This window comes from Actinomycetospora corticicola, from assembly GCF_013409505.1.
Classification (GTDB): Bacteria; Actinomycetota; Actinomycetes; order Mycobacteriales; family Pseudonocardiaceae; genus Actinomycetospora; species Actinomycetospora corticicola.
Genome location: NZ_JACCBN010000001.1, coordinates 3628355 through 3684209 on the forward strand (window position 1 = coordinate 3628355; position 55855 = coordinate 3684209).

58 protein-coding genes (2 of these 58 cut by a window edge) are annotated in these 55855 nt (G+C 73.7%); 28 read left to right on the forward strand and 30 right to left on the reverse strand.

Annotated features, from left to right (window positions below):
• Window positions 1-519, forward strand: partial view of a PucR family transcriptional regulator gene (locus BJ983_RS17605; RefSeq protein WP_343054236.1) — the 3' portion only. It extends 918 nt beyond the left edge of the window; only the last 519 of its 1437 coding nucleotides appear in the window; its start codon lies beyond the left edge, outside the window; its stop codon occupies window positions 517-519.
• Between the two features lie 40 nt (window positions 520-559).
• Here BJ983_RS17605 and BJ983_RS17610 read toward each other — a convergent pair whose 3' ends face one another.
• From BJ983_RS17610 to BJ983_RS17620, 3 genes are all read right to left on the reverse strand, one after another.
• A complete protein-coding gene (locus BJ983_RS17610; RefSeq protein WP_425484811.1) occupies window positions 560-1765 on the reverse strand; it encodes an AI-2E family transporter in 1206 nt (401 codons plus the stop codon).
• The gene (locus BJ983_RS17615) at window positions 1753-2259 is read right to left on the reverse strand and encodes a YflT domain-containing protein (protein WP_179794985.1); all 507 of its coding nucleotides are present in this window, start codon (window positions 2257-2259) and stop codon (window positions 1753-1755) included. The genes BJ983_RS17610 and BJ983_RS17615 overlap by 13 nt, the downstream gene beginning before the upstream one ends.
• A gap of 148 nt (window positions 2260-2407) precedes the next feature.
• Entirely contained in the window at window positions 2408-2974 is a 567-nt protein-coding gene (locus BJ983_RS17620) for a PadR family transcriptional regulator (protein WP_179794986.1), read from the reverse strand.
• Between the two features lie 110 nt (window positions 2975-3084).
• Between BJ983_RS17620 and BJ983_RS17625 the strand changes: the two genes are divergently transcribed.
• Genes BJ983_RS17625 through BJ983_RS17645 form a run of 5 tightly spaced genes read left to right on the forward strand, consistent with a single transcriptional unit; the run spans window position 3085 to window position 9953 of the window.
• The gene (locus BJ983_RS17625) at window positions 3085-4599 is read left to right on the forward strand and encodes a class I adenylate-forming enzyme family protein (RefSeq protein ID WP_179794987.1); all 1515 of its coding nucleotides are present in this window, start codon (window positions 3085-3087) and stop codon (window positions 4597-4599) included.
• Window position 4600: 1 nt separating this feature from the next.
• Entirely contained in the window at window positions 4601-7030 is a 2430-nt protein-coding gene (locus BJ983_RS17630; protein ID WP_179797942.1) for a xanthine dehydrogenase family protein molybdopterin-binding subunit, read from the forward strand.
• A 1-nt stretch (window position 7031) separates the two neighbouring features.
• Window positions 7032-7808 carry an enoyl-CoA hydratase/isomerase family protein gene (locus BJ983_RS17635; protein ID WP_179794988.1) on the forward strand — a complete coding sequence of 259 codons (777 nt, stop codon included), beginning with the start codon at window positions 7032-7034 and terminating at the stop codon, window positions 7806-7808.
• A 4-nt stretch (window positions 7809-7812) separates the two neighbouring features.
• On the forward strand, window positions 7813-8688 hold the full coding sequence (locus BJ983_RS31760) for an FAD binding domain-containing protein (RefSeq protein WP_179794989.1): 876 nt from the start codon (window positions 7813-7815) through the stop codon (window positions 8686-8688).
• A complete protein-coding gene (locus tag BJ983_RS17645) occupies window positions 8685-9953 on the forward strand; it encodes a xanthine dehydrogenase family Fe-S subunit (RefSeq protein WP_179794990.1) in 1269 nt (422 codons plus the stop codon). Before BJ983_RS31760 ends, BJ983_RS17645 begins: the two co-directional genes overlap by 4 nt.
• Before the next feature lie 27 nt (window positions 9954-9980).
• Here the strand turns inward: BJ983_RS17645 and BJ983_RS17650 are convergent, their stop codons facing one another.
• The gene (locus BJ983_RS17650; RefSeq protein WP_179794991.1) at window positions 9981-10277 is read right to left on the reverse strand and encodes a putative quinol monooxygenase; all 297 of its coding nucleotides are present in this window, start codon (window positions 10275-10277) and stop codon (window positions 9981-9983) included.
• Window positions 10278-10579: 302 nt separating this feature from the next.
• On the opposite strand from BJ983_RS17650, the gene BJ983_RS17655 reads away from it, so the two are divergent.
• From BJ983_RS17655 to BJ983_RS17665, 3 genes are all read left to right on the forward strand, one after another.
• A complete protein-coding gene (locus tag BJ983_RS17655; RefSeq protein WP_179794992.1) occupies window positions 10580-11698 on the forward strand; it encodes an epoxide hydrolase family protein in 1119 nt (372 codons plus the stop codon).
• A gap of 126 nt (window positions 11699-11824) precedes the next feature.
• The gene (locus BJ983_RS17660) at window positions 11825-12358 is read left to right on the forward strand and encodes an MFS transporter (RefSeq protein WP_179797944.1); all 534 of its coding nucleotides are present in this window, start codon (window positions 11825-11827) and stop codon (window positions 12356-12358) included.
• 128 nt (window positions 12359-12486) lie between these two features.
• Window positions 12487-13047 carry a hypothetical protein gene (locus BJ983_RS17665; RefSeq protein ID WP_179794993.1) on the forward strand — a complete coding sequence of 187 codons (561 nt, stop codon included), beginning with the start codon at window positions 12487-12489 and terminating at the stop codon, window positions 13045-13047.
• Window positions 13048-13059: 12 nt separating this feature from the next.
• Here the strand turns inward: BJ983_RS17665 and BJ983_RS17670 are convergent, their stop codons facing one another.
• A complete protein-coding gene (locus tag BJ983_RS17670) occupies window positions 13060-13512 on the reverse strand; it encodes an ATP-binding protein (RefSeq protein WP_179794994.1) in 453 nt (150 codons plus the stop codon).
• A gap of 54 nt (window positions 13513-13566) precedes the next feature.
• Window positions 13567-14889 (reverse strand): SpoIIE family protein phosphatase, encoded by a 1323-nt coding sequence (locus BJ983_RS17675; RefSeq protein WP_179794995.1) that lies wholly within the window; start codon window positions 14887-14889, stop codon window positions 13567-13569.
• A 123-nt stretch (window positions 14890-15012) separates the two neighbouring features.
• Here BJ983_RS17675 and BJ983_RS17680 point away from each other — a divergent pair, with 123 nt between their 5' ends.
• The gene (locus BJ983_RS17680) at window positions 15013-15546 is read left to right on the forward strand and encodes a glutathione peroxidase (RefSeq protein ID WP_179794996.1); all 534 of its coding nucleotides are present in this window, start codon (window positions 15013-15015) and stop codon (window positions 15544-15546) included.
• A 148-nt stretch (window positions 15547-15694) separates the two neighbouring features.
• The gene (locus BJ983_RS17685; RefSeq protein ID WP_179794997.1) at window positions 15695-16345 is read left to right on the forward strand and encodes a VTT domain-containing protein; all 651 of its coding nucleotides are present in this window, start codon (window positions 15695-15697) and stop codon (window positions 16343-16345) included.
• Between the two features lie 3 nt (window positions 16346-16348).
• Here BJ983_RS17685 and BJ983_RS32405 read toward each other — a convergent pair whose 3' ends face one another.
• Entirely contained in the window at window positions 16349-16987 is a 639-nt protein-coding gene (locus BJ983_RS32405) for a TRIC cation channel family protein (protein ID WP_218890327.1), read from the reverse strand.
• A gap of 637 nt (window positions 16988-17624) precedes the next feature.
• Here BJ983_RS32405 and BJ983_RS17695 point away from each other — a divergent pair.
• A complete protein-coding gene (locus BJ983_RS17695; protein WP_179794999.1) occupies window positions 17625-20546 on the forward strand; it encodes a BTAD domain-containing putative transcriptional regulator in 2922 nt (973 codons plus the stop codon).
• 11 nt (window positions 20547-20557) lie between these two features.
• On the opposite strand, the gene BJ983_RS17700 is transcribed toward BJ983_RS17695, so the two are convergent.
• Window positions 20558-22348, reverse strand: a complete 1791-nt coding sequence (locus BJ983_RS17700) for a CocE/NonD family hydrolase (protein WP_179795000.1) — start codon at window positions 22346-22348, stop codon at window positions 20558-20560.
• A gap of 188 nt (window positions 22349-22536) precedes the next feature.
• On the opposite strand from BJ983_RS17700, the gene BJ983_RS17705 reads away from it, so the two are divergent.
• Window positions 22537-22974: a tautomerase family protein gene (locus tag BJ983_RS17705; RefSeq protein WP_179795001.1), complete on the forward strand. Its 438-nt coding sequence runs from the start codon at window positions 22537-22539 to the stop codon at window positions 22972-22974.
• A 1-nt stretch (window position 22975) separates the two neighbouring features.
• Window positions 22976-23698 carry an aspartate/glutamate racemase family protein gene (locus tag BJ983_RS17710; protein WP_179795002.1) on the forward strand — a complete coding sequence of 241 codons (723 nt, stop codon included), beginning with the start codon at window positions 22976-22978 and terminating at the stop codon, window positions 23696-23698.
• 46 nt (window positions 23699-23744) lie between these two features.
• Here BJ983_RS17710 and BJ983_RS17715 read toward each other — a convergent pair whose 3' ends face one another.
• The 3 genes from BJ983_RS17715 to BJ983_RS17725 all read right to left on the reverse strand — a co-directional run bounded on the left by BJ983_RS17715 (window position 23745) and on the right by BJ983_RS17725 (window position 25746).
• Window positions 23745-24212 (reverse strand): hypothetical protein, encoded by a 468-nt coding sequence (locus BJ983_RS17715; protein ID WP_179795003.1) that lies wholly within the window; start codon window positions 24210-24212, stop codon window positions 23745-23747.
• A gap of 84 nt (window positions 24213-24296) precedes the next feature.
• Window positions 24297-24791 carry a DUF4232 domain-containing protein gene (locus tag BJ983_RS17720; protein ID WP_179795004.1) on the reverse strand — a complete coding sequence of 165 codons (495 nt, stop codon included), beginning with the start codon at window positions 24789-24791 and terminating at the stop codon, window positions 24297-24299.
• An 88-nt stretch (window positions 24792-24879) separates the two neighbouring features.
• Window positions 24880-25746, reverse strand: coding sequence for an oxygenase MpaB family protein (locus tag BJ983_RS17725; protein ID WP_179795005.1), 867 nt, complete (start codon window positions 25744-25746; stop codon window positions 24880-24882).
• 82 nt (window positions 25747-25828) lie between these two features.
• Between BJ983_RS17725 and BJ983_RS17730 the strand changes: the two genes are divergently transcribed.
• A complete protein-coding gene (locus tag BJ983_RS17730; protein WP_179795006.1) occupies window positions 25829-26449 on the forward strand; it encodes a TetR/AcrR family transcriptional regulator in 621 nt (206 codons plus the stop codon).
• 22 nt (window positions 26450-26471) lie between these two features.
• Here the strand turns inward: BJ983_RS17730 and BJ983_RS17735 are convergent, their stop codons facing one another.
• Both BJ983_RS17735 and BJ983_RS17740 read right to left on the reverse strand, forming a co-directional pair.
• Window positions 26472-28388 carry a linalool dehydratase/isomerase domain-containing protein gene (locus BJ983_RS17735; protein WP_179795007.1) on the reverse strand — a complete coding sequence of 639 codons (1917 nt, stop codon included), beginning with the start codon at window positions 28386-28388 and terminating at the stop codon, window positions 26472-26474.
• Entirely contained in the window at window positions 28385-28528 is a 144-nt protein-coding gene (locus tag BJ983_RS17740; RefSeq protein ID WP_179795008.1) for a hypothetical protein, read from the reverse strand. The genes BJ983_RS17735 and BJ983_RS17740 overlap by 4 nt, the downstream gene beginning before the upstream one ends.
• Before the next feature lie 180 nt (window positions 28529-28708).
• Here BJ983_RS17740 and BJ983_RS17745 point away from each other — a divergent pair, with 180 nt between their 5' ends.
• Window positions 28709-29485, forward strand: a complete 777-nt coding sequence (locus BJ983_RS17745) for an IclR family transcriptional regulator domain-containing protein (protein WP_179795009.1) — start codon at window positions 28709-28711, stop codon at window positions 29483-29485.
• Window positions 29486-29496: 11 nt separating this feature from the next.
• Here BJ983_RS17745 and BJ983_RS17750 read toward each other — a convergent pair whose 3' ends face one another.
• Genes BJ983_RS17750 through BJ983_RS17760 form a run of 3 tightly spaced genes read right to left on the reverse strand, consistent with a single transcriptional unit; the run spans window position 29497 to window position 32143 of the window.
• The gene (locus BJ983_RS17750) at window positions 29497-30012 is read right to left on the reverse strand and encodes a LeuD/DmdB family oxidoreductase small subunit (protein ID WP_218890331.1); all 516 of its coding nucleotides are present in this window, start codon (window positions 30010-30012) and stop codon (window positions 29497-29499) included.
• On the reverse strand, window positions 30009-31268 hold the full coding sequence (locus tag BJ983_RS17755; RefSeq protein WP_246326320.1) for an aconitase/3-isopropylmalate dehydratase large subunit family protein: 1260 nt from the start codon (window positions 31266-31268) through the stop codon (window positions 30009-30011). Before BJ983_RS17755 ends, BJ983_RS17750 begins: the two co-directional genes overlap by 4 nt.
• Window positions 31269-31285: 17 nt before the next feature.
• Entirely contained in the window at window positions 31286-32143 is an 858-nt protein-coding gene (locus BJ983_RS17760) for an isocitrate lyase/phosphoenolpyruvate mutase family protein (RefSeq protein ID WP_179795011.1), read from the reverse strand.
• A gap of 193 nt (window positions 32144-32336) precedes the next feature.
• Here BJ983_RS17760 and BJ983_RS17765 point away from each other — a divergent pair, with 193 nt between their 5' ends.
• The 7 genes from BJ983_RS17765 to BJ983_RS17795 all read left to right on the forward strand — a co-directional run bounded on the left by BJ983_RS17765 (window position 32337) and on the right by BJ983_RS17795 (window position 37238).
• Window positions 32337-33461 carry an LLM class flavin-dependent oxidoreductase gene (locus tag BJ983_RS17765; RefSeq protein ID WP_179795012.1) on the forward strand — a complete coding sequence of 375 codons (1125 nt, stop codon included), beginning with the start codon at window positions 32337-32339 and terminating at the stop codon, window positions 33459-33461.
• 14 nt (window positions 33462-33475) lie between these two features.
• Window positions 33476-34237 (forward strand): SDR family NAD(P)-dependent oxidoreductase, encoded by a 762-nt coding sequence (locus BJ983_RS17770; protein ID WP_179795013.1) that lies wholly within the window; start codon window positions 33476-33478, stop codon window positions 34235-34237.
• Window positions 34227-34943: an MBL fold metallo-hydrolase gene (locus BJ983_RS17775; RefSeq protein ID WP_179795014.1), complete on the forward strand. Its 717-nt coding sequence runs from the start codon at window positions 34227-34229 to the stop codon at window positions 34941-34943. Before BJ983_RS17770 ends, BJ983_RS17775 begins: the two co-directional genes overlap by 11 nt.
• Complete coding sequence (locus BJ983_RS17780; RefSeq protein ID WP_179795015.1) at window positions 34940-35902, forward strand: zinc-binding dehydrogenase; 963 nt, start codon at window positions 34940-34942, stop codon at window positions 35900-35902. Before BJ983_RS17775 ends, BJ983_RS17780 begins: the two co-directional genes overlap by 4 nt.
• An 84-nt stretch (window positions 35903-35986) precedes the next feature.
• Window positions 35987-36439, forward strand: a complete 453-nt coding sequence (locus BJ983_RS17785; RefSeq protein ID WP_218890335.1) for a MaoC/PaaZ C-terminal domain-containing protein — start codon at window positions 35987-35989, stop codon at window positions 36437-36439.
• A 327-nt stretch (window positions 36440-36766) separates the two neighbouring features.
• Window positions 36767-36928 (forward strand): hypothetical protein, encoded by a 162-nt coding sequence (locus tag BJ983_RS17790; RefSeq protein ID WP_179795016.1) that lies wholly within the window; start codon window positions 36767-36769, stop codon window positions 36926-36928.
• Window positions 36929-36974: 46 nt separating this feature from the next.
• Window positions 36975-37238: a hypothetical protein gene (locus BJ983_RS17795; RefSeq protein ID WP_179795017.1), complete on the forward strand. Its 264-nt coding sequence runs from the start codon at window positions 36975-36977 to the stop codon at window positions 37236-37238.
• A 49-nt stretch (window positions 37239-37287) separates the two neighbouring features.
• On the opposite strand, the gene BJ983_RS17800 is transcribed toward BJ983_RS17795, so the two are convergent.
• The 3 genes from BJ983_RS17800 to BJ983_RS17810 form a co-directional block, all read right to left on the reverse strand.
• Window positions 37288-37464: a hypothetical protein gene (locus tag BJ983_RS17800; RefSeq protein ID WP_179795018.1), complete on the reverse strand. Its 177-nt coding sequence runs from the start codon at window positions 37462-37464 to the stop codon at window positions 37288-37290.
• A gap of 83 nt (window positions 37465-37547) precedes the next feature.
• Entirely contained in the window at window positions 37548-37769 is a 222-nt protein-coding gene (locus BJ983_RS17805; RefSeq protein ID WP_179795019.1) for a hypothetical protein, read from the reverse strand.
• A gap of 103 nt (window positions 37770-37872) precedes the next feature.
• Entirely contained in the window at window positions 37873-38607 is a 735-nt protein-coding gene (locus tag BJ983_RS17810) for a GAF and ANTAR domain-containing protein (RefSeq protein WP_179795020.1), read from the reverse strand.
• A gap of 246 nt (window positions 38608-38853) precedes the next feature.
• Between BJ983_RS17810 and BJ983_RS17815 the strand changes: the two genes are divergently transcribed.
• Window positions 38854-39063, forward strand: coding sequence for an alpha/beta fold hydrolase (locus BJ983_RS17815; RefSeq protein WP_179795021.1), 210 nt, complete (start codon window positions 38854-38856; stop codon window positions 39061-39063).
• Between the two features lie 409 nt (window positions 39064-39472).
• Here BJ983_RS17815 and BJ983_RS17820 read toward each other — a convergent pair whose 3' ends face one another.
• The 8 genes from BJ983_RS17820 to BJ983_RS17855 all read right to left on the reverse strand — a co-directional run bounded on the left by BJ983_RS17820 (window position 39473) and on the right by BJ983_RS17855 (window position 49352).
• The gene (locus tag BJ983_RS17820; RefSeq protein WP_179795022.1) at window positions 39473-41758 is read right to left on the reverse strand and encodes an MMPL family transporter; all 2286 of its coding nucleotides are present in this window, start codon (window positions 41756-41758) and stop codon (window positions 39473-39475) included.
• 115 nt (window positions 41759-41873) lie between these two features.
• Window positions 41874-43070, reverse strand: coding sequence for a cytochrome P450 (locus tag BJ983_RS17825; protein ID WP_179795023.1), 1197 nt, complete (start codon window positions 43068-43070; stop codon window positions 41874-41876).
• The gene (locus BJ983_RS32410) at window positions 43067-44341 is read right to left on the reverse strand and encodes a cytochrome P450 (RefSeq protein ID WP_179795024.1); all 1275 of its coding nucleotides are present in this window, start codon (window positions 44339-44341) and stop codon (window positions 43067-43069) included. Before BJ983_RS32410 ends, BJ983_RS17825 begins: the two co-directional genes overlap by 4 nt.
• The gene (locus BJ983_RS17835; protein ID WP_179795025.1) at window positions 44338-45477 is read right to left on the reverse strand and encodes a cupin domain-containing protein; all 1140 of its coding nucleotides are present in this window, start codon (window positions 45475-45477) and stop codon (window positions 44338-44340) included. The genes BJ983_RS32410 and BJ983_RS17835 overlap by 4 nt, the downstream gene beginning before the upstream one ends.
• On the reverse strand, window positions 45474-46406 hold the full coding sequence (dapA, locus tag BJ983_RS17840; protein ID WP_179795026.1) for a 4-hydroxy-tetrahydrodipicolinate synthase: 933 nt from the start codon (window positions 46404-46406) through the stop codon (window positions 45474-45476). Before dapA ends, BJ983_RS17835 begins: the two co-directional genes overlap by 4 nt.
• Window positions 46403-47335 carry an ornithine cyclodeaminase family protein gene (locus tag BJ983_RS17845; RefSeq protein WP_179795027.1) on the reverse strand — a complete coding sequence of 311 codons (933 nt, stop codon included), beginning with the start codon at window positions 47333-47335 and terminating at the stop codon, window positions 46403-46405. The genes dapA and BJ983_RS17845 overlap by 4 nt, the downstream gene beginning before the upstream one ends.
• Window positions 47332-48201 (reverse strand): fumarylacetoacetate hydrolase family protein, encoded by an 870-nt coding sequence (locus BJ983_RS17850; protein ID WP_179795028.1) that lies wholly within the window; start codon window positions 48199-48201, stop codon window positions 47332-47334. Before BJ983_RS17850 ends, BJ983_RS17845 begins: the two co-directional genes overlap by 4 nt.
• On the reverse strand, window positions 48198-49352 hold the full coding sequence (locus tag BJ983_RS17855) for an LLM class flavin-dependent oxidoreductase (protein WP_179795029.1): 1155 nt from the start codon (window positions 49350-49352) through the stop codon (window positions 48198-48200). The genes BJ983_RS17850 and BJ983_RS17855 overlap by 4 nt, the downstream gene beginning before the upstream one ends.
• A gap of 96 nt (window positions 49353-49448) precedes the next feature.
• On the opposite strand from BJ983_RS17855, the gene BJ983_RS17860 reads away from it, so the two are divergent.
• Entirely contained in the window at window positions 49449-50372 is a 924-nt protein-coding gene (locus BJ983_RS17860) for a LysR family transcriptional regulator (protein WP_179795030.1), read from the forward strand.
• A 126-nt stretch (window positions 50373-50498) separates the two neighbouring features.
• Here the strand turns inward: BJ983_RS17860 and BJ983_RS17865 are convergent, their stop codons facing one another.
• Window positions 50499-51332, reverse strand: a complete 834-nt coding sequence (locus BJ983_RS17865; protein WP_343054237.1) for an alpha/beta fold hydrolase — start codon at window positions 51330-51332, stop codon at window positions 50499-50501.
• A 348-nt stretch (window positions 51333-51680) separates the two neighbouring features.
• Between BJ983_RS17865 and BJ983_RS17870 the strand changes: the two genes are divergently transcribed.
• The gene (locus BJ983_RS17870) at window positions 51681-51917 is read left to right on the forward strand and encodes a hypothetical protein (RefSeq protein WP_179795031.1); all 237 of its coding nucleotides are present in this window, start codon (window positions 51681-51683) and stop codon (window positions 51915-51917) included.
• A 192-nt stretch (window positions 51918-52109) separates the two neighbouring features.
• Complete coding sequence (locus BJ983_RS17875) at window positions 52110-52469, forward strand: hypothetical protein (RefSeq protein ID WP_179795032.1); 360 nt, start codon at window positions 52110-52112, stop codon at window positions 52467-52469.
• Window positions 52470-52523: 54 nt separating this feature from the next.
• Here the strand turns inward: BJ983_RS17875 and BJ983_RS17880 are convergent, their stop codons facing one another.
• On the reverse strand, window positions 52524-53060 hold the full coding sequence (locus BJ983_RS17880) for a TetR family transcriptional regulator (protein ID WP_179795033.1): 537 nt from the start codon (window positions 53058-53060) through the stop codon (window positions 52524-52526).
• Window positions 53061-53185: 125 nt separating this feature from the next.
• Between BJ983_RS17880 and BJ983_RS17885 the strand changes: the two genes are divergently transcribed.
• Window positions 53186-54112, forward strand: coding sequence for an alpha/beta fold hydrolase (locus BJ983_RS17885; protein WP_179795034.1), 927 nt, complete (start codon window positions 53186-53188; stop codon window positions 54110-54112).
• 157 nt (window positions 54113-54269) lie between these two features.
• Here the strand turns inward: BJ983_RS17885 and BJ983_RS17890 are convergent, their stop codons facing one another.
• On the reverse strand, window positions 54270-55855 hold the 3' portion of the coding sequence (locus BJ983_RS17890) for a primary-amine oxidase (RefSeq protein WP_179795035.1). Its footprint extends 313 nt past the window's final position; 1586 of the gene's 1899 nt are visible here — the last part of the coding sequence; its start codon lies beyond the right edge, outside the window; the stop codon is at window positions 54270-54272.

Sequence of the window (55855 nt, forward strand, 5' to 3'; positions counted from 1 at the left end):
TGGCGGGTCGTCCACGACGTGTTCGCCGACGTGCTGCGGGAGGCCCCCGCCATCGGGGTGGGAGGCTTCGTCGAACGGCCCGAGCACCTTCCCCGGTCCTACCGTGAGGCGATGCAGGCCCTGACGGTGGGCACCCGCCGGGCCGACACCGGCGGTCTGACCGCCTTCGAGGACCTCGGGCTCTTCCGACTCCTCGCCACGCCCGAGGGTCGCCGGGAGGCGGGCGCGTTCGTCGAGGACTGGCTGGGCAGCCTGCTCGCCTACGACGTCGAACGGCAGGCCGACCTCGTGCACACGCTGGAGGTCTACCTCGACCAGGGCGGCAACTACGACGCCACCGCCGCCGCGTTGCACATCCACCGCTCCACCCTGCGCTACCGGCTGGGACGCATCCGGGAGCTCTCGGGGCACGACCTGGCCGACGTCGAGACCCGGCTCAACCTGCACGTCGCCGTCCGCGCCGCCGTGATCGCCGAGCCCCCCGTCCTGCCCACGGGAGGACGCCCCCCGTCGTCGTGAGGACCGCCCGGGGCCGCCGTGCCCCGCCGCAGCGACGGACTCAGGTCCGGTCGAGCCGCGGCACGGCGATCTCCTGGACGATCAGCAGCACGGCGGCGGCGACCGGGATGGCCACCACGGCGCCGACGACCCCCAGGAGGGCACCGCCGATCAGGACCGCGACCACCGTGAGCAGGGCGGGGACCTCGACCGTCCTCCCCATGATCTTCGGCATCAGCAGGTAGTCCTCGACGAGCTTGTACAGCACGAAGAAGCCGACCGTGGCCAGCGCCGTCGGCCAGGACACGGTCAGCGCCACCAGCGCGGTCAGCACACCGCCGATCACGGCCCCGACCACCGGGATCAGGTCCAGCAGGGCGACCAGCACCGCCAGCGGGAGCGCGTAGGGCACCCCGAGGACCAGCAGCCAGACGAACGTGACCGCGCCCGCGATCACGGACATGACCACGTTGCCCAGCACGTAGCCCCCGAAGCGGACGCAGATGGCGTCGCCGATCAGGATGGTGCGGGGCCGACGCGAGGCCGGCGCCAACCGGTAGGCCGCGCGACGCATCCCGGGCAGCGTGGCCAGGAAGTACACCGTGAGCACCACGACGACCACGGTGTCGCCCAGCCCGCCCAGGACCGCCGTTCCCACCCCGAGCACACCGTCGAACAGCGTGGAGCCGTCGCTGGCGAGGGCCTGCTGGAAGTGCTGCTGCAGACCGAACCGGGCGTCGAGCTGCCCGACCGTCGAGCTGCGGTCCTGCACCAGCTGCAGGTACCGCGGGACCTGCCCCAGGAACGCGGCCGCCTGCTCGATCAGCGGCGGGACGGCCAGGGCCAGGAACCCGCCCACGACCACCACGAACCCGAGGCAGACGAGGGCGACCGCGAACCCGCGCCGCAGCCCTCGGCGGGCCAGCCAGGACACCGCCGGTTCCAGCCCGAGCGCGAGGAACAGCGCGACCCCGATCAGCACCAGGACGTCGGAAGCCACGACGACGAGGTACGCCAGGGCGACGACGACCGCGACGCCGAGCGCCGCGGTGAACCCGATCAGGAACGGCGAGCGGCGGTCCAGCGGTGATCCCGGGGGGCCGAGGGGCTGCTGTGTCGTGCTCGAGCGTGCTGCGTCCGCCTCGGCCTCGGCGATCGGTCCCTCCGCGTCGAGGTGGGGCTGGGCCACCGAGGGGTGGTGGCCCAGCTCCGCGCCCGCCCCGGTCGCCGTCGACCCGTTCGGTCTCCCGCCGGTCAACGGTCCCAGCCCAGCGTCCGGACGGCGTCGTCGGCGACCTCCTCGTCGACCATCAGCTCGTACGTCCGGGGGCGCATGGCCGTGGCGGAGGCGAAGTCCCGCCGCCCTCCCTGCAGGGCGTGGACGAGCAGCCCGAGCAGGGCGCCGACGACCGCACCGAACACGAGTCCGTACACCGCGAGCAGCAGCAACCCGACCAACGGGACGATCCAGCTGAGCAGCCCGAACAGCCACCCGATCAGCGCGCCGGTGACGGCGCCACCGGCCGCGCCGCGGAGCGCGGCGCGGGGGTAGTCGAGCCGGCCGGTGACCTGCTCGACGAGCTCGAGGTCGCGCCCGACGATGGCGACCCGGTGGACGGGGAAGCCGCGGTCGGACAGGGCGTCGACGGCCTGCTCGGCGGCGCCGTAGTGCCGGAAGCTGGCGATGGACCGACGGGACGGTGTACTCGGCACCTCGTTGCGGTCCGGTGGCACCGTGACGCGGGCGGGGTCGTGGCTCATGGTCCTCTGCCTCGAATCGTCGTCCTGAACGTGCGATCGGTCTGCCCGCCACCGTCACACCGCCCCCGCGACGGCACATCGGCATCGCGGCGGAGAGCGGACCGTCCCCGTTCGGCCCGCCAGGACCAGCGCCCACACGTCCTCGCTGTCAGCGCACGTCGCGCTCCTGCCGTTCGCGACGGAGGTCGTCGATCGTCCCGGCAGCGAGAGCGGTCCAGAACCGCAGCGCGGCGTGCTCCATCTCGAGGCCGAGCTCGAGGGTGATCATGCGCGGCCGGGCCCAGTCCTCGTCGCCGTGGCGGGACACCATCTCCTCGTAGGTGGCGATCCGCTGCTCGTGCTGACGGATCTGTTCCTGCGCGAGCTTCGGGACGTCGTCGTCCGGGGAGCCGGCCTCGTTGAAGAAGAGCTTGAGCTCGGCGACGTCCCGCATCTCGAAGTGCTCGGGCGTCGGTGCGGCCAGCCACTCCCGCAGGGCTGCGCGTCCGGCCGGGGTGAGTGAGTAGGTCTTGCGTCGTCGACCGCTGTCCTCCACCTCGACGGCGAGCAGGCCGGACGCGGCCAGCCGCTCCGGCTCGGAGTACAGCTGCGTGTGCGGGAAGTTCCAGAAGTAGCCGACCGATCGGCTGGTCGCCCGCTTGAGGTCGTACGGGGTGGACGGTCCACGCAGCCCCACCATGCCCAGGACCAGGTACGACGTGGTCGACAGCCGCATCCGGCCCTCCGTGCTCCCCGCGAGATCAGCATCCGGACTCTAGCCAGACGCTGCTTCTCCCCCGTACGGTACGAAACGTACGGTGCGTTTCACACCAAGGGAGGGCGCTCATGGACCTCGCGTCGACACTCCGCTGGGCCGCCGAACGCCACCCGCACCGCCGGGCGGTCTCCGGTCCGGGCCGCCGCCTCACCTACCGGGAGTGGGACGAGCGCACGGACCGACTCGCCGCCGCGTTGGGCGGCTGGGGCGTCCGGGCCGGCGACCGCCTCGCGCTGGTGATGCACGGCGGCGAGCAACTGGCGAGCCTGCACCTGGCCGCGCAGAAGCTCGGCGCCGTCTCGGTGCCGCTGTCGACCCGGTTCGGCGTCGACGAGCTCGCCTACTGCCTCGAGGACGCGGGATCGACCGTCGTCGTCACCGATCCGGCGCACGCCTCGCGGGTGGAGGCCGCCGCGGGCGAGGTCCCGATCCGGGACGTCGCCGAGGTCGACGCGGCCGCGGAGGCCGTCACGACGACGGGGACGGCTCCACCGCCGGAGGAGTCCGCGGTGAGCGTCATGCTCTACACCTCGGGGACCACCGGCCGACCGAAGGGCGTGCCCCGGACGCATCGCGCCGAGCACGCCGCCGCGGTCGCGCACGTGATGCAGACCGGGCAGCGGATGGGCGTCGCCACGCTCGGGGTGATGCCGCTGTTCCACACGATGGGACTGCGCACGCTGCTGGCCTCGATCACGCTCGGCGGGACGTGGGTCGGGCAGCCGAGCTTCGACGCCGACGAGTCGATGGCACTGATCTGCGACGAGGGGATCGGCTCGCTGTACCTCGTGCCGACGATCTACTGGTCGCTGCTGCGCACCGGCCGTCTCGGGGAGGCCCGTCGGCTGGACAACCTGGCCTACGCCGGGGCGGCGATGACCCCGTCGCTGGCCGAGGCGCTGGTCGAGGAGGTCCGGCCGCGCTCGTTCGTCAACCACTTCGGCTCGACGGAGATCTACACCTTCACCATCGGCGCGGACGTCGCCGCCAAGCCGGGCTGCGTCGGACGGGCCGGGCTGTTCTCCCGCGTCCGTCTGATCGCCCCCGAACCCGATGCCCCCGTCGACGAGGAGGTCGGGCCCGGCGAGCAGGGGCAGGTCATCGTCTCCATGGACTCCGCCGAGGCGTTCGGCGGCTACTGGAACCGGCCCGACGCGAACGCCAAGGCGATCCGCGATGGCTGGTACCACACCGGCGACCTCGCGATCGCCGACGGCGACGGCGACCTCTGGGTGTCCGGCCGGACCGACGACATGATCAACTCGGGCGGGGAGAACATCTACCCGGACGAGATCGAGGCGGCGCTGATCCGCTGCCCGGCCATCGACGACGTCTGCGTGGTCGGGCTGCCGGACGACCGGTGGGGCCGTGCGGTGAGCGCCTTCGTCGTGCCGGCCGCCGGGATCGAGCCGGAGCTGGCCGCCGCCCGGACGCTCGCCCACGCCCGGGAGCACCTCCCGTCCCTCAAGCGGCCCAAGCAGGCGATCGCGGTCGACGCGATCCCGCGGTCCGGGGTCGGCAAGACCCTGCGTCGGACGCTGGTCGCCGGTGAGTACACCTCCCGAGGAGAGGCCCGTGCCTGACATGACCACCGACAGCGCCGACACCGTCCCGCCGCGGTGGACGCCGTCCCGCGACGAGGACGCGGCCCTGGTCGCCGGTCGCGGCCGGTTCCTCGACGACCTCGACCCGCTGCCGGGGACGCTGGTGGCCGCGGTCGTGCGGTCCACCCGGCCGCACGCCCGCCTCGTCTCGGTGGACCTGTCGCGGGCCCGGGCGCACCCCGGCGTCGCCGCGGTCATCGGGCCCGAGGAGGTGCGGGCCGCCCTGCGTCCCTTCCCGCTGTCCACCGGGGCGGCGATGCCCTACCTGCCGACCGGCGTCGACAAGGTCCGGTTCGTCGGTGAGCCGATCGCCGTCGTGGTGGCCACCGACCGCTACGTCGCCGAGGACGCCGCCGAGCTCGTCGAGGTCGACTACGAGGACCTGCCCGCCGTCAGCGACGCCCGCTCCGGCCTGGCCGAGGACGCTCCGCTGCTGCACGACGACGCCGGGTCCAACGTCGCGACCGACCGCACCTTCTCGTTCGGCGCGCCCGACGACCGCTTCGCGGCCGCTGCCCACGTGGTCACCCGCCGCTACGAGTTCCCGCGCTACTCCTCCGTGCCGATGGAGTGCTACTCCGTCATCGCGCACTGGACCGAGCAGGACGGCGGGCCGTTCGTCGAGGCCTGGGCGAACTTCCACGGACCGTTCTCGATGGTGCCCGTGATGGCGGGCGCGCTGCGGCTCCCGACCTCGCGGCTGCGCCTGCACGTCCCGGCCGACATCGGCGGCAGCTTCGGGATCAAGGCCGGCATCTATCCCTACGTGGTGCTCCTCGCGCTGGCGTCGAAGCATGCGGGGACACCGGTGCGCTGGACCGAGGACCGCGTGGAGCACCTCACGGCGAGTTCGTCGGGCGCCGACCGGTCGATGGAGTTCTCGGCGGCGCTCGACGCCGGGGGCACGATCACCGCGCTGCGCGCCGATCTCGTCGACAACGTCGGGGCCTACCTGCGGCCCCCGGAGCCGTCGACGCTGTACCGCTGCTTCGGCAACATCACCGGGCCCTACCGGATCGACGCCGTCGGCATCCGTGCGCGGGCGGTGGTCACCAACACGATGCCGACCGGCCTGAACCGCGGGTTCGGCGGCCAGCAGCTCTACTTCGGGTTGGAGCGGCTCCTCGACGACATCGCCGCCGAGCTCGGCACCGACGCCCACGAGCTGCGCCGTCGCAACCTCATCACCTCCTTCCCGCACGAGACCGCGACCGGGGGGGTCTACGACTCCGGGGACTACCTCACCGCGCTCGACCTCGCGATGAAGAACGCCGACCTCCCCGAGCTGGAGAGACGACGCGACGAGGCCCGCGCGGCCGGCGCCCACTACGGCATCGGGACCGCGCTCGTCGTCGACCCGTCCGGCACCAACATCGGCTACGTCGGACTCGCCACCCCCGCCGAGGAGCGGACCCCCGGACGGGACAAGTCCGGGTCGACCGAGCACGTGCGGATGTCGGTCGACCCCCAGGGCGTCGTCACCGTGCTGCTCGGCTCGGTCCCCCAGGGACAGGGACACGCCACCGTGGCCCGCAAGATCGCCGCCGAACGCCTCGGGCTGCCTCTCGACCAGGTCCGCTCCGTGATCGACATGGACACCGCGACGACCCCCTGGACGGTCACCTCCGGCAGCTACTCCTCCCGGTTCGCGCCCCTGGTGACCAGCGCCGTCGTCGCTGCGGCCGACACCATCGCCACCACCGTGCGCGCCGCCGCGTCGACGCTGCTCGACGGCGCCGACCCGGAGACGCTCGTCCTCGACGGGGGCGAGGTCCGCGCCCCGGACGGCCGCGCGGTGAAGTTCCGCCACGCCGCCGGCGTCGTGCACTGGGACCCCGCCGCGCTCCCCGAGGGCGTCCCGGCCCGGCTCTACGCGGAGGCCGAGTTCTCCCCGCGCGAGACCCGGGCCGCCACGGCGGACGACCGGATCAACTCCTCGCTCTGCTACGGCTTCGTCGCCGAGATCGTCGCGGTACGGATCGACCCGGACACCCTCGAGATCGAGGTCGACCGGGTGTCGTCGGTCCACGACGCCGGCACCGTCCTCGACCAGACCCTGCTCGACGGGCAGGTGTACGGGGCGCTGGTGCACGGGCTCGGGGGCGCCGCCTACGAGGAGTTCACCCACGCCCCGTCGGGACAGCCGACCGCGGCGACGTTCCTAGACTACCTGTGCCCCACCTCGGCCGAGGCGGGCTTCGAGCTGCGCACCGACCACGTGGTGTCGCCCTCGCCGCTCACCCCGCTCGGGGCCAAGGGCTGCGGCGAGGGCTCCTCGATGAGCTTCCCCGTGGCCTACGCCAACGCCGTCGCGGACGCCCTGGCACCGCTCGGTGTCCCCGTCACCTCCCTGCCCCTGCACGGCGAGGTGCTCCACCAGCTCCTGAACCACGATCGGAAGGACGCCTGACATGCCACTGACCGGCGGCGACGTCACCCTCGAGCGCGACGGCCACGTCGCCTACGTGACGCTCTCCCACGGCAGGTACACCGTCGTGACGATGGCGATGCGCCGGCTGGTGGCCGAGCGGTTCGCCGAGATCGACCGGGACCCCGAGGTGCGGGTCGTGGTCGTGCGCAGCGACGGCGAGCACTTCACCTCCGGGGGTGACATCGCCGGGTTCATGGAGGTCGACCCGATCGACCTCACCGACCTCGGGCACGACGTCACCGCCGCGGCCCGGAGCCCGAAGCCCGTCATCGCGGCGATCGACGGGTACTGCTTCGGCGTCGGTCTGGAGATGGTGCTCTCCTGCGACGTCCGGCTCGGCACGGTGCGCACCCAGCTGGCCCTGCCCGAGATGAACCTCGGCATGATCCCCGGCTCCGGCGGCACCCAGCGCCTCGCGCGGCTCGTCGGCCTCTCCCGGGCGAAGTTCCACATCATGTCGGCCACCCGGATCCAGGCCCAGCAGGCGCTGGACTGGGGGATCCTGTCCGGTGAGCTCCACGCCGACCGCGACGCCCTGGACGCGGCCGTCGACACGCTGGCGCAGAAGATGGCCGGCCTCTCCCCGGCGGCGCTGCGCACGGCGAAGGAGGTCCTCGACCGTGGTACCGACGGGCCCCTCTACACCGGGATCGAGCTGGAGCGGAAGGCCTACTCGATGCTGCGGGCCACCGAGGACTTCGCCGAGGGCGTGAAGGCGTTCGGCGAGAAGCGCGCCCCCGTCTTCACGGGGCGGTGACCCGGTGAAGGCAGCTCCGTTCGCCTACGTCCGGCCCCCGACCCTCGACGACGTGCTCGCCGAGCTCGCGGGCGGCGACGGCAAGGTCCTGGCCGGCGGCCAGTCCCTGGTCCCCGTGCTGGCGATGCGGCTCGGCCGGCCCGCCACCCTGGTCGACGTCACCGCCGTGCCCGAGCTCGGGGAGCACGGCCCGGACGGACGCTCCGGGTACCGGGTCGGGGCGAGCGTCCGGCAGCGGGTCGTGGAACACGACCCCGCCGCGCAGGACGTGCCCCTCGTGTCGATGGCCATGCCCTTCGTCGGGCACCGGGAACTGCGCAGCCGCGGCACGGTCTGCGGCAGCCTCGCCCACGCCGACCCGGCCGCGGAGCTGCCCGCCGTGGCCTGCTGCCTCGACGCGCAGGTCGAGGTGGCCGGGCCCGGCGGGACCCGCACCGTGGCCGCGCAGGAGTTCGTCACCGGGGCCATGTCCACGACGGCCGGGCCCGAGGACGTCGTCACCGCGGTCACCTTCCCGACGGCGGGTCCCGGCGACGGGTTCGGGTTCGCCGAGATCGCCCGCCGGCACGGCGACTTCGCCCTGGCCGGGGTGGTGTGCCGGGTGCACGTCACCGAGGCCGGGGCGGTGGACGCCGCCGCCCTGACCGGCTTCGGGATCTCCGACCGTGCGGTCACCCGCGACGTCACCGCGCTGCTCGCTGCGGGCGAGAGCGAGGACGACCTCCGGCCGGCCACCACCGAACTGGCCGCCGCGATCGTCGACACCGGCGGCGACACGCACGGCTCCACCGGGTACCGACGGCGGCTGTTCGCCGTCCTCGCCGCCCGTGAGCTGTCCCGGGCGCTGCACCGCGCCCGCGAGGGGAGGACCACGAGATGACCGCCGTGCCCGACTCGCCCGCCCGGCGGGACACCGGCTCCCGCCGGGTCCCGGCGCCCGCCGCCCGGATCGCGGCCCACGAGTCCGCCGAGGTGACCTTCACCGTCAACGGCACCGAGACCACCGTCGAGGTGTCGCCCCGGATGCACCTCGGCGACGTGCTGCGCGAGCGCCTGGGACTCACCGGCACCCACCTCGGCTGTGAGCACGGGGTGTGCGGCATGTGCACCGTGCTCCTCGACGGTGAGGCCGCCCGGGCCTGCCTCCTGTTCGCCGTGCAGTGCGAGGGCGCCGAGATCGTCACCGTGGAGGGACTCGGCACCCCCGACGACCAGCACCCGCTGCAGCAGGCGTTCTCCGCCCACCACGCCCTGCAGTGCGGCTTCTGCACCCCCGGCATGTTGATGAGCAGCTACGACCTGCTCGCCAACGCCCCGGAGGCCGCCGCCGAGAACCTGCCCGAGGCGATGTCGGGCGTGCTGTGCCGCTGCACCGGCTACCGGGGCATCCTCGCCGCGGTCTCCGACGTCGCCGAGTCCTACCCCGACGGCGTCCCGGAACCTCGCGGGTGCGCGCCCCGCATGCTGGTCGGCCGGACGTCGCCCGGTGCCGGCACAGCGGCCGAGGAGGCCGGGACGGCCGCCCCGCAGCTCACCGAGGTGCGGCTGCCCACCGGCCCGCCCTCGGCGGTCGTCGACGTGACCTCCCAGCTCGCCTCACCGGTGGACCGGGTCTGGGGCGTGCTCACCGACTTCGACCTCCTGGCGCGCTGCCTGCCCGGGGCCCAGCTCGTCGAGTCCTACGACGAGGACCGCCACCGCGGACGCGCCACCGTCGCGCTCGGCCCCGTGAAGCTCTCCTTCGAGGGCCTCGCCCAGGTCGTCGAGCGCGACCCGGACGCCCACCGGCTCCGGTTCCACGGTCAGGGCCGGGACACCGGTGGCAGCGCGACCGCCGCCGACGTCGTCCTCCACGCCTCGCCGACCGCCGACGGCGGCACCGAGCTCAGCGCGCACGCCGACGTGCACCTCTCGGGACGGGTCGCGCAGTTCGGTCGGGCGTTGGCCGGCGACGTGTCGCGCCGTCTGTTCGAGCAGTTCGCCGCGGGGGTGGACGAGGCCGCCGAGACCGGTTCGGTCTCCGAGGTCCCGCTCGGCCGCAGGCTGCGCCTCGCGGCCGGGGCCGCCCGCGACGCCGCGATCGGCGCCGTCCGCCGGACCGCGCACCGCCTCCGGGACCGCGCTCGGCGCGGGAGCACCGGATGACGACCGCGCCCGTCGTCGGGCCCGCTCTCACAGTTTCTCGGCCAGCACGTCGATCGCACGGACCTCGGGTGCCGATGCGAACAGCTCGTCGCTGCGCTCGCGCAGCGCCTGGCCCACCGCGCCGCCGAGGTGGGTGTCGCGTGCGGCCTCGTCGGGGAAGGCGTCGATGATCCCGAAGGTCGTGGAGCCGAAGCGCACCGCGAACCACGGGTAGGTGCCGGGCTCCGCCTCCACCAGGGGCAACGCGGACCGCAGGAACTCCTCGACCGCCTCCTCCTGGCCCGGCTTGGCCTCGAGCGTCACCAGCAGTGCCTTGGTCGCCATCGGTCGTCTCCCTCGCTCCGCGTCCGTGATCCGTCGTGGCCGCCGACGATGACGGAGGAGCCCGGGGCGCACCTCGGCCCGGCGAGCCGGGTTCGGGGGGACTCGCTCGGCCTTCCGGAGCAAGGTCGACACCACGTCCGTCGTCGCAGATCGACGCGGGCGGGTGGGACGTCGCCGGGGGCGTCGAGGTCGTCATGGCGCAGCTCCTGTGGTGGTCGCGGTCACTCCAGGACGCTAGGGACGCGGGCCCCGCGCCATCAGTGCACCAAGGTGGAGGTCGTCGCCCCGGAGAGGACCCGTCGATGGCCGAGCCGTTCGTCGTCCGCGTCACCGACGCCGAGATCACCGACCTGCGGGACCGGCTGCGCCGGACCCGGTGGCCCGAACCGGAGACCGTCGACGACTGGTCGCAGGGGGTGCCCGTGGCCTACGCCCGGGAGCTGTGCCGGGCCTGGGCCGAGGACTACGACTTCGGGTTCGCCGACCGCGTCAACGCCTTCCCGCAGTACCGCGACACCGTCGACGGCCTCGGGATCCACTACCTGCACGTCCGCTCCCCGGAACCCGACGCGTTCCCGCTGGTCCTCACCCACGGCTGGCCGGGCTCGGTCCTCGAGTTCCTCCACGTCCTGGGCCCGCTGACCGACCCCCGCGCCCACGGCGGCGACCCCGCCGACGCCTTCCACGTCGTCGCGCCCTCGCTGCCCGGCTACGGCTGGTCCGACAAGCTCACGACGACGGGCTGGGGCATCCCCCGGATCGCCCGCGCGTGGGACACGCTGATGGTGTCGCTGGGCTACGGCCGCTACGGCGCGCAGGGTGGCGACTGGGGCTCGGAGGTGACCGCCAACCTCGGCGAGGTCGCGCCCGAGCGGGTCGCCGGGGTGCACCTGAACATGGGCAGGGTCCCGCTCGGCACCTTCGCCGACCCCACCCCCACCGAACAGGCCGCCCTCGACGCCGCCGGCGAGCACGCCCGCACCGGACGCGGCTACTCCGGAATCCAGATGACCCGACCGCAGACCCTCGGCTACGGCCTCACCGACTCCCCCGCCGGCCAGGCCACCTGGATCGCCGAGAAGTACCGGGCCTGGACCGACCACGACGGCGACCACGAGACCGCCGTGTCCCGCCGGACGATCCTCGACGAGATCTCCGCGTACTGGTTCACCGCCTCGGCCACGTCGTCGGCGCGGCTGTACTGGGAGAGCTTCGCCGACGTCCGCGTGCCGGTCACCGCGCCGTCCGGGCTGTCGGTCTACCCGCGCGACATCGTCCGCCCCTCCCGCCGCGACGCCGAACAGCGGTTCACCGACCTGCGCTGGTACGCCGAGATGCCCCGCGGCGGCCACTTCGCCGCCCTCGAACAACCGCACTCCCTCGTCGACCAGATCCGCGGCTTCTTCCGCCTCGTCCGGTAGCCGCACCGGACCTTGACCTGGAGCGCGCTCGAACTCCTAGCGTCCCCGCCGTGAGCACTCCCCTGACCGTGGCCGCGGCGACCCCGTGACCTCCCCGCCGTACGGGCGAGGAGCGGACGCCCCGCCCTGGGCGTTCAGCGCCATGTCCCTGTCCCTGCTCGTGCTCGGGGCCGCGGCGGGGGTTCCGGCCCCCTCTACGTCGTCTACCAGCACCGCTACGGGATCACGCCGTCCGGCCTGACCGGGGCCTTCGCGATCTACATCGTGCCGCTGGCTGCGATGCTGCTGGTCTGCGGCCGCCTCTCCGACCACTGCGGGCGGCGCCCGGTCGCCGTCGTGGCGCTGCTCCTCGACGCGGTCGCCTGCGGGGTCTTCACGCAGGTGGACTCGACCGGGGTGCTCCTGCTCGCCCGCAGCATCATGGGTCTGGCCACCGGCCTGGGGCTGACCGCGATCGCCGCGTTCGTCGTCGACCTGGCGCCGTCCCGACGACAGGGCCTGGCCGGGGCGGTGACCGGGGCCGCGGCCCCGGGGGGGGGTCTCGCGACCGGCGCCCTCGTCTCCGGCGCCCTCGTCGCGACGCTCGCCCTGGTCAGTGCCACCGCGGCGCTGCTGCTGCGCCGACGCCGCATGACGACGGTCACACCCGCTCGGGCATGACGAACCCGGCGCCCACCACGTCGTACCGGAGAACCATCCGAACCGGCCGGGCCCGCTCGCGGGCACGACCCCGACCTCGTGCCCCGGTCGTCCCCGGCCGCCACCTCGACGGAGGTGAGCCGCCGCCCATGTCCCCCGACCTCGACACCCTGCGCCTGCGCGCCCTCGCCGTCCCCGGCGTGGCGCGCCTCGCCGACCACCACGACGGGCTCGGACGTCGTTCCGAGTCGCGGAGCGCACTGCGGGTGTTCGACGACCACGTCGACATCGACATCTTCCTGTCCGCCGGGCACGCCGTGACGGAGACGACGACGGCGTTGCGCTCCACCCTGGCCCCGCTCCTCGCGGGACGGGCGGTGCACATCACCGTGGTCGACATCGATACGGCGGGGGCGCTCCCGGCCGAGGCTACGGTGCTGCGGGACGGGGACGACCCCCGTCGCGCGGATCGGGCGCGGCTCGTCGCCCGCGCCGTCCTGGACGGGCTGGGGTCCCTGGAGGCCGACGGTCTCCCGGCCCGCGACCGGGACAGGGTCACCGCCGTCTGCCGGGTCCTGGACGCCTTCGACGTCGACCCCGTCTCCCGGCGCACCCTGCTCCGCCGACTGCGCGGAGTGCTCTCCCGGGCGCACGGTACGACGGGCCGGGTCCTCCTCGACCGCCTGGACGAGCTGGACGACCTGTCGTGACGCCGCCTCGGGTCACGGTCGGGCGTCCGCACCCCGCCCGTGGTGCACGAGACGGATCCGGGTGCCGCCGGGACCGGCCTCGACGGTGACGTCGTCGACGAGGGCACGCATCATCGCCAGCCCGCGGCCGCGGCGCCCCGGATCGGTCGGGGCCGACCGCCACCGTCCGTCGTCGACGACGTCGACCTCGAGCGCGTCGTCGTCGCCGGGCAGACGGTGCGCCGACAGCGTCATCGTCCCGGCGCCCGGCGCGGCCCCGTAGGCGTGGTCGCAGCAGTTCTCCAAGGCCTCCGAGGCCGCCGACACCACGTCGTCGACGGCGTCCCCGTCGAGGTGGTCGCCGCCCAGCCACGCGGCCAGGCGTCGCCGCAGCACGCGGACCTGGCTGCCCTGCGCGGCCGCCGAGACCACCAGCGGGTGTGGCCAGCGCGGGGCGGGACGGGCCTCGTCGTCGGGAATCGTCATCGTCCCGTCGGATGCCTGTCCCGACGGCGGCTCAACCGCCCCGTGCGGGCGACGTCACGTCCCCGAGGCGGTGGCACCACCGCGGTGGACGGCCCGGATCACCACCAGCACGGTGTCGTCGAGGACCGCCCCGTCGGCGTGGACGTCGACCGCGGCGAGCACGGCGTCCGCGGTCGCCGAGGCGTCCCCGGCAGGGTCGCTCGCCCGCACCGCCGCGAGCAGTCCCTCCACCTCGAACTCCCCGCCGCCGGCCGGCCGCGCCTCGGTGACGCCGTCGGTGAACAGCAACAGCCGGTCCCCCAGCCCGAGGATGACCGGCTCCACGGCGACCCGGGCCTCCGGCCGGATCCCCAGCGCCCGGCCACCCGCCGAGAGCGCGCTGACCGTCCCGTCCCGTCGCTGCAACACGGCCGGCGGGTGGCCCGCACTCGCGACGTCGACCTCGAGCCCGTCGTCCTCGCCCCGCGGCCGCATCGAGGCGTAGACGGCGGTGGCGAAACTCGGACGCTGGTCGAACCACACGTGCAGCACCCCGTGCAGGGCCGAGAGCACCGCGCCCGCGTCCTCGTCGGTGTGGCCCACCGCGCGCACGGTCGAGCGGGCCAGCGCGGTGGTGCGGGCGGCCCGCGGCCCCTTCCCGCAGACGTCCCCGACGACGGCGCCCCACCCGGCGGGAGTGGGGATCAGGTCGTAGAAGTCCCCGAGCACCGACCCGCCGGTCCCCGCGCGGAAGCGCGCGGCGACCTCCACGCCCGGGAAGTCCGGGAGGCGGGCGGGCAACAGGCTCTCGCGCAGGGTCGCGGCGTACTCCTCGACCTCCGCCGCGTGCGCCTCCGCCAGCTGCGCGAGCCGCTCGGAGTCGGCCGCGTGCCGGGTGGCCGCCAACCGCCCGGCCTCGGCGTCCGCCAACGCCGTCCGCAGGGCGACCTCGCCCGTCACGGCCTGCGCCAACGTCGTCAGGACCTCGCGTTCGTGGGGCGACCACCGACGCGGATCCACGTCGAGAGCGCCCAGCACACCGATCACGACCCCGGACGCGTCGTGCACCGGCAGCCCGGCCCACGCCCGGATGCCGCCGGCGACCGGTCTCCCGGGATCACCCGCGTCCTCGGTGAACACCGCGTCGCCGACGGCGAGGACCGCCTCGCAGAGGGCGCGACCGACGGCATCGTCCGTCGACGGGCGCCCGGACGCGGCCCCGTGCTCGTCCTGGCGGCTGCGGACGAGGACCCGTCCGTCCTCGACGAGCCAGAGCACCCCCGCGGCGGCGCCGGTGAGCGAGGCCGTCAGGCGGGCGAGCCGGGCGAGGGCCGCATCGGCGTCGGCGTCGAGCAGTCGTGCCCGTGTGATCGCGTTGCTGGAGGTACCTCCGCGCACGCCGCCCCTTCCCCGGACGCCGGCGACCTCGTCGCCGGACGTGTCGGGACGATCCTACGGAGCGCCGGGGACGGTGGCACACCGTTCACGGGGCAGCCGCCCGGCAGCGGCACACTGGGATCGGTGACCACCACCCACGACTTCAGCGTCTCGGACGCGACGGGCGAGACGACGTCCCTCGGGCAGTACGCCGGGCGGGTCCTGCTCATCGTCAACGTCGCGAGCAAGTGCGGACTGACCCCGCAGTACGAGGGCCTCGAGGCCCTCCACCACACCTACCACGAGCGTGGGCTGACGATCCTCGGCTTCCCCTGCAACCAGTTCATGGGCCAGGAGCCGGGCACCGACGCCGAGATCCAGGAGTTCTGCCGGGTCAGCTACGACGTCACCTTCCCCGTGCTCGCGAAGGTCGACGTGAACGGTCCCGACGCCGAGCCGCTCTTCGCCTTCCTGCGCGCCGAGGCGCCCGGGGACTTCGGCCCCGCCTACGGGGAGTTCCACGAGGCCATCAGTCGCCTGCAGCCCGACGTCGCACCCGGCGACGTCGCGTGGAACTTCACCAAGTTCCTCGTCGACCGCGACGGCGGGGTCGTCCGACGCTACGAGCCGCCGGTGCCGCCCGGGGACATCGCGGCGGACCTCGAGCAGCTGCTCTGACGCACGCCCGGCCTCTGCTCGGAGCGCGGTCCGGTCGGCGGTCGCGACCGACTGTCGGGCCCGATGGCGTCTACCGCACCATGGTCGCGGCCCGTTCGACCCGACCGGGCCCGCCGGCACCCGCCCGGATCGCGCCCAGGAGGACACCGTGGACGTCGAGCAGTGGCTGGCCCTCCCGCCCCTCGCGGTCTACCTGGTCGTCGGGGTCGTCGTCGGGGTCGAGAGCCTCGGCGTCCCGCTGCCGGGCGAGATCGTCCTAGTCGGCGCCGCCCTGCTGTCCTCCCGACCCGACCTGGGGATCTCGCCGGTCTGGGTCGCGCTCTCCGCGCTGATCGGTGCCGTGGTCGGGGACTCGATCGGCTACGCCCTCGGGCGCCGCTACGGCCGCACCCTGCTCGCCTGGCTCTCCCGCCGGTTCCCCCGCCACTTCGGACCCGCCCACCTCGCCATGGCCGAACGGGCCTTCGCCCGCTGGGGCATGCTCACCGTCGTCGTCGGCCGCTTCATCGCGATCCTGCGCATCTTCGCCGGGCCGCTCGCCGGCGTGCTGGGGATGCCCTACCGCCGGTTCCTCGCCGCGAACGTGCTCGGCGGGCTGCTCTGGACGGTCGGGACGACCACCGCGGTCTACTTCCTCGGCATCGTCGCGGAGCAGTGGCTCCAGCGCTTCTCCTACCTCGGACTGGCCGTCGCCCTCGTCGTCGGGCTCCTCGCCGCCCGTGTCGTCCGCCGACGGCTCACCGCGGCGCTCGCCGAGGACGGCGACCACCCGACGGGTCGGCCCGCGGCGGAGAGTTGAGAGTCATCCCGACGACGGGTCCGGGTGGCGGACCGGCATCGGGCCACTCCAGCCGCGGCGGATCGCGAGGACCCGCACGGCCGTGCAGAGCACGGCACCCGGGACCGCCGCGGCCGCGCCGGACCAGCCGATCACCGACGCGACGACCACCACCAGCGACCCGAGCAGGGCGGGGAACACGTAGATCTCCTGCGTCAACACGACCGGTTTGCGGTTCACCAGCACGTCGCGCAGCACGCCGCCCCCGATGCCCGTGAGCACGCCGAGCAGGACACCGGTCATGGGCGGGACCCCGAGGTGGACGGCCTTGAGGGCCCCGGCCACCGAGAAGAGCCCGAGCCACACGGCATCCGCGAGGTCGATGGCGCTCTCGACCCGGCTCAGCAGCGGGTGGAAGTGCTGCACGAGCAGGGCGGGCGCCAGCCCGGCCGTCAGGTAGCGCCAGTCGGTCAGGGCCGCCGGCGGGACGGCACCCAGGAGCACGTCCCGCGTCAGGGCGCCACCGATCCCCGTGACCAGGCCCAGCAGCAGGCACCCCATGTAGTGCATGCGGAACCGCACGGCGGTGAGCGCGCCGGCCGCCGCCCCGACGGCGATGCCGATGAGGTCGAGGAGCACCTGGACGGTCACGGTTCCGGGCACGCAGCACCTCCTATCGACGGGTGCCGGAGCCGGGTCACGGGGTCGGTGGTGCGCAGTACAGGCCGGGAGTGCATCTCGCCGGGTCGAACGGCGTCGTCGAGGTGGTCGGGCGGGGCGGCGCCGGCCGCGAACTCCCGGTAGGTGCGGACGTTCCCGAGCCGCGGCTCCGCTCCTCCTCGCGGCGGCGTTCCTCCTCCCCGGCGCTCCCTGTCGCACCGGCCGGCGCGCTGACCGAAGTCGGCGGAGGTGGCGGAGGTGGCGTGTCGTCGCCGCACGCGGAGAGGACGACGCCACTGAGCACCAGGCCGAGGACGAGGAGGGTGGTGTCGGGCAGGCGGAAACGCACGGCATCGCTCCGAGTCTCGCGGGTGGAGGTGCCCCGGCCGCTCCGGGACGCCGTCACGCTGGCACCGGAGCTGCCAACGAAGCTCCAACGCCCGCAACACCGACCAGCGGAATTGGAGCGCGGTTGGAGCCGGACACGAGACGGTGCGGTGCGACCGTCGACCCTCGGCCCGGCGGACGGAGCAGTGCGACGAGATCCGATTCCCCCGGTTCGCCGACGCCCTGACGGGCAGCGGTGTGCTGGACTTCATCACTTGTCCGGGTGTTCCGACCCCGAGTGCCGTGGGGAATCGTGAGATCCGACCGTGCCGAGGGGGCGCGCGTGCCGTCCAGTTCCGACCCCGTCGGGCCGGTTCCACTGTTCCGGGACCTCGGTGACCTGCGCGTCGAGGTCAACGGCCGCGAACGAGGTCCCGGGGGCCGTCGCCCCGCGGCCCTGCTGGCTGCCCTGCTCGTGCACGTGAACGAGCGGGTCCCGGTCGACCTCCTCAGTGCGGCCGTCTGGCCCGACGGCTCGCCCCGGTCCACCTCGACGCTGGAGTCGCACCTCTGGCGGCTCCGCCAGGTCCTCGAGCCCGCCCGCGAGCCCGGCCGGGCGTCGACCGTCCTGCGCACGGAGCCCGGCGGGTACCGCCTCGTCGTCGACACCGGCCAGGTCGACTCGCTGCTGTTCGCGGAGCTGGCGCGGGACACCGACCGCCGGCTCGCGGCCGGGCGGGCGGACGAGGCGGTCGCCCTGGCCCAGCGGGCCCGCGGCCTGTGGCGCGGACGTCCGTTCGCCGCGGTCGCCGACCAGCCCTGGGCCGCGCCGGCCGTCGCCCGCCTCGAGGGGCTGCACAGCCAGCTCGTCGAGCGCCACGTCGAGGCGCTGCTCGAGACCGGCCGGGCCGACAGCGCCCTCGTCGAGCTGGAGGCGGCGCTGTCCGAACACCCTCTCCGGGAACGGCTGTGGACCCAGCTGATGGTGGCCTCCTACCGGGCCGGACGGGTGGACGAGGCCCTCGCCGCGTACGTCCGGGCCCGGGCGATGCTGCGCGACGAGCTCGGCACGGAACCCGGCGAGGAGCTGCGGGAGACCCACCGCCGGGTGCTCGCCGCCGACCCGGCCCTCCGGGGCTCCCACCCACCGATCACGGTGATCCGGCCGGACGAGGAGCCGCTGCCGTCGCTGCCCCGGTGGACCACCAGTCTCGTCGGGCGGGGGGACGACATCGCGCGGGTGCTCGACCTGCTCCCGCGCGCCGGTCTGGTGACCCTGCGCGGTCCCGCTGGGGTGGGCAAGACCCGGCTCGCCGTCGAGGTCGCCCGGACGGCCGCCCCGGCGTTTCCCGACGGCGTCCGTTTCGTCGACCTCACCGGCGCCCGGGACGGGCGGCAGGTGGTCGACGCCGTCACCTCCGCGCTGGCGCTCGCGGCGTCACCGTCCGGGTCGGCGCTCGAGGCCCTCGCCGCCTTCCTCCGCGGTCGGGAGGTGCTGCTCGTGGTCGACGACTGCGAGCACGTCGTGGACGAGGTCGCCCGCGTCGCCGACGTCCTCGGTCGCGCGGCCCCGGCGGTGCGGCTGCTCGTGACGAGCCGCCAGCAGCTCGAGGTGGATCACGAGATCGTGGTGGACCTGGTGCCGCTCGCGGTCCCGGACGACGACGACCCCGGCGGCGCGGCGCTGGACCTCTTCCTGGACCGCTGGGGCGTCGAGGATCGCGCCGGGCTGACCGGGGCCGATCTCGCGCAGGTCCGCCGCGTGTGTCGTGCCGTGGACGGCGTCCCGCTCGCGCTCGAGCTCGCCGCCGCCCGGGCCAGGACCTTCAGCCTCGCCGAGGTCGCCGAGCAGAGCGAGCAGGACCCGAGTGCCCTGTCCGCGCTCGGCCGGCGCCGCCGCTCCGAGCGTTCGTCGGTGTTCGACGCGGTCGCCCGCAGCTACGACCTGCTCGAACCCGACGAGCAACGTCTGCACCGGGCGCTGTCGGTCCTGCCGGGGCCGTTCACGGTGGCCGCCGCCGCGGCGGTGGCCGGGAGCAGCGTGGGACGCGTGGCGGACCTGCTCGCCGACCTGGCGCACCGATCCCTGCTGTCGGCGCGGCGGACGCCCGCTCCCGGTCGCCCGACCACGTTCTCCCAGCTGACCATCGTGCGGGCCCACGGCGGTCGGGCGCTCGACGCGGCCGGGGAGAGCGCGGCGGTGCGCACCCGGCGGACCGCCTGGATCCTCGACCTGGTCGCCGACCACCCCCGGCTCGGCCACCCCACCGAGCGCGGGTGGTCCGACGCGATCGGCGACGACCTGCCGACCCTGCGGGCGGTGCTCCACGAGACGCTCGTGGAACGGCCGGCGGCGTCGGGCGTCCACGCCGTGGCGGGCCTCGGCACGATGTTCTGGTACCAGCGCGACGCGACCCTCGAGGGGCGGCGGTGGATCGAGCTCGCCGCCGAGGTGGCCGGCCGGGTCGACGGCGTGTCCACGTCGACGGGCGTCCGGATCGCGATCGACCTCGCCACCATCCGCGCGTTCGCGGGCCGCGCCGACCTGGCGTCGCCGGTGCGCGAACACGTCCTCGCGGAGCTGCCGCACCTCGACCTCGAGGGTGACGAGGCCGTCGTCACGGGGGACGCGGTCCTGCTGCTCGCGGCGTGCCTGGGCCTGGCGGGCGACCAGGAGCAGGCCCGGTCCGTTGAGGACGTCGCCGTCTCCATCGCCCGTCGCACCGGTGACCCGACGCTCGCCCTGCTCTGTCGCACCCGCGCGGTGTCGGGCGACGTCGGCCGCCGCGACCCGGAGGCCGTGTTCGACGACGCCGTGGCCGTCCACACCGACGCCGAGGCCGTCGACAACCGCTTCGCGGCCTGGATCGCCGCCGGGATCGCGCACATGGCCGCCCATGCCGCCGGTCGCGCCGACGTGGCGCTGCACTGGTCCGACGTCTGTCTGCTCGCCGTCCGGCGGACCGGGCGGCAGCACGCCCCGTTCCAGCTCGAGCTGCGGGCCAACACCCTCAGCCTGCTCGGACGGCACGCCGAGGCCCGGCGGCTCTACGACGCCGCCCGCGTCCACGTCGACCGGGCCGGGTTGCCGTGGCCGAGCATGCCCGGCACGGCACCGCTGCTGGCACGGACCTGGGCCGCGACCCCGGACGCGCTCGGACGTGCCGGCGACGACGACGCCTCCCTGGTCGTCCAGGATCTCCTTCGGGGTCTGGAGGGTCGGACGTCGGCCTGACCCTGCGGCGGTCACCCCCGCAGGATCGGGAGCAGGAGGGTCGACACGGGGTGCACCGTGGAGCGGGCCGAGCCGCCCGGGATCGCGTGCCGCATGCCCAGCGGCGCCGGCACGGACGGGTCCTGGTCGTCGCCGGCGACGACCAGCCGGAGCCGGTGGCCCGTCCGGAAACGGTGGGCGACGGGTACCAGCGGGATGCGGTAGCTGACCGGCTCCCCGGGCGGGACCGCCTCGGCGACACGGCACGGCAGCACCGGCGCTCCCGGCCTGCTCGCGGACTCGTCGACCGCGCGCAGGGCGGCGCGCAGGTGACCGGCGGTGACGTCCGAGACGCTCCCGTCCGGCGCGACGTCCTGCAGGACCACGATCCAGGCGGCGTCCAGGTCGGTGATCGTCGCGACGAGGTGGAGCTCGAGATCCCCGACGACGTCGTGGTGGTGGTCGAGCCGGGACGAGTCCCAGCTCAGCCACGGGGGCAGCGTGAGCGGGTGGACGTGGGGCGGGCGGCGGGTGTCCTCCGTGCGGCGCAGGAAGCTCCGGCCCTCCGCCCGCGCTCCCGTGGCGTCCCCGGCGTCCTGCTCGTCCTCGGGGGCGGCGAGGACCCCGGTCGGGCCGAGCCGCCACGGCGCGAGCACGGACCCCGGGGGCGGCCAGTCGTCGGCGGTCCGCCAGCCCTCCGCGCCGGCGAGCCAGTAGCGGATCGGCGGGCCGTCGGTGATCCCGGTGTCCCGGTCCTTGAGCCAGTGGTCGAACCAGGCGAGTGCCTCGACGTGCAGCGACTCCCAGGGCCAGCTCAGGCCCTGCGGGGGCAGCAGCCCCATCCTGACGTCGGGTCGGCCGCGCAGGGCCCGCCACGCCTCGAAGGTGCCGGGCAGGTGCATCGGCACGTTGTCCCAGTCGCAGCCCAGGTAGGTGGGCACGGTGATGGAGCCGAGGGCGGGCAGGACGCTGCGCTCGTCCCAGAAGGCGTCCCGCAGGGGGTGCTCGACGGCGGCCCGCTCCCACAGCCGGTCCCACGGCTCGGCGTCGTAGCGGCCCCGCAGGACCGAGCGCAGTGTCGCCAGCGCGGCCTCGCCGTGCGCATGGCCCGTGCGCTCGTGCAGGGCGGGGACGGCGAGCACCCGCCGTGCGAGGTCGAAGAGGGTTCCCCGCCAGAGCCCGGCGTCGTGATGGGCGGCCAGGGCCACGGCGAAGATCCAGGCGGAGATGAAGTCGGCGTTGAGCAACCCGTGGTGGCGGGTGACGCCGTAGAGGTCGGCCGAGAGCGCGACGGGGAAGATGGCCTGCAGGTGCGGCGGGTGCTCCACCGCGGCCCCGACCTGTGCGGCGGCGAAGTAGCTGATGCCGACCATGCCGACGCGTCCGTCGCACCACGGCTGGGCGGCCGCCCACTCGACGAGGTCGTGCAGATCGCGGCGTTCCTGGGAGTCGAACAGGCCGAACGTCCCGTCGGACTGCGCGGTGCCCCGCACGTTCGCGATGACGTGCACGTACCCGCGGGGCACGAAGAAGTCCGTGGCCCCTGCCTCGATGAACCCGCTCGGCGCTCCCAGGTCCTGGATCTGCCGCGGGTAGCAGGAGGCCGCGACCAGGGCCGGGAACTGCGCCGGACTCTCCGGCCGGTACACGTCGGCGAGCAGGTGGGCGCCGTCGCGCATCGTCGCGACGACGTCCCGGTCCGCGATCACCCGGAACTCCGGGACCGACAGGTCGCGGTACTCCCGCCCCGTCGTCTGCGGTCCGTTCAACCGTCGCGCGCCGGGCTCCGTCCCCGACCACGTCGCGTTCGCGTTCGCGTTCATCGTCGCTACCCCTCGCCGGCGTCCGACGTGCGCCGATCGACGCCCGCGCGGGGAGCGTGGACGGGCCCGTTCCCGGGCCGCGCCACGTCCGACCGGCCCGGCCCTTGGACCGCGGTTGGAGGTCGGGGCCCCACGGTTCTCCCCGACACGGACCCCACCGAGGGGGCCGGACGAGGAGAGGACCTCCGATGCCCGTCTACCAGATCACGACCAGCGGGATCGACCTGTCGCAGGAGCAGCGCGACACCCTGGCGCAGCAGATCACGAAGACCCACCACGACGTCACCGGGGCGCCCGACCCCTTCATCCGCGTCGTCTTCACCCCGATGCCGCTGGGCGTGATGTACACGGCCGGGAAGATCGAGCCGTCGCTCATCCTGTACGGGGCCTGCCGTGCCGGGCGCTCGGACCAGACCCGCAACGAGCTGCTGCACGCGCTCTACGACGTGCTGCAGAAGGTCGTGGACCTGCCGCCCGACCAGGTCGTGGTCGCCATCAGCGAGACGGAGAGCTCGTGGCTGATGGAGGGCGGACTGCAGCTGCCGCCACCCACCCACGACGCCGAGGTGGAGTGGATGCGGCAGCTCAACGAGCTCTTCCCCGGCAAGTACGCACAGTGGACCTGAGGTGCCCCACGCCGGCATCCTCGCGGCCAACCCCCACGGGGCCGCGCAGTGCTTCGTCACCTACTGCCGCCTCGGCGCCGAACGCCTCGGCGGCCACGTCTACCCCGACGTCACGTTGGACTACACCGGGTACGGCCACACCCTGAACGCCTGGCTCGCCGGGGACACGGTCACCGCGACCGGGAACCTCGCCCGCAACGTCGAGCACCTCGCCGCGGCGGGGGCCGAGTTCTTCGTGTGCCCGGACAACAACGTCCACCTCGCCCTCGACGTCATGGACGGGTTGGCGCTGCCCGGGCTGCACATCGCGGCGGCCGTCGCCGACGCCGCGACCGCCGCGGGCGCCCGACGCGTCGGTCTGCTCGGGTCCGGGTTCATCCTCGGCAGCGACCTCTACCCGCGGTGGCTCGGCGCCCGGGACATCGAGGTCGAGGTGCCCACCGGGGAGGACCGCGAGCGCCTGCACCGCGCGGTCCTCGAGGAGTTGCCCGGCGGTCGGGTCACCGAGGAGACGCGGGCCTGGTTCGTCGACCTCGTCGGCCGGCTCGCCGGGCGCGGCTGCGACGCGGTCGCCCTCGTCTCCACCGAGCTGTTCCCGCTGCTGTCGGCGGGGACGAGCCCGGTGCCCGTCATCGACTCGGCCACCGTGGTCGGCCACCGGATGCTCGAGATCGCCCTCGGCGACGTCCCGCTGCCCACCTGGCGAGGAGGCGCCGTGGCATGACGTCCCGGGAGGACACGACGGTGCGCGCACCGTCGGCGCCCTCCGGTCAGCCCGGCGAGGGCCCCGGGCCGGTCGTGGCGACGCGCGCGGTCCGGGCGCGGAGGACCTCACCGACCACGGCGCCGACGAGCCACCCCACGGGGCCACCGACCAGCGACAGTGACACCTGGCCGTCCTCACCCCGGGCGAGCAGCACCGTGGCCCCGTCGCCGAGAGAGGCCGGGGTGCCGTCCCGTCGGAGCACCTGGGTGACGTCGTCGCGCAGGGCGCGCAGCCGGGGCAGGTCGGGCTCCCGGAGCGCGGGGAGGTCAGGGGTCGGCGTCACGGTCGCCGAGGCCCACTCCTCGACGAGCCCGGCCAGCCACCCCTGCGCCACGTCGAGCCCGGACCCGAGGAGGTCGGGCTCGCGGGGTCGACCGGCGGCCCGGCTGTTCACGACGTCCTGGACCAGCGCGAGTCCGCCGGGCGCCGGCGTCAGCCCGTAGCGCGTGGTGGCGGTGACGGTCGTGGTCAAGCTCCCAACGTACGTGTCACTCCGTCCCGGGCCTCGGTCACCGTGGCGTTCGCGGCCGCGTCGTGACCGAGCCGATCGCGACGATCAGGACGCGCCGGGCTCCATCGTCTCGACGTGCAGCAGCAGGGCCTGCGCGCACGCGGTCTGCGGCGCCGCGACGAAGGCCGCGGCGGTGTCACCGGGCGGGTAGATCCGGAGCCCGCGCACCGTGGTCGGCACGCACGTGGCGTTGTCGTCGTTCCTGCTGTCGGTGATGCGGACGAGTGCGTGCGCGGACCGCCCGGGAGCGAGGTCCACCTCACCGGCGCGGGCACCGTCCTCGGCCGCGGCCGGACCGACCTGGTGACCGTCGTCCCCCGCCACGAAGGAGACGCCGGGGAAGCCGCGCAGCCGACAGGTCGTCGAGCCGGAGTTGGTGAACACGAGTGGAGTGATCGTCGAGCCGGCGGCACCCTCGGCCGCGCCGAGCCGGACGCCCAGCTGCCCCGTCGGGCAGTTGGGCCGCGTCGAGGCGTCCCCCGACGAGGATCCGTCGGACGAGGCGACCGCGGACGGTGCCGCGGAGGTCGACGCGGGCACGGCGACGGTGGTGGTCGAGACGGGGGCCGCTGGGGCGCCGGTCGCAACCACCGAGCAGCGTCAGGGCGAACCCGACCGCCCCGAGTGATCATGCGCTGCGGTATCCGACGTCGTCCGGGCCCGGCGCGCCGCCGTGCCGCGTCCCGAAGGTCCGCACGAGGGACCGCAGGCGCGGGACCGGTCGGACGGCGACGCCGTCGAGATAGGCCCGGCCGGCGGTCCGCACCGCCGCCGTCACCGCAGGTCGCGGACGCGGGAGCCCGTGCGTCGCGCGGAGGTTCTCCGGGCAGACCGCGGCGAGGATCTCCGGCCCGAGGTGGCGTACCGAGGTCGGCAGCACCCGGCGGGAGAAGTCCTCGACGAGCGCGTCGGCCACCGCCCGACCACCCTCGCTCGGGGCGAACTCCTGCTCCTCGTACCGGTGCATCCAGGCGCGGAGCTCCTCGCGGTCGTCCGGGATGTCCTCGAGGTGCTGGCGGACGGCCACCGCGCGCCAGAACCGCCACTGCCCCTCCAGCTCCACCCGGGAGAAGGGGCGGGCGCCGACCGCGGCGGCGATGTTCTCGGGGTCGAGCGCGAGGGTGCCGAGCGTGTAGAGCGAGTCGGTGTTGCGGATCGGGAAGTGCGCGTGGATCGCGTTGAGCCGCTCGATCCAGCGGATGCCCTCCGGGGAGTCGGGCCCGTGCTCGAGGAAGCGGCCGAAGAAGACGATCGTGTCGTCGTTGCGCGCCGCGGTGTCCGTGACGATGTCGCCGGTCCCCTTCCGCCACAGGATGCGACCCATGGTGGGCACGGCGACCTGCTTCATGAACGAGACCGTGAACATCGCGAGGACGAGCGCCCGATGGCCGTGCAGCGTCTCGAGGCTCGTCCGCGCGATCTCGGCGTAGTCCCGCTGCGGGTCGAGCGTCGCGAGCCGGTGGCGCTCCGCCGCGCCCAGGGTCCACCGCTGCACGGTCGCCTCCACCAAGTAGGAACTGTCTCGTGTCAACTTCGGACCCTGCTCCGGGTACGACCCCGTGTCAAGATGGCGACCGATGGCACGGGCTGTGACACGACCGCACCGCGGGGTGAGTGCGGTCGACCGGACGGCCGCCCGCCGGACCCGGCTGCTCGACGCCGCGCGTGACCTGATCGCCGACCAGGGCTCCACGAGCCTGTCCGTCGACGCCGTCTGCGGCCGGGCCGAGCTGACGAAGCGCTACTTCTACGAGAGCTTCACCGGCCTCGACGCCCTACTCACGGCCGTGTTCGACGAGGCGACCGGAGCGTTGCGGTCCGCGCTCGTCGCCGCCCTCGCCGACGCGCCGGCGCAGTTCGAGGGCCGCATCCGCGTGGTCGTCCGCTCGGTGCTGACCGCGCTCGCGTCGGACCGCGGCTGGTCGCGACTGTGGGCGGAGTCGCCCGCCCACCCCCTCCTGCGGCTCCGGCGGCACGCGGTGATCGACGAGTTCGTCGCGGCGCTCGCCGGCGAGCTCACCCCCGACCGCCGGCACGGACAGGACCCCGCGATCACCCTGCTCACCCTCGTCGCCGGGATCACCGAGGTGGTCGACCGCCGGGCGCTGCTCGACCTCCCGATCCACGACGACGCCCTGCTGGAGAGCCTGGTGGCCGTCGGCGTCGCGGCCTGCGCGCCGCTGCGCCCGGACGCCTGAGCCGACCCGACCGCACCCGTCGTCAGGACCGCGGGTGGAGCCGCACCTCCCGCCGGCCGTCGAGGTCGACCTCGAGCAGCGCCCGGCCCGCGGGGTCCGCGACGACCTCGTCGGCAGCCGCTCCCGCGACGGCGTAGCGCCGCCCGGGGACGAGTCGGTCGACGGCGAGCCCGGTGCGCACCGGGCCGGCGCCGGGGCGCAGCACCAGGTCGAGCCCGTCCCCGTCTGTGAGCGCCCGCGCCACCAGGACGTCGGGGTACGCCGCGTCCGCGAGCCTCGGCCCCGTCCGCCACGCCTCGGGCACCGCACCGTGACCCACCAGATCGCGCAGCGCGTGCGCGCGCCCGAAGCGTCCGAGCACGGCGTAGAAGTTCACCATCGGCGACACCCCGGCGTAGCGCCGCGCGCCGTGGCGCTCCTCAACGGTCTCCCGCTCGGCGAGCACCGCCGCGGCGGCGTCCGCCATCTCCCCGTCACCGACCTCCCGGGCGGCCATCGTGATCGCGACCTGCCCGAACGTGTCCCGGCCGAGCGTGTAGTAGCCCGGGTCGAACCGGTTGACCAGGCGGGTCGGCAGCGCCGGCCGACCGTCGCGCAGGGCGAGCTCCTGGCGCCGCACCAGCCACCAGGTGCGCTGGGCGAGGTCGGGGAACGCCGCGTGCGACCAGTAGGTCGTGTTCAGCGCGACCGACGTCCCCGCCCAGAAGTTCCACGACAGCCCGAGGTGCCGCGCCCGGACCCCGACGATGCGCCCGTCGGGACGGAGGAACTCGTGCTCGTAGGCGTGGTGCAGGCGCTCGCGGACGTCCTCGAACCACGCGGTGTCGTGCGCCCGGTCGTGGGCGAGGAGCGCGGTGGTGCCGAAGGCGTTGCAGACCGTGTAGACCCAGTTCGGCTCGCACGGGATCAGGGCGAGGTCCGACCGCGACATGCCGCCGTGGAGCTGCCGCGCGAGGGCTCCGAAGTCGTGCGCGTAGGCCTCCTCGTCGGACCAGCGGTAGGTCAGACCTCCGGGTCGGGAGTACCGGTCGTCGTTGAGCAGCTCGTAGAGACCGACCATCGTCCCGTGCCACCCGGTGAGCATGATGTTCTCGTCGGTGTCGAACGGGTCGCGGTTCGTCGAGAGGTTGCCCCAGAGGTTCTCGGTGCGCCAGTAACCCCAGACCTTGCGCAGCAGCATCTTCTCGATCGCGTGCCGCTGCGCCTCGGCGACGTAGCCCGAGAACGCCGGCGTCCGCGTGTACTGCGACATCGCGATGCCGTCGCCGAGCGCCGTCAGCTGGTAGCGCAGCGCTCCCTCCCGGTACTGCTCGAGCACCACGAGGCCCTCGAAGCCGTCGACCGGCTGCAGCGCGATGTCGAGGCTGTAGCGCAGGTGTGCGAGGTCCTCCGCCGAGCTCTCGACGACGGGGACGTCGCTCGCCAGGGCCGGGGGTCCGGAGATCGTGAAGCGGACGTCCGCGAGCTCACGGTTGATCTCCTGCCCCCGCCGCCGCTGCGCGGCGTGGCGCACCCGGTGCACGAGATGCGCCACCACGAGCGCGACCGCCACCGAGGCCGGGACGGCGACGCGGACCCCGGGCAGCACCCCGTCGTCGAGCGCGAGGGGCGCGAGACCCGCCGTCAGGAGCCAGACCGCGGGCGGCAGGACCACCGGCCCCGCGTACCACCACACCAGCAGCGACAGCAGGAACACGGCCGCCGAGACGACCGCGGGGACCGGGGCGCCGGCGGCCAGGAACCCGCCGCCCGGCACGACCAGGCCCAGCCCGAGCACGGTGAGGACCGGGCCCGCCCCGAGCCACCCGGGAAGCGAGCCGACCAGCCACACCACGCCATAGACCAGAAGGGCGCGCCGCATGCGCCGGGCCGTCACCGGCGGGAGGACCGCGACGGCGGGCAGCAGGACGGTGGCGGTCCGGTCGGTCGCGGTGCTCATCGCCCCGTCCCGACGACGGGTCCCGGCCGCCGGGCGGGCGACGCGAAGCCGACCTCCACCGACGCCGCGCCCGGGACCAGGCGACGCCAGGCGTCGCGCACGACGGCGACCACCAGACCGAGTGCCACACAGCACGCCACGACGGACCTCCTCACGATCTGACCGACACCATAGTTGATACGGTGTCGTGTCAACTACTGCGAGGTGGCCATGGCGGGCGGTGACCATTGCGGCGTGGTCGACGGTGCCGGCGGGCTCGAGGGTCTCGTCAGTGGAACCAGCGCTCACCCGCGGGACGCTCGACCTGCTAGTTTCACACTGTGAACGAGCAGGTGGAGGTCGAGGAGGGGAACGGCTCCGACGGCCGGATTCGCGGGGCGGAGACCGCCCGTCGCACGCTGCGCCTGCTGGAGGCCCTGGCGGCCCATCAGCCCGTCGGGCTCGACGAGGTGGCCGGGCTGGTCGGGCTGAACAAGTCGACGGCCTACCGGCTCCTGCGGGTCCTGCAGGAGGAGGGCTACTGCGAACGGCTCCCGCAGGGTGGCTACCGGTTGGGCGGCGCGGTCGCCTCGCTCGCGACGAGGACGACGGTGCCGGCGGCGAGGCTGGAGGCGATGCGGCCGGTGCTGCAGGAACTCGCCGAGAGCACGGCCGAGACCGTCACCGTGCATCGTCGGGCCGGCGACGTCGTGGTGCTGAGCCTCGGGGTGGAGAGCGAGCAGCACGTGCTGCGCCAGGTGGTGCGGATCGGGGAGACCACGCCCCTGACCCGGGGGTGTGCCGGGATCGCCATCCTCGCGTCGCTCCCGGCCGGGGACCGGGACGAGGTGGTCGAGCACGCGGGGTCCGAGGCGCGGGCGGTGCTGCGGACCCGGATCGCGGAGGCGCTCACCGACGGCTTCGCCGTCTCCCGGGCCGCCAACCACCCCGGCGTGCTCGGGATCGCGATGGCGGTCCCGGGGGCGGACGGGGCGGGCGCCGAGCTGAGCATCGCCGTCTCGGGCCCGGACAGCCGCTGGACCCGGGACCGGGCCGTGCAGCACGCCGAGCAGCTGCGTCGGTGCGCGCTACGCCTGGCCCACCTCAGCGGCGGGTAGCGAAGCACAGGTCAGCCCGCCGCCGCCTCGGCCGGCAGGTAGCCGTCCGCGACCAGCCGCGGCAGCAGGCCCCCGGCGGCGAGGATGTCGAGCACCAGCGCCGGCTGCGGCGCGGCGTCGATCCGCCGGTCCGCGACCCGGGCCCAGCCCTCGGCGAGGTCGACCGTGAGCTCGTCCCCCTCGGTGACGAGGTCGCGGATCCCCGGCACGGTCAGGGCGGGCATGCCGTTGTTGACGGCGTTGCGCAGGAAGAGCGAGTTGAACTCCTCCGCGATTAGGGCGGCGACCCCGAGGTGGCGCATCAGGGCGGCGACCGGGCGGCTGGAGCCGATCCCGAAGTTGCGCCCGGCCACCACGATGTCGCCCGGGGCGACCTCGTCGACCCACCCCGGACGCAGCGCGTAGAAGACGTGCCGGGCGGCCTCCGGGACGTCCAGCTTCATGGCATAGCCCGGATACATGGCGTCGGTGTCGACGCTGTCCCCGACGACCCAGGTCCGGCCGGTGATCGTCCAACGGTCGCTCATGCGGAGTACTCCCGGTCCAGGAGGGTGCGGGGGTCCACGGGACGCCCGACGACGGCGGAGGCGGCGACGGTGGCGCTCGAGCCCATGTAGATCTCGGCATCGGGGCTGCCCATCCGACCCCGGAAGTTGCGGGTCGACGCGGTCAGGCAGACCTCGCCCGCGCCGAGCAGCCCCATGTGGTAGCCGAAGCAGGCGCCGCAGGTGGAGTTGGTGACGACCGCCCCGGCGTCGACGAGGGTCCCGAGGTAGCCCAGCCGCAGGGCGTCGCGGTAGACCTGCTGCGAGGCGGGCGTGACGATGAGGCGGACACCCTCGGCGACGGTGCGCCCCTCGAGGATCTCGGCGGCGACCCGGAGGTCGTCGAGCTGGCCGTTGGCACACGACCCGATGAAGCACTGGTCGAGGCGGCGGGTCTCGATCTGCGAGATCGGCACGGCGTTGCCGCTGACCGATCCGGGCCGGGCGACGTGCGGCTCCAGCGTGGAGAGGTCGACGGTGCGGACCGCGGCGTAGGTCGCGCCGGGATCGGGATCAGCGGGCTCGTACTCCCCCGGATCCGCGCCGTGCTCGGCGAGGAAGCGTCGGCAGACCTCGTCCGCGGGGAAGGTCGCGAAGTCCGCGGAGATCTCCGCGGCCTGGGTGGCGATCGTGCGCCGCTCGTTCATCGGCACGCTCGCCAGCCCGTCCCCGCCGAACTCGAGGTTGTGGTTGGTGGCGTCGCCCCAGGTCCCGGCGATGTGCAGGAAGACGTCCTTGCCGCCGACCCCGGACGGGAGTTCACCGACGAGCTCGTAGCGGATCGTGGGCCCCACGGTGAACCAGGTCCGGCCCGTGCACAGGACCGCGAGCACCTCGGCGGGCCCGATCCCGCGGGCCGCGGTGTTGTATGCCCCGGCCGCGCAGGTGTGGGAGTCCGTGCACGTCAGCACCTGCCCGGGCCGGGCCAGCGCGTTCTCCGCGATCACCTGGTGGCAGATGCCGTGGCGTCCGACGTCGAAGAACCGGCTGATGCCGAAGTCGCGGGCGAACCGTCGGGCCCGGGGACCGCCCTCGGCGTCCCGGATCGTCGGGGCGGGCACGGCGTGGTCGAGCACGATCGCCGTCCGCTCCGGGTCCGCGATCCTCAGCGGGGTGACCCAGCGGGGGAACTGCAGGTCGATCAGGACGTTCATGTCCACCTCGGCGACGACGGTGTCGCCGGCGTGGACCTCCTCGAGCCCGGCGCTCCGGGCGAGGATCTTCTCGATCATGGTCATCGGCACGGTCGTGCTCCTCAGCTGTAGCGCTTGTCCAGGTCGAGCCATGCGTCGAGGCCGACCAGACGGAAGAGGTGAGCAGGCCCGCCCACCCGCGACCCGACGGCGCCTCCCATCCCGGCGAGGGCAGCACCGGCGGCCTCGGCGACGGGACCGAGCAGGGCACCCGGGTAGATCGCGGCGGCGAAGCCGAGCCGCTCGAGCTCCGCGTCGTCGAGCACGGGCGTGAGCCCGCCGGGCACGACGTTGAACACCAACGGCACCCCGGACGCCCGGCCGACCTCGTCGGCGAGCCGTTCGATCTCGGCCTGCGTGCGCGGAGCCTCGACGAACACCGCGTCGGCGCCCTCGGCGGCGTACCGGCGCGCCCGTGCGATGGCCTCGTCGATCCCCAGCGGGCCGTTGGCGTCGGTCCGGGCGACGACGACGATGTCGTCCTCACGGTTCTCCAGCGCGGCCGCGAGCTTCGGCAGGTACTCGTCGACCGGGATGACCTCCTTGTCGGCGAGGTGCCCGCAGCGCTTCGGGAACGCCTGGTCCTCCAGGTGCAGCGCCGCGACGCCGGCCTGCTCATAGGCACGGACGGTGCGCACGACGTGCATCGGGTTGCCGTAGCCGGTGTCGGCGTCCGCGATCAGCGGCAGATCCGTGGCCCTCGCGAGCATGCCCACCCGTTCGACCATCTCGGTGGCGGTGAGCAGCCCGACGTCGGGCAGTCCGAAGCCGGAGGCGGCGATCCCGGCTCCCGTGGCGTAGGCGGCCCGGAACCCCGCGCGGCGCACGAGGTGGGCGCTGATCCCGTCGAAGACGCCCGGGGCGCGCAACAACCCGGGCTCACGCAGCAGTCGACGGAAGGTGGCGGACCGCGTACTCACGCTCGAACCTCCGGTGCCTCGTCGAGGGCGTGCCGGCCGCGGCAGAGCCGGGGCCTCGTCCCTCGTACCGCCCCAGCTTCACACGGGGCGTTCACAAAATACAACTGGTTGTATTCTGTGAAGACACCCGCGTACGGTCCTCCCACTGCTGGGACCGCGGTCACAGCGACGCCACCGCGTGGAGAGGAGCGACATGTCGACGACGACGGCCGAGGCCGAACCGACCGCCACGGAGCACGGGAACCTGCGTGACTCGTCGAGCGCGCTGAAGCTGGGGGTGTTCTCGTTCAACGTCTCCGGCGGACTGAACCCCAGCACCCGGCCGCGCAGGTACCACGTGGGGTGGGAGCACACCTCCGCGATCGCGCGCCGGGCGGAGGACATGGGCTTCGAGTTCGTGCTGCCGGTCGCGAAGTGGCGGGGTTACGGCGGGGAGACCGACTTCTACGGCGAGTCCTACGAGACGCTCACGTGGGCGGCCGGGATCGCCGCGCAGACCAGTCGCATCACGGTCGGCGCCACCGTGCACACCCCGGTCATCCACCCCACCTTCGTCGCGAAGGCCGGTGCGACCGTCGACGCCATCTCCGACGGACGCCTCGCCCTCAACGTCGTCATGGGCTGGTACCCGCTCGAGATCGGCCAGTTCGGCCTGACGCCCGCCGATCACGACATCCGCTACGAGCACGGGGACGAGTGGGTCACCCTGCTCAAGCGGTTGTGGCAGGAGGACGAGCCCTTCGACTTCGACGGCCGCTGGAGCTCGGCGTGGTCGGCCCTCTCGAAACCCAAGCCGATCCGGCGTCCGCTCCTCATGAACGCAGGCACCTCACCCGCCGGGGTCGACTTCACGGCACGGCAGTGCGACGTCACCCTTGCCAGCCGCAACGCGCTCGAGGGCGCGGACGCCTTCGTCGCGGGCATCAAGTCGACGGCACGGGAGAAGTACGCCCGCGACCTCCAGGTCATCAACGTCGCGCACGTGATCTGCGCGGACACCGAGGCCGAGGCGTGGCGCAAGCGGGACCTGCTGCTCGAGAGCGGTGACCAGGTGGCCACCGACAACTTCATGCGCTCGCTCGGGATCGGGAGCCAGTCCTTCGAGGAGACGCTGAAGCTCTACCGCGAGTACTTCTACACCAGCGGCGCCGCCCTCCCGCTGATCGGGACGCCCGAGCAGATCGCCGAGCAGATGGTGGCCGCGTCGACGGCCGGGTTCGACGGACTCGCGCTCGGTTTCTTCGACTTCCTCGACGAGATGGCCGCATTCGACGAACAGGTCATGCCGCTGTTGCGCGAGGCCGGCATCCACTCCTGAGGAAGGACGACATCATGGGACTGCTGCAGGACAGGATCGCCGTCGTCACCGGCGCCGCCGGGGGCATCGGGTCGGCGACCGCGCGGGCCTTCGTCCGGGAGGGCGCCACCGTCGTCCTCACCGACCTCGACGACGAGCGCGGCACGAAGCTCGAGCAGGAGTTGGTCGACGCGGGCAGCTCGGCCGTCTTCGTCGGCGCCGACGTCACCCACGCACCCGACGTCGACGAGGTGGTGCGCGCCGCGGTGTCGCGGTTCGGACGGCTCGACGTCGCCGTGAACTGCGCCGGCTACATCGGGGTCCTCAGTCCGCTGCTGGGTTACCCGCAGGAGGAGTTCGACCGTGTCCTCGAGGTCAACGTGCGCGGCACGTGGAACTGCCTGCGCGCGGAACTCGCCGCCATGGCCGGGGCGGGGAACGGCGGGGCGATCTGCAACGTCTCCTCCGTCGCCGGGGTCGTCGGCGCTGCCGGCGACGCGCCGTACGTCACGGCCAAGCACGCCATCGTGGGCATGACGAGGGCCGCCGCGCTCGAGCACGCGAGCGACGGCATCCGGGTCAACGTCATCGCACCGGGCAGCACCGACACCGAGATGCCGCAGCGGCTCACCGGCGGAGACCCGAACATCCTCGCCGCGCTGCGGGGCGTCATCCCGATCGGACGCTTCGGCTTCGCCGAGGAGATCGCCGAACCCATCGTCTTCCTCTGCTCCCCGGGGGCGGCCTTCGCCACCGGCGCGGTCTTCAGCGTCGACGGGGGCCAGAGTGCCGCCTAACGCCGCGGAGATCGTCGCCCCCGGCGTCCACCGCATCCGCGTCGGACGCGGGGACACCGAGAACGCCTTCCTCGTCGAGGGCGACGACGGGTTCACCCTGGTCGACGTGGGCTGGGCCTCAGCCCCCGCCGTCATCACCGACGCCCTGGCCGCACTGGGCGACCGGCCGACCGCGGTGCGACGCATCATGGTCACCCACGCCCACCCCGACCACGTCCGCGGCCTCGCCACCATGCGCGAGCTCACCGGCGCCGAGGTGCTGATCCACCACGCGGACGCGGCCTGGCTGCGTGCAGGCCGGGTGCCCACCGGGGGGCGCAGCGGGGCGGTCGGCAGCACCCTCGACCGGCTGCCGTTCATGCGATGGACCCCGGTGACCCCCGACCGCACGCTCGACGACGGCGAGCTCGTCGAGGGCAGCGGCCTGCGGGTCGTGCACACCCCCGGGCACACGGCGGGACACGTCGCGCTCCACCACGAGCCGACGCGGACCCTCCTGATCGGGGACGCCGCCTTCCACCTGCGGGGACTCGGGCTCGGCCCGGCGACCCTCGCGCACGACCCGGACACCCGACCGGACGCGCTCGCGGCCCTGCCCACCGACGTCGCGGCGGTGGGCTTCGCGCACGGGGCACCCCTGACCGGTGATGCCGTGGGGGCGTTCCACGACTTCGTGCGCGCGACCGGCCGGAGCTCGACGTCGTGAAGGCCGTCTATGTCGACCAGGTGGGGGTCCCGGCCGTCGTCCACCACGGCGACCGACCGGTCCCCCGTCCCGGCCCCCGGCAGGTCCTCGTCGAGGTGCACGCGGCCGGGGTGAACCCGCGGGACCACCAGCTGGCCGAGGGCCGGTACGCCTTCCGGCGACTGTCCGGTCGTCTCCCTACGATCCTCGGCAGCGACGTGTCCGGCGTCGTCGTCGAGCGGGGCCGCCGGGCGACGCGGTTCGAGGTGGGCGACGAGGTGCTCGCCATGCAGACGACGCTCGGCGGGATGGGCGGGTACGCCGAGTACGTCGCGGTGCACGAGTCGGCGGTCACGCACAAGCCTGCCGCCCTGAGTCACGTCCGGGCCGCGGCCCTGCCCGTCGCCGGTCTGACGGCCTGGCAGGCCCTCGCCGGCCGGCAGTCCCTCGAGGGAGCGCGCGTCACGGTCGTCGGGGCGACCGGCGGTGTCGGGCATCTCGCCGTCCAGCTCGCGCGACGTCGGGGCGCCGTCGTCACGGCGGTCTGCGGACCTGGCAAGGCCGACGTCGCGGAGTCGCTCGGGGCCTCGCGCGTGGTCGACTACACCTCGCAACGGCTCGCCGACGCCATCGACGCACCGCAGGACCTCGTCCTCGACACCGTCGGCACCGGGGACCTGCGCTCCTACCGGTCCGTCCTCGCACCCCGCGGCCACCACGTCACCACCGTCCCCTCCACCAGGGCCTACGTCGATTGGTCCACGAGCACCGTCGCGCCGTGGACGACCGGTGGGACCCGCTCCCGACTCGTCCTGGTCCGGCCAAGCGGGCCACAGCTCGCCCACCTCGCCGGACTCGCCGCGACCGGAGGCCTCGACGTCAGGATCCACCGGCAGCTCCCCCTCGCCGAGGTCGACCACGCGCTGGAGCTCAGCCGGCGCGGCCACGTCACCGGCAAGATCGTCCTGACGATCACCTGAAGCCGGCCAGGGGGCGTCCAGGCGGGCACCACATGACCTGCCGGGTCATCGACCGTGCCGCCCGCCCACGCCATGATCGACGGGGTGAGCCTCTACGCCGACGACCTCGAACCCGGCCAGTCCTTCGCCTTCGGCCGGTACACGATCTCCGAGGCCGAGATCGTGGAGTACGCGCGACGGTGGGATCCGATCTTCATCCACGTCGATCCGGACGCGGCCGCCCGTGCCGGCCTCGGCGGTGTCATCGCCAGCGGCCTGCACACCCTCGCGATCTACCAGCGGTTCGCGGTCGAGGCGATCTGGTCCCGCGCCGCGGGAGGCGTGGGCCGCACGATGGACGTCGGGTTCCGGCGACCCGTCCGCCCCGGCACCACGTTGACCGGCCGGGCCACGATCCACCGCGTGGAACCACGGCCGGGACGCGGCGACGCCGTCGTCACCATCCACGGTGAGCTCGTCGACGACGAGGCCGTGGTCCTCACCGTCGTCAACGAGTCCGTCCTGCCCCTGCGAGCGACGTCGGACGACGTCCCCTGATCGCGGCGCCCGGCGCCGATCCGAACGGCCGGACGCCCGGTACCCATTCCATTGCACGCAACTCCATCGCGTGGCAGCGATCACCCTCCTGATCGGGTGACGATCTCGTCCCTCGCGGGTCCTACCGGCGATCCACCCGAACCGGCCGATCCCGTCCCCGGCGCCGCACCCCGGACGACCCGGCCACCTCGACGGAGGTGAGCTGCCACGACCCCCGACACCACTCCCGACCTCGACACCCTGCGTCTGCGCACCCTCGCCGTCCCCGGCATCGCGCGCCTCGCCGACCATCACGACGGCGGGGACCCGGACCCCGACCGCACGCCGATGTGCGCGCTGCGGGTCTTCGACCGCCACATCGAGGTCGATCTCGTCCTCACCGCGGGCCACGCGGTGCCGGCGACGACCGCGAAGCTGCGCGCCGCACTCGCCCCGCTCCTCGCCGGGCGCGCCGTGCACGTCACCGTGGTCGATCTCGATGCCGGATGAGTCGACGCCACCGGTTCCGCGACTCCGGCCACGAGCGGGGCGCAGCATGAGTGACCCCAACCGCAGCGAGCACGCCCGCGTCATCGCGCGCTCGGTCCTGGCCAATCTCGAGTCACTGCAGGCGGAAGGGCTCGGGGCCGGCGACCTCGGCGACGTCACGGCCATCTGCCGGACCCTCGACGCCTCGGCGGTCGATCCCGACTCGGCCGGGATCCTGGTCCGCCGACTGCGCGCGCTGCTCACCGCTGCGCACGGATTGACCGGTCGGACGTTCGTCGGATGGCTCGACGACATCGACTCCTCGACCTGAGCGGACGTCCGCGCCCCGACCGTGGGTGGTCAGGGCGCGACGGGGGCGCTCAGTGGACGCCCCGGCCGACCTCCCGGGGAGCGCCCTTGCGGTCGAGCCCGTTCTCGATCGCGCCCCAGGCGAGGACCGCCGCGACCGGGGCGGCGACGTACGTACCGGCCCTCAGGACGAGGCCGATCGCGCGCAGTGCGGGGCCGACTGCTCGTAGGGCCAGACCGAGAAACATCGGGACACTCCTTCGGGTCGCGGGAGGGAGAAACTACCGCTCCGCGAGCCCTCCGGCCTGCTGATGATCAGCAGTTCCGAGGCTCAGCTCAGGTCGTCGGGTTCGTCGGGACTGCAGAGGCCTTCCCGCAGGAGCCGTTCCTGTTCAGCGGTCACGACCGGCGCGCGCGGCGGTCGCGGGGAGAAGCCGAGCTCGATCTCCTCGATGAGCTGCTGGTCGGCGTCGGCCTGCGTCGCCTCGACCAGGGACCAGAACAGCGCATCGACCGTGGCCTGTCGGCCCGGTCGGTCGTCCTCGGAGCCCACAGGGGACCACCTCGTCTCGTCCTCGGCGTTGCGATCAGGGTACGGCGCCCCAGCTGGACCGTGACCCAGCTTACGTTCGGGGCAGCCGTCTGTCCCGGGTCAGTCACTCGTCGGGGCCCGTGCCGCGGTGGCGGCGGCGCTCGACGGCCTCGGCGCGCAGCCACTCGGCCACCTCGATGAGCTTGAGGTTGGTGTCCTGCGAGGAGCGCACGAGCATCTGGAACGCCTCGTCGTCGTCGACGGTGAACCGTTCCATGAGAATGCCCTTGGCCTGCCCGATGACATCGCGGCTGTCGACCGCACGCTGCAGGAACGTGGCCTGCCGGCTGCCGTAGAGCAGCATCGCGGCCTGCACCCCGAACAGCCCGGCCACCTGCCGGGATTCCTCGTCGAAGACGCCGGGGTCGGTGGCGTAGAGGTTCAGGGCCGCGCGCATGTGCTGGTCGGCGGTCAGCTGGATCGACAGGATCGAGCGGAAGCCGGCCTCGACCGCGCGGGGCGCGAAGCGCGGCCAGCGTGCGGCGTCCGCCCCACCGAGGTCGTTGGCCAGGACCGTGCCGTCCGCGGGCGGGTCGTCGATCGCGGTGATGCAGGGACCTTCGTGCAGCTCGGTCTGCAGCTGGTCCAGGGTGCTGATGACGACGGGGTGCGGACCGCGGGAGGTGATGATCCCGTCCTCGGTCAGCGAGATACCTCCGGCGTCCACGTGCGGGATCGTCTGCACCGCCGAGCGCACGATCTGGACCAGGGTGTCGTGCAGGTCCCGGATGCTGCGCTTGGCCGTGATCTCCTGGGATGCGCGGCGCAGCGCCGCCACGAGTCCGTCCGGGGCCGCCATGACGCACCGTCCCTCTCTTCGAGCAGACACGACACGGTCGGCAGCACGCGTGCGGCGTGTACCAGCAAGGCAGGACCGAAGCGGCATGCGCTGCGATCAGCCCCGCGCCGAGGCCCGGCGATCGAGGACGCACATGGGGAACGGAGCCACCGGGCCGACAGCCCGAAGACGCTGCAGCCCGTGTCCGGGATGTGGCCGTGGAGTCGACCAGGGTGGCGCGCCGGTCGGCCTCCACCAACGCAACGAGTGTCCCTGATCCGAAGCACCCAAACATCACCGTCCCGGACGGCGGGCCGGCAGCCGGAACGGGGGTCGGCCGTCGGGCAACAGCTCGACGGGATCGCCGACGACGTCACGCACGTGTCCGTCCCCGGCTGCGGCCACCTCGTGCCCGAGGAGCAGCCGGACGCACTCGCCGATCACCTCACGGCCTTCGACGACGGGTGCCGCCGCTGACGGCGGGAGGCCCTACCGCTGAGGTACCCCACACGACCGACCGAGGGCGAGGGCGCTGCTCCGCCGGGCTCGGCCGGCCCGCTCCCCCAGGAGGATCGCGGAGTTCCTGGCGATGCCCGCACGATCGACGAGGTCGTCGAGCATCGATCCCGGCGTCGCGACCCTCGGTCCCGGCGCCCGGTCGGGCGCGGGTTCGCGCGGCAGGCAGGTCAGATCGTCGTCGGGGTCCATCAGGGCCGGCACGCTCGCTCTCGAACCGTCGGGGCCCTCGGACGTCGGGCCGCAGGGGTCGGTCGGACGCCGGGAGACTCCGTCATCGGGAGCGTCGTGGTCGATCCGCCGGGAGCAACTCGCGACCGTCCGGCGACGGGTAGGAAGGGAGCGGGCGCAGCCGCGCCGATCCCTCGGGTCACGGGGTCGGCGCCACCCGGTCGGGCCGGAGACGGTGGCTCGGCCAGGCGCTCGCCGGGCCGACCCAGGTGATGAACGCGGGGATGAGGAACTTCCGGACGACGAAGGTGTCCAGCAGGACCCCGAAGGCCATGGCGAAGGCCAGCTGGCGGAAGGAGTCGAGCGGGACGATCGCCACCAGCCCGAAGCTCGCGGCCAGCGTCACCCCGGCGGCACCGATCGCGGTGTTGGACCGCGGCACCGCGACGGACAGGGCCTCCCCGAGCGGGCGGGACCGGGCCTCGGCCCAGACGTCACCGATCCCGAACACGGCGTAGTCCGAGCCGAGGGAGGCGAGCAGGGCGCCGACCGCGAACGGCACGAAGAAGATCAGGCCGCTGCTCTGGCCGAACAGCAGCGTCGTCAGGCCGAGCGAGGCGCCGACCACGAGGGCGCTGCAGAGCAGCAGGTAGAGCGGCGCCACCAGGGCACGCAGGAACAGCACGAGCAGCAGGAGATCGACGAGGGCGACCACGAGCGCGACCCGCACCAGGTCCCCGCGGGCGCTGCCCACGAGCCCGAGGCCGATCGCGGTGTCCCCCGCCGTCGCGACCCCGACCCCCGTCAGTCCGGCGCCGGCGAGCATCGTCGGGAGCCGTTGCTGCAGCTCGCGGAGATCGGAGATCGCCTGGGCCCCGACCGGGTCGGCGTCCAGGACGACGAGGACGCGCGCGGCATCGCCGTCGGCCGCGGTGAACACCGAGAACGGGGCGTCGGGGCGTCGGAGGTCGACGGTCCCGGGTCCGATGACCCCGGCCACGCCGGGTGCCGCGAGCAGTTCCTGCTGGAAGGCCACCAGCTGTGCGCGGCGGTCGGCGAGCCCGGGACCGGTGAGCACCAGCTGGGTCGGCGAGAGGATCCCGGGGGCGAAGCCGGCCGCGGCGTCCTCCCAGGCGGTCCGGATCGGGTTGTCCGCCGGGAGCGACCGCATCGGCGAGACCGACCCCCGCAGGCCGACGAGCGGCACCGTGGCCAGCGCCAGGACGACCACGACCAGCACGACGGTCGCGGGGGCGACCCCGGGGCGCCGACGCAGCAGCTCGACGAACCTGCTGCGTGGTTCCGCCGGTCCGCCCGGGGCGTGTCGCCGGAGGCCGGGCCAGAACATCGCGCGGCCGAAGAGCCCCATGAGGGCCGGCACCAGCAGGACCGACACGATCAGCGTGGTCGCGACGGTGAGCGCGAGACCGGGTCCGAAGGCCCGGAACACCGAGGTCTCGGCGGCGGAGAGGGCCGCGACCCCCGCCACCACGGTCACCCCCGCGACCAGCACGATCGCGAGGTAGTCCTCGGTGGCGCCCCGGGCCGCGTCGGGGCCACCCTCCGCGCGGCGCAACCGCGCCCGCTGCCCCGACAGGAAGAGGATCGAGTAGTCGGTGCTGACACCGAGGGTCAGCGCGACGAGGACCGGTTGCAGCTGGCCGGGCGCACTGACGCCCGACAACTCGGCTGCGAGCCCCACCACCCGGTCGGCGACCAGGTAGGAGGCACCGGCGGTCACCAGCGTGACGAGCGGGGCCGCGAACGACCGGAACACCACCGCGACGACGAGCGCGACGGCCAGTACCGACGCGATCTCCACGGCTGTGAGGTGCCGGTTGACCACGTTGCCCTGCTCGAGCTGGAACGGGATGAGCCCGCTGACCCCCGAGAGGTGGTCGTCGGGACGGTCGATCCGCGCGGCGTAGTCCCGCGCCACCTGCTGCTGGACGTACGGGTTCGCGGTCGGATCGGTGAACAGGTACGTCACGACCGTCGTGGGCCCACGGGTTCCGGGCGCGGGTACGGCGTCGAAAGCCCGGCCCTCCGCCTCCGAGTCCGGCGCGATGCCGGCGGGCAGACTCGCCGGGACCCCGTCGACGAGCGGCAGCGCGAAGAGCAGGGGCGGGGTCGGACGACCGGCGAGAGCGGACCGCGAGGCGTCGAGAGCACGGCGGACCGCCCGGTCGACCGCGTCGGGCGCCAGCCCGGCCGGGTCGCGCTGCACCACCGCGATCCGGGTGAGGACGGGCAGCCCGAAGATCTGCAGCGCCCGCGCCTGCGCCTCCACCGCCGGGGCGTCCTCGCCGACGAACGACACGCCGCCGTCGCCACCGACCGAGGCGAGCGACGGCAGCTGCGTCACGGCGAGCCACACCCCGACGACGACGAGCGCGAGGACCGCCCACCAGCCGCGGGTCGTCGCCGTCGCGTAGGCCCGCACCGGCCACGGTCGTCGCCGGGCGTCCTCGGGCCGCTCCGTCATCGGGCGCTCCTCCGCGTGGGTGGCCGCGCCGCGCGACCGGACGCACCCGCCGTTCCCCCGCCGCTCCCGGACCAAACGACGCCCTCACGCCTGCCGGCCCTGATCGTCGGCGACGTCAGGCGTGCATGCGCACCGGCAGCGTGGACAGGGAGGGGAAGATGAGCGACGGGTGCCGGTCAGGTGCCCCGGCCAGCTCGATCCGCTGGAAGCGTCGGACGAGGGCGGCCGCGGTCTCCTGCAGCTGGACGCGCGCCAGCGGCGCGCCGAGGCAGTGGTGCAGTCCGCCGCCGAACGAGAGGTGCCGGGCGGCGTTCTCGCGCATCGGGTCGGCCACGCCGGGATCGGGGAACACCCGCTCGTCGAGGTTGGCGGCCCCGATCACGGCCAGGAGACGCGCACCCGCCGGGAGAACCGTGCCGTCGCTCGCCGTCAGCTCCTCGACGAGGATGCGGGTGTTCATCTGAACCGGGGCGCGCATCCGCAGGGTCTCCTCGACCAGCCCCGGGATGCGGCTCTCGTCGTGACGGACCGCGTCCATCAGACCCGGGACGGTGGCGAGGAGCTCGACGAGGTTGGAGATCGACGTCCGGGTCGTCTCGAACCCGGCGTCGAGGACGGTGTGCATCAGCGAGAGCACCTCGTCCCGGGAGAGTTCGCCGTTCTCCTCCGCGGCCAGGAGACGCCGGACGAGCTCGGGCGGGTCGGCGAGGCGACCGAGGAGTCCGTCGAAGTAGTCGAGGTAGAACTGCGACACCTCGTCGAGGCGCGCCTGGTGGTCGGGCGGCAGCGGGAACGGCGAAAAGATCATCAGGAAGTCGATCTGGGTGCTGAGCATCATGGCCCAGTCCTCGTCCGGCATGCCGATGAGCAGGCGCAGCACTCCTCGCGGAACCCGGGCGGCCAGGGCCACGGCGTCGACCTCGGCCCCGTCAGCCAGGCCGTCGAGCTCGGCAGCGACCTCGCAGGCCGCCGCCGCGCGCAGGCGGTCGGACCGGCGCGCGGTGAACAGTGGCCCGACCACCCCGCGCAACCGGGCATGCACGGGCCGGTCGGTCTGGATCATGTTGGCGCGCAGTCGCCGGCGTGCCGGGCCGTCGGGCATCCACGGCGGAGCGTCCTGGCCGGGCGGCTGCATCCGCGCGGAGGTGGCCCGCAGCGCGGCCTGCACGTCCTCGTGGCGGGACAGCAGCCAGGTCTCCTCGCCGGGCTCTCCCGTCCGGAGCACGGGCGCCTCGTCCCGCAGGGTCCGGTAGGCCGCGGAGCGGTCGCCGGTGAGGAAGGCGGGGTCGTCGAGATCGAGAGCGGTCGTCATCCCGTGTCCTCCCGGGCAGTGTCGATGTCGTCGTGTCGGCGCTCCGAGCGGGCGCCGTCGTTCCGGTGGTCCGCTGACGACCCGAAGCGCACGGGCAGGCTGGTCGGGCCGAGGTGGTTGCCGCCGTTGAGTCCGCTCCAGGTGACCTCACCGGCCAGGTGCAGGGGCGGGTGGGCGCAGAGTGTCTGCAGCAGGATCGTCAGCTCGGTGCGGGCGAGGACCCCACCGGGGCACTGGTGGATGCCCCAGCCGAACCCGAGGTGTCCCCGGGCGTCGCGGCCGGGGTCGAAGCGCTCGGGCTCGGGGAAGCGGCCCGGATCCCGGTTGGCAGCGGCGAGGGAGAGCAGGACCGCGTCGCCCTCCTCGACGGACCGGCCGCCGAGGGTGACCGGGCAGGTCGCCCGCCGGGCGAAGTTCTGGGCGGGGCTGCGGTGGCGCAGCATCTCCTCGACGTAGGACTGCGCGCGTCGGGGGTCGGCCCGGAGGTGCTGCTGGTGTTCCTGGTGGGCGACCAGCAGGTGGACCAGTGTGCCGGCGGCGTTCATCGTCGTCTCGTGCCCGGCCACCGCGAAGGTGGCCAGCATGCTGATGCGCTCGTCCTCCTCGAGCGCCCGACCGTCGACCTCGGCGGTGAGCAGGGAGGAGACGAAGTCGTCGGCGGGGTGGGCTCGATGGGAGTCGAGCTCGTGGGCCATGAGGTCGTAGACCTCCTGGCGGGCGGCGACGAAGTCGACCGCTTCACCGTCGGTGTCGAGGCCCGACCACATCCGTTCGGTGACGTCGCGGAACCGCTCGACGGTGGCCGGCGCGAACCCGACGAGTTCGGTGAGGACGGCCAGGGGCAGCGGCAGGGCGACGTCGCGGACGAAGTCGCCGCCGCCCTGCCGGACGAAGCCGGAGACGAGGTCGGCGACGGTGGCCTCGAGGAACGGGGTCAGTCGGCGCACCCGGGCCGGCGAGAGTGCGGGGGTCATGAGCTTGCGGTATGCGGTGTGCAGCGGCGGGTCGAAGTCGATGGGGACGGCGCGCTGCGTGCCGTCGGTGGGAATGCGGTGCCCGGAGGCGGAGGAGAACGTGGCCGCGTCGCGCAGCACGGCGCGGACGTCGTCGTAGCCGGTCACCACCCAGAAGCCACCGCGGCGGGGTGAGTGCACCACCGGTCCTGCGTCACGGGCGGCCTCGTAGACGTCCCAGACGGCAGGTTCGGTGAGCTCCGGCGCGTAGGGGTCGAGGTCGACGATGCCCACGCCGTCGTCGGGAACGGTCCTCACTCGTCGTCCCAGTTGCGGGGCGCGGTGTAGCCGGTCTGGCCCTTCTCCAGCCCGAGCGCGAAGATCGGCCCGCTCAGGTCCTCCTGCCAGATCAACGACTCCATGCCGATGTGCTGGGGGTGGTCCTGGACGGTGTAGACGGTCAGGCCGGAGTCGCTGGGGTAGTGCGCGTGCTCGCGCCACGACGGCGCCGACAGCAGCAGGTCGCCCGGGCCGAAGTCGATGCGCTGACCGTCGACGACCGAGTAGCCGGTCCCCTCGACGTGGTAGTTGATCGCGACCGAGCTGTGGCGGTGGCCGGGGCCCTCGGCGCGCGGGGTCAGGCCGGCCGGGATCCGGGACAGGGTGACGAAGAACGAGTTGGTCGCTCCCTGCCTGCGCTCGGTCGCGCTGTTGTAGAGCGCCATGATCGTCCGCTGACCGTCGCCCAGGGTCTGCGCCATGAGCGCGCGGGCGGCCTCGTAGGGCCAGTGCAGCGGGTGGTTGGGGACCGGCTCGATGTCGACGAGGTACTCGTAGCCGCGCAGGCGGGCACCGGTCGGGGAGATCTCGTGATCGGGGGCGCTTCCGCGGTCGGCGATCTCGTCGGTCTCGACCATGTCGATCGGGCCGTCGAGCGGGAGGCCCGGCGCCCACGCGGCGTCGAGTTCCTCCTGGAAGTGGGTGCCGAGGAAGTCGAGCAGGGGCGCGTTGGAGTAGGACAGGCGGACCCAGCGCCGGTCGCCGTGGTTGACGAAGCGGTGCGGCCGCATGGAGGGCACGGTCACCACGTCGCGGGCGTCCATCGTCAGTGACGTGTCGCCCACCTCCACGAGGCCGGAGCCCTCGACGCCGATCTGGACGAGGCTGGAGTTGCGACGGATCGGGGTCGTGCTCTCGCCCGGCAGGAGGACCTCGACGACGACCTCGACCCCGGGTGAGAAGCTGCGTCCGGTGGTCGACTCGGGGTGGACCAGCGCCGCGCAGCGGCGGCCGTCGTCGGGGCGCGCGGCGCGGGACAGGTGCTCGACGGTCTCCGCGATCTCCGCGCCCGTCACCCGGAGCGGCGCCCAGGGGGTGGGCCGGGCAGGGCCCTGCCCCGTCGTGTCGACGGCGTGCCCCCCGAGCGCGAGCGGGGGGAGGTCGGTAGCGGTCATGGCAGGTCTCCTGGACGGTCGATGAGGGCAGCCCCCTGGGCGAGCAGCGCCTCGACCCGGGGTCGGGCGTCGGCGGTGAGGGGCAGCAGCGGGGCGCGCACGTGGTCGGAGGCGATCCGTCCCTGCTGGTGCAGCACCCACTTCGCGGGGGCGGGGTTGGTCTCGACGAAGAGCAGGTCGACCAGCGGATGCAGGGCGTAGTGCAGGTCGCGGGCGGTCTCGTGGTCGCCGGCCTCCCACGCCCCGTACATGCGGGCGACGGCGCCGGGAGCGAGGTTGCTGACCGCGGAGATGAACCCGGCTCCGCCCAGGGCCAGCAGCGGCAGACCGAGCAGCTCGATGCCGGACCACACCAGGAGATCCCGGCCGCCGAGGTGGAGCACGCGGGAGAAGTGCTCGAAGTCCTTGGTCGTCTCCTTGATCCCGACGACGTTGTCGCAGTCGCGGAACAGCCGCGCGACCGTCTCGGGGGCCACGTCGACCGCGGTCCGCGACGGCACGTTGTAGAGCACGACCGGGAGGTCGGGGAACTCGCCGGCGACGGTCGCGAACCAGCGGTAGAGCGCCTCCTGGGTGGGCCGCGCGTAGTAGGGCGTGATGACCAGGACGGCGTCGGCCCCGGCGTCCTGCGCCGCCGCGGTGATCTCGAGGGTCTCGTCGAGCTTGGCCGAGCCGGTGCCGGGCAGGAACGGCACGGCGTCGTCGACCTCGGCGGCCACCGCCTGGATCGCGGCGATCCGTTCGGCCACCGACTGCGCGGAGGGCTCGCCCGTGGAGCCGCCGATGGAGACGCCGTGGGCCCCGGCCTCGAGCTGCCAGCGGACGAGACCGCGCAGGGAGTCCAGGTCGAGGGCGCCGTCGTCGTCGAAGGGGGTGATGACGGGGGCGAGGGAGCCGCGGATGCGGGCCGGGTCGCTGCGGAACTTCATCGCTGTCCTCCGACGAGGAGGTCGGCGACGGCGAGGTCGGAGAGGCCCATGCCCATTCCCTTGAAGACGGTGAGACGGGGTGTCGGTGGTCGGACGGTCTTCCCGGCGACGAGCTCGGCCAGGGCGTGCACGCTCCCCCAGTCCGCAGCCGGGTCGGCGCCGAGGTGCTCGCGGAGCTCCCGCGAGCCGCGGCGGGCGTTGGCCTCGCTGTCGACGACGGTCAGCGCGGACGCGGCGAGGACGTCGGGGGCCAGTTCGGCGTGGGTGGGGAGGATGGCCCCGACGGCGTTGAGGTGAGCGCCGGCCGCGAGGTGGTGCGCCGCGAGGAACGGCTCGTCGGCGCGGGTGATCGTGGTGACGATCGGCGCGTCGCGGGTGGCGGCGTCGACGGTCGCCGCGACCTCGACGGGCAGACCCAGGTCGTCCCGGATCCGTTCCGCGAGGGCCTGTGCGCCGGCGGTGCTGCGGTTCCAGAGGCGGACCCGGCGCAGCGGGCGGACCGCGGCGATCGCCTCGACCTGACGCAGCGCCTGCCGGCCGGCGCCGAGCAGGGCGAGCTCGTCGGCGTCGGGGTCGGCGAGGTACCGGGTGGCGACCCCGCTGATCGCGGCCGTCCGCAACGCTCCGGCCGTGCCCGCCTCGGCGACCCCGAGGGCGGTGCCGTCGGTGGCGTCGAACATCGTCAGGAGCGCACTCGCGCCGGCCGGGGTGTTCACCCACGTCTTGAAGATCGCCAGGCCGGCCGTCAGGTCGACCGCGCCGAGCCCGTGCGCGCTCGCCCGGCCGGCCTCGGTGGGCCAGGTGCTCATCGTCTTGTCGACGTTCCAGGCGGTGCCCTGGGCCTCGTGGGCGAGCACCGCCTCGAGGGCGTCGACGACCACGGGCACGGTCGGCCCGGCGAGAACGTCGGACTCGCCGAAGAACCTCACGAGGTCACCTCCGCGAGATCGGGTGCAGCGGCGACGACGCTCTCGTCGATCACGCCGTGGCGCAGGATGCCGACGCCGGAGACCTCGACCTCCAGGTCGTCCCCGGGCCGCAGGAACCGCGGGGGGTCCCGCCGCAGCCCGATCCCCTGCGGCGTGCCGGTCGCGATCACGTCGCCCGGGGCCAGCGGGGTGAAGGCGCTGACGTAGGCGATCAGGTCGGCGAAGGCGAAGGTCAGGTGGTCCGTCGTGTCGTCCTGGACCACTTCCCCGTTGAGCCGCGTGGTGACCCGCAGGGGGCCCGGGCCCACCGTGTCGGCGGTGGTCAACCACGGACCGAGGGCGCCGGAGCCGTGCCAGTTCTTCCCGGCGGTCGCCTGGGTCGAGTGCAGCTGCCAGTCACGGACGCTGTTCTCGGCCATGCACGTCACCCCGGCCACGTGCGCCCACGCGTCGGTCGCGGTGATGCGCCGCCCCGCCGTCCCGACGACGAGGGCGACCTCGCCCTCCCAGTCCAGGGTGTCCTCCCCCGCCGGCCGGATCACCGGGGTCCCGGCGCCGACCAGCGAGTCGGCGAAGCGGGAGAACAGGGTCGGGCGCGCCGGCGGCTCCGCCGGTCCGCGGTCGGATTCCGTGGCGTGCGCGGCGTAGTTGAACCCGACGCAGACGACCTTGGGGTGATCGCCCATCGGCGGCTCCCAGGCCACGTCGATGCGGGGCAGGCGCGGATCGTCGGGACGGGGGGCCACGGGGTCGGCGAGGAGGGCCTCGAAGGTCGCGACGCGGTGGTCGAGGCGCACCACCTCGTCGCTCTCGACGACGCCGAACCCTCGGGCGCCGGTGCCGGTGCGGAAGCGGGCGAGTCTCATCCGGCCACCGCCTCGGCCACGACCCGGGGCTCCGACGTCGCCGAGCCGACGGCGGGGCGACGCAGACCGGCCCGCTCGAGGCGCGGCAGGACGTCGCCGGTGAAGGCGTCGAGCCCGGCGTCGTAGTCGACCCAGGTGAGCAGGGCGCCGTCGATCCCGGCGGCGCTGAGCATCTCGAGGCGCTCGGCGATCCGCTCCGCGGTGCCGACGAGTGGGAAGCCGCCCGCGCCGGCGGCGAAGCGCTGGCGCATCGCGGCCATCACCTCGGGCGGCACCACCTGGGTGTTCGCGCCCTGCAGCCGCATCCACGCGTCGACGCTCTCGGTGTCCTCGAACTCGGACGAGAACCGGCGCAGGTAGGTGTCCGCCTCGGCCTGGGTGTCGCGCTGCACGACGACGGTGTGGGTCCACAACCGGACCTCGCGACCGAACTCCTCCCGGGCCATCTGCTGGTAGCCCTCGACCTGACGGCGGATCGCGTCCTCGTCCTCGGAGTGCACGATGACGAAGCAGAGGTCGGCGTGCTCGGCCGCGAACCGCATGCCCCGCGGCGAGCCGCCCGCGTTCATGATCGGGATGGTCGGCTGTACCGGCTTCGGCTGGGAGACGCCGCCGACCACGTCGAAGAACCGCCCGTGCAGGTCGAACTCCTCGGTGTCCGCCCACAGCCGGCGGATCACCTCGAGCCACTCCGCGAGGTGGTCGTAGCGCTCGTCGTGCTCGCGCAGCGGCGCGCCGAACATCTCGAGCTCCGGCCGGTTCCAGCCGCCGACGACGTTGAGGGCGAACCGTCCACCCGAGATCTGGTCGACGGTCGCGGCCTGCTTCGCCGCGACGATCGGGTGCATCGTCGGCGCGTGCGAGGTGGCGAACACCCCGATCCGCTCGGTGGCGGCCGCGATGCCCGCGGCCCAGGTGAAGGGCTCCATGACGCGCCCCGAGCGGTGCTCGGGGCGGCCCTCGGGGTAGCCCTTCCACCGCGCGAAGGGGACGACCGCCTCGAGGCCGGCGCGGTCGGCGGCGCGGGCGGTGCGCAGCGACATGTCCCAGGACATGTCGGGCGCCTCCGGCACCAGGGTCTGCGACGCACCGGTGCCGTTCGTGCAGAACAGGCCGAGCTTCAGGGTGTTGTCGTTGAACAGCGGGTTCATCGCAGGCTCCTCGTCGATGCCGGTGCGAAGAACGCTAGAGACGCAGGACACATAGCACAAAGACGAGATACAGGCGGTACCGATAGGCTTTCTCGTATGGCTCTGGTGTCGCAGCTGCGCCGGCTCGAGATGTTCTGCGCCGTGGTCGACGAGGGCGGGGTGACCCGGGCCGCCGAGCACTTCCAGGTGGCCCAGCCGTGGGTGTCCGCGCAGATCCGGTCGCTGGAGAAAGCGGTCGGGGCACCACTGTTCGTCCGCGAGGGCCGCCGCAACGTGCTCACCGAGGCCGGCCGACGCCTCTACGTCTGGGCCACCGAGGTGCTCGCGGGAGGCGCCCAGGTGCAGCGCGACATCGACGACCTGAACTCCGGCGCGGCCGGCTCGCTGGCGGTGGCCACGAGCATGGCCATCGGCACCTACCTGATCCCGCCGCTGATGACCGAGCTCCGGCGGGAGCGCGCGGGCGCCGACATCACGATCTCGATCAGCGAGCCCGCCGTCGCGATGCGCCGCGTCGAGAATGGCGAGGTCGACTTCGCCGTCACCACCTGGCTCGACGAGGTCCCGCCGTCAGGGGTCCGGGCCGAGAAGCTCTGGGACGAACCGATCGTCCTCTGCGCCGCACCCGGTGGCCCGCCGTCGGCGGACGCCGTCCCGCTCGCGGCCGTCGGAGAACTCCCGCTCGTCGGCGTCCCCGCCGGCGTCGCGATCGAACGCGTCCTCGACCGGCAGCTCCGGGCGGCCGGGCTGGCCCTGCCCTCGTACGTGATCCGTCTCGGCCATGCCGAGGCCCTCAAGCGGGCCGTCGCCGACAACGACTGGGTCTGCTTCGCCCCGCTCTACTGCGTCGCCGACGACGTCGCCGCGGGCCGGCTCCGGGCCGTCCGGGTCCGCGACGCCGAGCTCACCGAGACCATCGGCCTCTTCTCCCGCGACACCACCTGGTTCTCGCCCCTCCAACGCGCCGCGGTCGACGCCCTCCGCGCGGCGGGCACCCGCAAACGCGACGCACGCGGGTGAGCGGGTCCCGCTCCCGGGCGGCTCAGCCTCGGGAGAGCCAGGGGTTGCCGATGGCGGGGGCGATCTCGGGCCCGTGGCGCTCGAGATCGCTGACGGGCAGCTTCACGTGATGGATGCCGCGCAGGGTCATGACCCCTCCAGTGACACGGGAGAACGTTCCTCTCCGGCGCCCAGATCCGACCAAAAGTTCTGGAGCGCCGCGGCAACCGGTGCGGGCGACTCCTCGGGCCACCAATGCCCCACACCGTCGAGATGCGCCGTGCCGGCGCCGGCTTGCCGAGCCCCCCACTCGTGCTGCGCCACCGTGCCACTGGCCCTGTCGACGTCGTCCAGGGCGATGAGAGCCAGGCCCGGTCGTGCCGACGCGCTCCCGAGGAGCTGTCCGGCGTCGGCCATCGCCGGTTGCCGCGCCGAGCGCAGGAGCGTGAGGACGGCACGCCCCATCTCGGGGTCCATACCGGCCGCGACCCGCTCCGCCATGCGCCCGGTCATCCCGAGAGCAGAGGTCACCGCGAGCCGTTGCTGCAGGTCGCCTCCCCAGATCTCCTGCACCGAAGCTTCTCCGGGGCCCTCCTCCTGCCAGACCTGCGCCCGGGGATGCCACTGGTAGTCGGGCGCGAACACCCCGAGGGCATCGGAGGCCCAGCTGCGGATCAGGTCCGGACGGCTCATGGCGAGCGCCGCGACGTGGATGCCACCCCAGTCGTGACCGACCAGGTCGACCGGAGCGCGGAAGCGCTCGAGCTGAGAGGCCAGCCAGTCGCGGTAGGCCGTGGTCGAGCCGTCGAAGTCGTGGGGCGCCGGGACACCGAATCCCGGCGGGGACAGGGCGATGGCATCCGCCCGTCCGAGTTCACCGATGAGTGGTCCCCAGACGGCTGCGGACTCGGGATTGCCGTGGACCAGGACGAGTGGTGTGTCCGGCACGGGGTCATCTCTCACTAACTTGTCATCTGACACGCAAGTAAGCGTAGCAGGTCAGGAGGTGGTGGCGCCTCGACGGCTCGTTGCCGTCGTGGTCCCGTGGCACCGATCACGCGATCCGGGCATGACGAATGCGTCGCCGGTGACGTCCCACCTGGTGAACCGTTCGATCCGGCCGGGCCTTCTCGCGGGCACGACCTATGACCTCGTGTCCCGCCGGTCCCGGTCGCCGCCGACCCGGAGGTGAGCCGTCGATGTCCCGCCCGTCCTCGCCTGCCGTGACCCTTCGGCGTGATGGTCGCGACGACGGAACTCGGACGCCGCATCGACGAACGGAGCAGACCGGAACCCGTGGCGGAGTGGAGGTTCATGATGCCGAGCGACGTGGAGGGACCTTCCGAGCTGGAGCCTCTGCTCCAGCGGGACGTGGACCAGTGCGACCTGTCCGTCCCGTTCTTCACCGCCGAGCATTTCGTGGTGATCGCCTTCGATCCGCAGACCGGCGAGCTCGACTCCTACGGCCCGTACGACGCCAGGACGGCCGCGGCTGAGCGCAGCCGACGGCGAGCCGCGTTCGACGACGGCGATCTCGAGGACGTCCTCGTCGTCGTCGCCCCGTAGTGGCCGGTGTGACGGCCGCGGACGTCGGCTGAATCCGGTCCCGCGGCGTGGCGCCCGTCATGCGGTCGGCGGATGACGAACCCGTCTCGCCCGTCGTCCTACGGACACATCCACCGAGCAGGCCGGACCCGCCCGCGGGCATGACCCCCGTGCCACGGGTCCCGGCCGTCGCCACGACGGAGGTGAGCCGCGATGGCCCCCGACCTCGACCTGCTGCGTCTGCACGCCCTCGCCGTCCCCGGTGTGGCCTGCCTCGCCGACCACCGGGACGGCCTCGCCCCGTCCGGCCACCCCACCACCCGAGCGGCCCTGCGCGTCCACGAGCGCCACGTCGAGGTCGACATCGTGCTGGCCGCCGGGCACTCGATCCTGACGACGAGCGCCGCCCTGCGGGCCGCGATCGCCCCGCTGCTCGCCGAGCGGGCAGTGCACATCACGGTGACCCACGTCGAGGGCGACCCGACCGCACCCACCACGACGCTGGTGTTCCGGCACCGAGGCGCCGTCCCGCCCGACCCCGACCGGGACGAAGATGCACCACCGCCGGAATGACCGACACCGTCGTGACGGCGCCGGAGATCAGGAGGCCCGCCGCGCTCGAGCTGATCACCGCACCACCGACAGCAGCTCCAGCACGGCGCGCTGTTCCTCGCGGGGCAGGGGGTGCATCAACAGCCCTTCGATCGTGAACACCCCGAGCCGCGCCATCGCGGGAACCTGCGCCGCGTCGACCCCGGCGTCGCGGATCTCCGCGGCCAGTAGCGCGTCGGTCAGCTCGTGGAACGCGGAGTGCCAGGTCGCCACCGTGGCCGAGGTGGCCGACAGGGCGTGGACGGCCGTCACGAGCTTGCTGTGCTCCTGGAGACGTTCGACCACCCAGAGCAGCCGGTCGGTCCACGAGTCGGCGACCTGGGCCTGCAGACCTTCCAGCATCCCGACGAGGAGGTGGTCGAGGACCGCGACCAGCAACGCCTCCTTGTCCTGGAAGTACCAGTAGATCGTCGTGGTGGTGACTCCGGCGCCCCGCGCCACGGCGGCCATCGAGGCCTTCTCGAACCCGACCTCGGCGAACAGCGCCGCGGCCGCCTCGACGATCTCGGCGGACTTCTCCTCGCGATCACGAGGACGACGGTTGCGCGGCACACACCGAGCTTATCTTGCACGGCGTTCAAGAGCTGGCTAGCTTCTAGAACGCCATACAAGAAACGGCGATCGTTCGGTGTCCGCCCACGCCGAGCCGCACGTCCCGATCACCAGGAGGCCCGCCCGTGTCCGAGGACACCACTCCGCCCCGCCGTGACGTCCGGTTCCCCTCTGGCACCGACCGGTGCCACGCCTGGCTCTACCTCCCCGCCGGCACCTCCCCGGCCCGGCGTGTCCCGGTGATCGTCATGGCGCACGGCCTCGGCGCGGTCAAGGCGCTCCGGCTGGCCGCCTACGCCGAGCGGTTCACCGCCGCCGGCTACGCCTGTCTGGTCTTCGACTACCGCCACTTCGGCGACAGCGAGGGCGAGCCGCGGGAGCTGCTCAGCATCCGCCGCCAGCGCCAGGACTGGCAGGCGGCCGTGGCGTTCGCCCGCACCCTGCCCGAGGCCGACCCGGACAAGGTCGTCGTCTGGGGCACCTCCTTCGCCGGCGGCCACGTCGTCGCGACCGCCGCCCGAGACCCGCGGATCGCGGCCGCGATCGCCCAGTGCCCGTTCCTCGACGGCATCGCCTCGGTCCGCCAACTCCCCGCCCGCGAGACCCTGAAGCTGGTCACCACGGGCGTGAAGGACCTCCTCGCGCACGCGCGCGGCCGCGAACCCGTGCGGATCAAGGCCGGGGCCCGCTCCGGCCAGGTCGGCCTCATGTCCTCGGTCGAGGACATGCAGAGCCTGCTCGCGCTCCTGGCCGCCTCCGGGATCGAGGAGGCCGACTACCCCAACGACGTCCCCGCCCGCGTCGCACTCACCATCCCCGCCGCCCGACCCGGACGCGACGCCCACAAGGTCGCCTGCCCGATCCTGTTCTGCGTCGCCGACAACGACGACCTCGCACCGCCCGACGCCACCGTGCGGATGGCCTCCCGAGCGCCGCGAGGGGAAATCCGGCACTACGACACCGGACACTTCGACATCTACCTCGGCGACGACTTCGACGCCGCGATCACCGACCAGCTGGACTTCCTCGGCCGTCACGTACCGGTGGCGTAGACCCCCGGGCGGTGATGCGCACCGCCGCGGGCTGGGGCATGGAGGAGCAGGCACCGGTCGCGGCGACCTGATCCGGGCGGTCGCCGTCGGGTGCCGGAGCCGACGGCTCCGGCACCTGACGGCGAGTGCTCAGCACCCTCCCCCGTCGGAGCGCCTCTCAGTGGCAGTGCTTCCCGGGGTTGGGCGGGACGTCGAGCGCGGGGTTGACGTCGAAGAACCCGACCGGCTTGAGGGTGAAGCCGGTGTACTCGACCGGCATCACCGGCCAGTCCTCCGGGCGCGGGAAGTGCGTGGTGCCGAAGGTGTGCCACACGACGATGTCGCCGCCGTCGACGTCCCGGTCGGCCTGGGTCCACCGCGGCAGCCCGTCGCCGCCGGGGTTCTGGTTGACGAAGTCCCCGGCCGGATAGCGCTCGTCGGGCGCATAGGGCGTCACCCAGAGGTTGTGGGTGGAGAACCCGGCGCGGGCGTGGATCGAGGACTGCTCGTCGGCCAGCAGGGTGGCCTTGTTCTCCGGGTGCAGGGCGTACCCGACGGGCTTCCCGACGGCGTTGGTCTTCTCCGGATTGACGATGTGCCAGGTCCGCACCACCGACCCGTCGTTGTCACGCTGTGCGCTCCGCTCGGAGGTCAACCGCGTGACCTTGCGCCGGAACGCGTTGCCGTACGGGTTGCCCTCCCCCATCGGCACGCGCTCGGCCTCGACCTCGTCGACGGCGTTGTGCACCCCGTCGACGGTCATGTCGAGCCTGGCGCAGAACAGGTGCTGGTGGAACGGCGCGGCGAGCCCGGGCGCGACCTCGGCCGCGTACTCCCCCGGCGTCGCCGAGGCGAACACCATGCCGGTCGCCTTGACCTCGAGCTGGATCGTGCCGTCGAGATAGAGGTACCAGTAGAACCCGTAGTCGTAGTTGCCGATCGGCACGAAGAACGAGATGACCAGCCGTCGCTGGCGGCGTACCTCGGAGGCCTGCGTGAAGAACAGGTCGGAATGCTTCCACAGCACCCCGTAGTCCTCCTCGTGCATGCAGATCGCATTCGTGATCGTGCGCGGGTTCCCGTCGTCGCCCGCGATCACGGCGTCGGTGTAGTGGATGTCGCCGAGGCAGTCGCAGCCCAGGCGCAGGGAATCGGCGTAGCGGGCGAACATGTACTCGCCGCAGTCGAAGTAGTTCTGCCAGAACCGCACCGGGGCGGGGTCGGCGTAGGGCACCACCATCTCCGCGACGCTCGCGCGGTGGACGACCGGCCGGCCGTCGAACGCGACCTGGTGCAGGGTCAGGCCCTCGCGCTCGTTGAACCCGTAGCGCAGGTCCCACTTCCCCCAGCGGACGTGGTTGCCCTCGACGGTGAAGCTGCGCCCCTCGGGCTGGGTGATCTCGATGGGCCTGAGGGAGTCCAGCGGCGGGCCCTGCACGGCCGGGTCCTGGAAGTTGCCCGACACCTCCGGGACCGGCACGTGCTGGTGGTCGATGACCCGGTCGACGGTGCGCGCGGTGAGGTCGACGTAGGCGACCAGGCCGTCGATCGGGTGGGCCCACGGGTGGTCGTCGGGCCCGTCCTGGCGGAAGCCGAACGCCCGCGCCATCCGGCGCCCGACCTCGTCGGGATAGTCGTAGACCCCGGCCGAGAGCGGCACTGCGCGCACGGTCATCGGGTCGATCCCGCGGGCGGCGAGCGCGTCGGTCCAGCGGGCGTCCGCCCGCAGGATGTCGTCCATCGGCTCGAACTCGGAGTCGATGA

Excerpts from the sequence above, each read along its gene's own strand:
- BJ983_RS17615 (WP_179794985.1), bottom strand. The coding sequence starts at position 2,259 with ATGAGCCACGACCCCGCCCGCGTCACGGTGCCACCGGACCGCAACGAG.
- BJ983_RS17620 (WP_179794986.1), bottom strand. The coding sequence starts at position 2,974 with ATGCGGCTGTCGACCACGTCGTACCTGGTCCTGGGCATGGTGGGGCTG.
- BJ983_RS17625 (WP_179794987.1), top strand. The coding sequence starts at position 3,085 with ATGGACCTCGCGTCGACACTCCGCTGGGCCGCCGAACGCCACCCGCAC.
- BJ983_RS17630 (WP_179797942.1), top strand. The coding sequence starts at position 4,601 with ATGACCACCGACAGCGCCGACACCGTCCCGCCGCGGTGGACGCCGTCC.
- BJ983_RS17635 (WP_179794988.1), top strand. The coding sequence starts at position 7,032 with ATGCCACTGACCGGCGGCGACGTCACCCTCGAGCGCGACGGCCACGTC.
- BJ983_RS17645 (WP_179794990.1), top strand. The coding sequence starts at position 8,685 with ATGACCGCCGTGCCCGACTCGCCCGCCCGGCGGGACACCGGCTCCCGC.
- BJ983_RS17650 (WP_179794991.1), bottom strand. The coding sequence starts at position 10,277 with ATGGCGACCAAGGCACTGCTGGTGACGCTCGAGGCCAAGCCGGGCCAG.
- BJ983_RS17655 (WP_179794992.1), top strand. The coding sequence starts at position 10,580 with ATGGCCGAGCCGTTCGTCGTCCGCGTCACCGACGCCGAGATCACCGAC.
- BJ983_RS17665 (WP_179794993.1), top strand. The coding sequence starts at position 12,487 with ATGTCCCCCGACCTCGACACCCTGCGCCTGCGCGCCCTCGCCGTCCCC.
- BJ983_RS17670 (WP_179794994.1), bottom strand. The coding sequence starts at position 13,512 with ATGACGATTCCCGACGACGAGGCCCGTCCCGCCCCGCGCTGGCCACAC.
- BJ983_RS17700 (WP_179795000.1), bottom strand. The coding sequence starts at position 22,348 with ATGAACGCGAACGCGAACGCGACGTGGTCGGGGACGGAGCCCGGCGCG.
- BJ983_RS17705 (WP_179795001.1), top strand. The coding sequence starts at position 22,537 with ATGCCCGTCTACCAGATCACGACCAGCGGGATCGACCTGTCGCAGGAG.
- BJ983_RS17730 (WP_179795006.1), top strand. The coding sequence starts at position 25,829 with ATGGCACGGGCTGTGACACGACCGCACCGCGGGGTGAGTGCGGTCGAC.
- BJ983_RS17735 (WP_179795007.1), bottom strand. The coding sequence starts at position 28,388 with ATGAGCACCGCGACCGACCGGACCGCCACCGTCCTGCTGCCCGCCGTC.
- BJ983_RS17750 (WP_218890331.1), bottom strand. The coding sequence starts at position 30,012 with ATGAGCGACCGTTGGACGATCACCGGCCGGACCTGGGTCGTCGGGGAC.
- BJ983_RS17755 (WP_246326320.1), bottom strand. The coding sequence starts at position 31,268 with ATGACCATGATCGAGAAGATCCTCGCCCGGAGCGCCGGGCTCGAGGAG.
- BJ983_RS17765 (WP_179795012.1), top strand. The coding sequence starts at position 32,337 with ATGTCGACGACGACGGCCGAGGCCGAACCGACCGCCACGGAGCACGGG.
- BJ983_RS17770 (WP_179795013.1), top strand. The coding sequence starts at position 33,476 with ATGGGACTGCTGCAGGACAGGATCGCCGTCGTCACCGGCGCCGCCGGG.
- BJ983_RS17790 (WP_179795016.1), top strand. The coding sequence starts at position 36,767 with ATGTGCGCGCTGCGGGTCTTCGACCGCCACATCGAGGTCGATCTCGTC.
- BJ983_RS17795 (WP_179795017.1), top strand. The coding sequence starts at position 36,975 with ATGAGTGACCCCAACCGCAGCGAGCACGCCCGCGTCATCGCGCGCTCG.
- BJ983_RS17800 (WP_179795018.1), bottom strand. The coding sequence starts at position 37,464 with ATGTTTCTCGGTCTGGCCCTACGAGCAGTCGGCCCCGCACTGCGCGCG.
- BJ983_RS17810 (WP_179795020.1), bottom strand. The coding sequence starts at position 38,607 with ATGGCGGCCCCGGACGGACTCGTGGCGGCGCTGCGCCGCGCATCCCAG.
- BJ983_RS17820 (WP_179795022.1), bottom strand. The coding sequence starts at position 41,758 with ATGACGGAGCGGCCCGAGGACGCCCGGCGACGACCGTGGCCGGTGCGG.
- BJ983_RS17825 (WP_179795023.1), bottom strand. The coding sequence starts at position 43,070 with ATGACGACCGCTCTCGATCTCGACGACCCCGCCTTCCTCACCGGCGAC.
- BJ983_RS17835 (WP_179795025.1), bottom strand. The coding sequence starts at position 45,477 with ATGACCGCTACCGACCTCCCCCCGCTCGCGCTCGGGGGGCACGCCGTC.
- dapA (WP_179795026.1), bottom strand. The coding sequence starts at position 46,406 with ATGAAGTTCCGCAGCGACCCGGCCCGCATCCGCGGCTCCCTCGCCCCC.
- BJ983_RS17850 (WP_179795028.1), bottom strand. The coding sequence starts at position 48,201 with ATGAGACTCGCCCGCTTCCGCACCGGCACCGGCGCCCGAGGGTTCGGC.
- BJ983_RS17855 (WP_179795029.1), bottom strand. The coding sequence starts at position 49,352 with ATGAACCCGCTGTTCAACGACAACACCCTGAAGCTCGGCCTGTTCTGC.
- BJ983_RS17860 (WP_179795030.1), top strand. The coding sequence starts at position 49,449 with ATGGCTCTGGTGTCGCAGCTGCGCCGGCTCGAGATGTTCTGCGCCGTG.
- BJ983_RS17875 (WP_179795032.1), top strand. The coding sequence starts at position 52,110 with ATGGCCCCCGACCTCGACCTGCTGCGTCTGCACGCCCTCGCCGTCCCC.